A 41,892-nucleotide genomic window follows, 5' to 3' on the forward strand; every position below is an offset into this window, starting at 1 on the left:
GAGGTTGACTTCCTTCAAAGGTGAGCCACAGGGCAGTGGAATCTCCCTCCTCAGTGATCCCACCCGCCATAGCCAAGCCATCCAAGAGCCTAGCAGGACCTTGTAACGTATAAGTCCCTGGTCGGGCTACAGCGCCAAGGATGGTAATCTCCCTGCGGGCTTGAGGAACATACACCACACTGCCCGGTTCCACTGAGGGTTGACCCCAGGTCCCGCCAACCAATCGCTGCACATCAAAAACCTGTCTCGAACCATCAGATCCCAACAGGTAAACCTGTTGTCCATCTCCCAAGGCGGTCAATCCTCCCGCCATAGCCAAAGCATCTAGCAGACCGACCCCCTGACCAAGGTTAAAGACACCAGGCTGCCGTACTTCACCCAATACTGCGATCTGTCGCTGGGCCTTGGGTACATAGATGACATCCCTGGGCGCCACCTTGATATTGTCCTGGGATCGGTCATTGTTCAGGAAAGCTTCCAGATCCACCACGTGCAGTACCGGTCCGGAAAGGCCAGCTCTTGTCACCGTCACCTCAGCCAGGTTAGCCTCTTCCGTTGGTCCGCCCGCTAAAGCGATCATATCCAGCAAAGTGCCATCCGGCCGGAACTCGTAGGTGCCCGGCGACCGTACCTCACCGAGGACCACCACCTGACGGTCGGCCTTCGGCACAAGCAACACTTCACCACCAGACAACGGGTAATTCTCCGCTGAGAACGGCTGCTCCAGCACCCGATTCAAATCCACTGCCACCGTACTTACCGCATCACCGTCACGCAAACTCAAAGTAGCATTAGATAGATCCGCAGCAGTGGTAGGGCCACCGGCTAAAGCCAGGGCATCTAGCACCGTAAGAGTCTGGGTTAATCTATAGTAGCCGGGATTTCGCACCTCGCCGAGCACCAATATACCCCGCTGATCCGTGGGAACATACACCACATCCCCCGGCTTTACCATCATCGCGTCGGTGGTCTCTGCAAAGAGGGCATTAGCCAAATTGACCTCTTCCATGAATACCGACTGTTCTGTCTGTCGAGTAATGGCAATCCTGCGCTGATCCGCAGACATGGTCAAGCCCCCGGCCATGGCAAGCAACTCATAGAGGCTGATTCCTGCGTCGACTTTGTAGGTACCTGGATTGCGGACCTCACCGAGGATGATGGCGTGGCGCTTGGCCTCAGGAACAAAAATGATGTCCCCACCCGCTAGGTAAGGGTTGTCAGCATAGGGTTGGGCAGAAATGGCCCCGGTGGCATCCACCACTAGCGGCGTAGTGGTTTCCTTTGAACTGATACTAATCTTCGTTGGATCCGCTAGTTCCGTCAACCCTCCGGCCAGAGCAATTGCGTCCGTAAGCCGACTACCGGGTCTTAAGACATGGACGCCAGGCCGCTGAACTTGACCAAAAACGATAACCTCGCGCTCAGCCCGCGGCACATATACCACATCGCCGCCATATATATAACAGTCTGCCGTCTCTCCTTCCAAGGCTTTGTCCAGGCTCACCACGATTCGTTCCGGTTGGTCACCGGCGGTACGAGTAATCACGATCTCATCGGTAAGCGCATCGTCGGTAACATTCCCTGCCATCGCCAGCAATTCGAACAGACTGAGCTTATCGTGCACCGGGAAGGTCCCTGGACTTCTAACCTGGCCCAGGACCACGGCCTGCTCCACCTTGGGGACATAGATGATGTCTCCACCCTTAAACCGAATGCCTTCGGTACCTTTACCAGCCTGGTGCAAATCAAAATCAATGATCCGCTGTCCATCGGCCCCTTGCACAATAATCTGACGCAGATTTGCGTCTTTCGTATGACCACCGGCCAAAGCAAGAAGATCGATTAACCGCGTAGTCTCACCGATGCTGTAGGCACCTGGAGCGTTAACTTCACCTAAGATCAACACTTTCTCATCTTTGGGTACAAAAACTGTATCGCCCGATTCTAGGGTGATTTCGTCCCTTGTTCCCTGTTGAAGGATCTGGGCAAAGTCAATGAGCTGTACCTCACCGTCGCGAGTGAGCCGAACTTCTGTCAAAGAAGCCTCGGGGGTAAGCCCACCGGCTTGGGCCAACAGCTCCGAGATGGTGGCTCCGGGTTTAAGATGATACAGGCCGGGGTTACGCACTTCCCCAAATAGCCGTACCTGGATAGTACGAAACTCTTTGATCACTACTGTAACACGTGGGCTAACAATCAACTCTGACATCAGTTCTGCCAGTTCTGCCGCTAGCTGCGAGCTAGTCTTTCCTTCTGCCAGAATATCTTTAGTCAGGGGAGGTACATCGATGTACCCATCGGGCTTAATCTCAACCACCGTGAGTAAGTCGGCATGACCCCAAACAGAAATCTGCAACACGTCACCGGGCGCTAGCAAGTATTCATTTCCTGCACCGTTGACCGTTGCTGTACTCAGAAGAACGAGAAACACCAACATCAGAGTAAGCTTCGTTCGCATTTACCCACACCCCAGAACTTAAAGATATCCAGATCTATTGCACTATCATTCAAACTGATTGAAGGAGCAAGGTAAGGTTATGTAAGAAGTTCCAAAAATAGGGAGCCGCGCGAAGCGGCTCCGTCACGGTTAACGACAGTCAAACCATTCCTCACTTACTTAACAGGAATCCCGTGGATTGTTACTGTTTCAACTATCTCACTCACAATTACCGTCCCCACTGGCATCATGACCTCGTTGCCTTTCACAATGAACGCCAGGCCAGCACCAATGGGCGACCCCAATACTACCAAGCCTGCGGTACCAAGCAAGGCCGCGAGTCCCATGGACTCTTGATCCCCTTCTTTAAGTGATGGGATCAGCGCAATACTCGTCCGGTCAATACCCTTGATGGTACCCAGGTCCAGCACCACTTGGGCATCTCTGCCCAATTGCTTGGCTTGGGTTACCTGTTTAATCACTCCGGTACCCGTCGCACCCTTGGGAATTACCAAGACACCGTCTACGAACACGTTGTCGTAGACCCGGAAGTTGATGACGTCACCGTCCCGGTTCTTTGTGGAGTCAATCGGGCTCAACAGTTCTAGTTGCACCAAAGTACCTTGGGGCACCACCACGGTCTTAGTGTCAATATTGGGAAACAGCTCCAGCATCCCCCTGATTCTTCCGTCAAAGGGTCCCGTGAGAACCTTTCCATAGTATGCATTCTCCATGTACTCCAACTGTTTAATCAGGGAAGCATGCTCCCGCACCTGATTGAATGTCAGCCATTCTACAGCTGTAAGTGTCATTACCAGGTTACTGGCCAGTTCATCGCCGGGCGCCAGCATGTCCCAGATCAAATCAACCCGCGGTACCAAGCTGGACATCGAACTCCCGCTACTACCAAACAGATCTGTCTCCAACTTGGCCACCCGCTGAAATGGTGTCATGTCTTTGGGATCGTAGTCCTTACCATACACCATGGCCTCAATGATTGCAATCTTGTCCAAGACTCCTTGGGCCGAAACAGGAAAACTAGTGGATAGCAACATCAGACAAAGCAAAATAGCGGAGAATCTTTTCAACCTTCTGGCCATGCTTATCCCCCCATTTAGCGGAATATAGAAAATATGTTTAAATCAAGCTTAAAACCTAATCGTGAATTCTGCACTGGCTCGGTTTAACTTGCTCGCATCATTCTCTGAGAAATCAACCATCTCATATCCCAATTTGAACAACGCCTTCCCTCCCACTTCAAATCCTAACCCAAAGGAAGTGGTTAGGGAACTGACGTTACCTGACTGCAGGCTAATATCGGCCAACAGTTTCCGATCGTTGCCCAGCAAGTATTCCAGGCCAGCAGTCGTAGTCTGAGTAGTACTAACAATGTCCGATTCGGTATCTCTCTCCCCCTCCACCACTAGGCCGGCCTTCACCTTTCCCTGAGGGATTAGCACATCTAGCCCCACCGAGGCCTTAGAACGGGAAGGTCCCAGCTTCTTATTCAGCAGACTGTCCAAGTCCACGTACTCATATCCTGCGTGGAGAACACCTACATTATCCACTGTATAGTCCACACCGATGGATCTAGTCTTGCTAATCGCCGCCTCACCGTCAACAGAGGCATTGGCATTCTGGCCCAACTCTGTAACAAACCGCAGATCACCCATGCGCAATTCCATCTGATATGAGGCCGAATCGCCCTCATGAATACTATCACTGGTAAGATGGCTATATCCATCCAAGATTCGTCGATACCAGCCTGCCAATTCCAAAAGCTCATTGCTGTAATGGGCACCGATCCGGAAGGAACTTCCTGTATCATCCGACAGTGATGACTGAGAATACTCACCCATCAATTCCAATCCTTCGGCCACAGCCCAAGTTCCCCCAAGACTGGCCAGAAACTTAGCCTTTTCCTGGTCCCACACTCCCGAGGGAGCCCTTAGTGCGTAACTAGCATCGATCACCAACTGCTCGTTCAACCTAAAGTAGCCATCTACCGCGGCCAGATAGTCGTTCTCCTCCTTCGCACCAGGCTGACTAATCAACAATTGGGAATTCCAAAACCGAGAAGCTGCACTGGCAGGAAGCCAAACATAAGGACGCGCCCAGGGACCTTCACCCAAGGGTACCATACTAAGAACCAAGGGCGTGGCAGCTCCAGCCAACAGATCCTTCAGGGGAAATACAAGCCCCTGATATTCTTCGTCCTGACCAAGCAGCTTCGACAATCGCTCCACCACCTGGCCGTCTTGTCCATCCTTGCCAAAAATGTAGAATAGCTTGCTAGTATCTCCCGTTTCAACAGCATGCCAGTTCATCAGGGAGCTAACCTCGTAGGACATATCAATACCAAGGAGATCGAGTTCCGGTCGAAACTCCTTTTCCAACTTGAGCAGCAGCTCGGCACTAGCCGGGTTCAATACCTGAAACTTGACTCCTTCCTCTTCCCACGATCCCACGTTCAAACCATCTATGATCCGGGAAACCAACAGGGCCATTTCATAACGGCTTACCGTCTGTCCTTCCTTAAATCCCGCGGAATATACACTGTCAAGAAGACCGTAGCCGGCTAATTCTCGAAAGGCACTGTAGGACCAATGTTCTTTAGGTACATCGCTGAAGGAATCCAGGGCAGAGACAGTCCCGGTTAATGCCAAAACAAGGAGCATCACCAAACATGGAAATTTCCGCATCATCTGCCCTCCTTACACAAACCTGATAGGATATGATCTTCGCCGTGCTTATCCTTTTTTCCTTTTTGCTTTAGAACAGAAGAAGACTCTATTGTAGCAGGAAGAATCGCTCAGCTAGGATTTCTGCGACTATATCATCATAGGGTTCCGGAGGAACCTGCAGGGAGGTGGGCAACAACCGACGCCACCCGGTTCGTTTGTTATACTTCCAATATCTTTGCCGGGCTTCTTCGCTGGACCCATGCTCATCAACGAACACGACGGGCAACGTCTCTTCAAAGAGCTGAGCAATTCGTCGACCATAAGTCCGGTCTCCCACTACGATCAAGAGAGGACGATAGGTGGCGATAAGTCTCTTCACGGCTTTTTCCATCTCATCAGTGGCGACAACCTGACGAAATAGTGTTCCCTGCTGCTCAGCTATAGCAATACCACACTTGCGACTACCTGGGTCAATAGCTATGATCCGCAAATTCTTGTCTCCTTCATTGTCTTGACCCAACATGAGGGCGGCATAGGCAATAGCCAATTTATCCCTTGATACGAAGTATACTCTATCCGATCAGCCTCGTCAACCAGACAACACTGCTTCAAATCACCAAAAGAGGACAAGAGGAGAAAGCAAACCTTACAATACCCTACTTTACGCAAAATATGGGGAATAACAGCTTACCCCGATCCAAGGCAAGACTTCCAATGTCGCCGCCACGAAAAGAACAACAAAAGAAAGCCCCCGGGGCGCGCCCAGGGGCTTTACCTATATCCACCTTAGAAGGTAAAACCAACGGTAGCCAAGGCTTCCCAAACCTTGTAATCCTCATCCACGTTGGTTTCCCAGTTAAGGGACGCATACTCACTGCTCAAAGACAGGTTAAATCCGTTACCCAGCGGGTACACGTATTTCACGTCAGCCGTGCGAGCAGTATACCGATCGGACCTCTTCACGTCAAGACCGGTGCTTTGCTTTGCTTCCAGACGCAGACTACCACCGTAAACCTCGCGGTCTGCCGTCAAGGACAGCTTAGTCTCCGGAGCAAGGCTTACACTATTCAGCAGGTCATTGCTCTGGTCATAGGCTATCCCTACACCAATATTAGTGTCAAAGAGCCTGCCAACATAGTCCAAGCCAATACTGGCAGTCCCGATCTTCTCCGTTACCGCCGCGGTAACCAGATCCTCTGTGGTGGTCAATTGGTAACCGGCAGCAAAGCTAAGACCGTCACCAACATCCATCACAGACTTCAGACCACCAATAGTCTTGCGGTTGTCTTGCCACTTGTCTACCTCGGTCCACTTGTTATCCAAAATATCCCGAGTGATCCACTGGAAAGTAGCATCAAAGCTGATTCCAGGTCCAAGTGGCATATTATCAATATCCAGGGCCACTCTGTAGTGCTGACGATCGTCCGCACTGAGCATCCGCAAGTTGGCCGCGTCTACGGTCAACACCACCGGCAGATCGAAGGGGTTAATCTTCCTGCTCAGGGACATACGCCCAATGATGTGATCTACATCGGCAGTGGTATCGAGGTTTCTGGTAAAGTACGCACCTTGCAGGCTGAAGTCAAACACGTTGGCCTTCGCCTCCAGAAGGTTCTCCACCTGCCCGCTCTTACCACTTACGTCGTTCGTAGTTACATCCCTACGTTCGTAATCGAAGACAAAGCCCCTCAGGTCGACACCCTTCAGCGCAGTGATGTTACTAAGTTTGTAATGACCCTGTGTCACACTGGTGTCCAGCCGACCCACTTCTTGCTTGAAGGTTGCTCCAAGGACCGGAACCGAAGCAGACAGTACGTATTCCCTTTGGTCAGGCAACAGATCGCCGTCCTGTGTGCTTAGAGCCTTCGCAAACTTAGGACTGAAATTGTCATCTACATTGCCAAACCACACATCAAAGTCTACAGCACCGATCCGGGTCTTCAGTTTCAATTCAGTGGCGCTAGCCGGATCTTTACCCAACTTATCCAATGTGTACTTCAGATCGTAGTCGAAATTGGCAACGGTACCTACGGCACCAACTTGGGCAACACGGTCACGGGCGTAGGCCGGGGCACCAGCACCTACATAGGGATCGGTAAACCAGCTTACGAACCGACCGTATAGCTTGCCTCCGGAGATATCGTACTCCCCATAGACAGCGGCCAGGTACTCGCCAACATCGAGCCGACTGAAGTATGCATCTGCCCTCAAGTTATCGCTCAGCACCAAGTTGGCCTTAGCACCGAACATCTTCAGGCTCTCGATCTTCTTCTTGTCGATGGTGTACTTGTCAAAGGTACCAGCGATCTGGTTGTCATCCAAAGAGCCAAAATAGACCAGACGAAGCACGTTCGGTGTCTCAACCGTTACGTTCATGTCAGCAAGCCGCACCGCAAAGTCCGGTGTACCACCGAAGAAGTTGGTTAGAGTCGCCAAGTTCCCCTTAACCAGCACGTTATCACTGGGATACGCTTCAAAACCGATGGTCAGCTTGTGCGCAAACTGACTTGTGGGCAGATCATATACCGCCGGGAAAGAAGACTTGCTATCCCGCTCATGGGGATCCTTGTACAGCTTAGCGGCATCACCGGCAACAACCGCACGGTTGACCAGTTCTAGCTTGGTATCTCCATACAGCCAGAAATTGCCGAACTTCGCCACAAATTCATCAAAGGCACCAGCCAATGCATCGTGATCTTTGCGCAACTGCGTGGTAGCCTTGTCCAGATCATCCACTGCGGCAAACAACTCGCCCTGTCCCTTCTCGAGCTGAGCAACCCTCGCTTCAAGCTGCACCTGATTGGCCTTCAGCGCCTTGATTTCCCCATCTAAGGTAGCCACAAGACCCTGCAAGTTACTCAAGGCAGCTGCGTTAGCCTGTACCTTTTCTTCCAAGAGGTCAATGTTGGCCTCGAGGAGATCAGCACGCAGATTGGTGCGGTCGATCCTGAACATTAGGTCGTCGATCTTGGACTGTAGAACTGCATTCTTCGACTCAAAGAGCGACAACATTCCGTAAAGCGCATCAATTTCTTCAAGCAGTTCTGCTTCGGTTCCATCAAGCTTGGCCTCTAGCCGCTCCATAGCCAAGTTTGCTCTGCCAAGGCGGAACAATACGTCTTCAATCTTGGACTCCAGAATCTTATCCTTGGACTCGTACATGGACAACACCCCGTAGAGTCCTTCAATCTCGTCCCGAAGTTCCGCTGCGCTGCCATCCAACTTAGCCTCTAGCCGCTCCATAGCCAAGTTTGCTCTGCCAAGGCGGAACAATACATCTTCAATCTTGGACTCCAGAACCCTATCCTTGGACTCGAACAGCGACAAGAAACCGTAAAGCGCATCGATTTCCTCGCGCAATTCAGCCTCGCTTGCATCCAGTTCGGCCTCAACCCGCTCCAAAGCAAGATTTGTTCTGCCAATGCGGAAAACTACATCCTCAATCTTCGATTCGATAACGGCATTCCTCGCATTGACGAACGCATAGACCGCGTCAATCTCCTCAGCAAGATCAGCTTTAACGACTGTCAGCTGCTCAACAATGGAGGCAGTCTTAAGATCGATCAGAGCCTTCAATGCATCGGTGTCCTTGGACAACGCAGCCAACTGCAAATCAAAGGACTCCATCTGGCTATTGAGCACGTCGACCACTTGCTGAAGTTTGGTTGCCAGTTCAGATGCTTCGCGGGCAATCTGCTCAGCGGACTTGCTGACCTCGAATCCTTCTTTGGCCACAGTCAATGCCTCGGTCGCCGAAACCTGAGCACTCTGTCCCACTTTCAAAGCATCTTCGCTTAAGGTTTTTGCCTCTTGCCCATAGGCCAAAGCTTCAGTGGATCTAGTCAGAGCCAAATCACTGTTCTGGACGGCGTTCTTAGCCATCTCCTTAATCTCATTGTCCAGCACGTCTCCAAACTGCTGCACTAAAGCCTCAGCCCGGTTTGCCGTCGCAGCAGTGACGTCACTCAAGGTCTCAAGTTCAGCCACAACCTTCTGAATCTCAGCCACTTGCTGCTGAGCCTCTGCGGCTGTGGAATAGGCAACATTACCAATGCGCATAGCTTCAGTGGCTGCGTCCTTACTGGCCTCGGCAATCTCGCTGCTGACACGGGCAACCTCAAGAGCCCTTTCCACCGCCACTTGGGCCTCCGCCAGAGCCTTAGCGTAGTCAGCCAACTGATTATCCAGTCGTTCAGTGCTACTGGCTGCCAATTCGGCAATAAGCCTTACTTGGTCGAGATCGTTGTACAGTTCCGCAATCTCTTCACTGCTCACCAGCAACTCCAAAGCTTCTTCCTTGGAGAGCCCGGGAGTGAGCTCACTGAGTCTCTCCGCAACCAAGTCGGTTACGAGGGCTCTAACGTAGACCTCGATCTGCTGTTTAAAGGCATCTTGTTCAGCTGTCAACTGCTCAAGAAGCAATGCCTTTGCAGCGTCAAAGTCAGCCTGCAAACCAAGCTTCGCCTTTTCTAGACTAGCTTTAATCTCTTCCTTTTGCTCCATGGATGCTCTGTCTAGGACAGCCATGGCCTCGGCAAACTTGGCAGAAAGGGCATCAAGCTCTGCAGCGATTACATCCGCCAGCTCTCCAGATACATCCTCGCTGATGCGGGCCGCAAAGCTCTGCAACTTTTCATCCAGTTGCCAATCGATCTCAGAGGCCGCAAAGTCTTTGATATCCTCGATGAGCCGGGATACCACCATGGCCATTTCATACCTGGTAAATGCATTGCTACCCTTAAACTCTCCATCAGGATAACCAATGACGATTCCAGCCGCAGCCAGATCAACAATGGCATCATAGGCCCAATGATGATCGGGCACATCCGGAAACGGCATTTTTGATGCATGAGTAGTAAAAACTAATCCTACCACAAGTACAAGGATCGCAACAACTACAGGCGTTGTTCGTTTTAACATGTGATAGTACCCTCCCTCATAAGCATGTCAAACTCCTTCACACACATCCCCTATGTAAGTGGTGCCTCCATAGGGTACGACAGTTTCGATTTCAATCTCAATCTATGATATACTCAACTGCCCGGCTGGTATCTGCGCTACTACGAAAGAATAGCACCTCCCTTTCGGCAATGTACCTGCCGGACGCTAGATGGAGATCGCGTACAGACAACATCCGGCACTTCAATATCACATTCGCTAGTTGCCTGCAAAATCCTTCTTGAAATGCAAGATATCTTCAGCTGAAAGGGGCTGCAGTAAGTGGAAAGCAACAAATTCTGTCTTGAGTGATGTCTCAAATCGTAACGGGATCAATCCCGCTGAAAACGCTCAAGCTGCTTTCTAGATCCAATGACTACCAGAATATCGCCAGCAAACAACCGGTCCGTGCCACCGGGCGAAATGTTGACCTCATCACCTCTTTTCACTACCAGCACTGTAATACCGTACTTCTTGCGCAGATCTATCTCGCCCAAGGTCTTGTTGTCAAACCTCGGGGGAACAATGGTCTCAGCAATATGGTATTCGGGAGCGATTTCCATATAGTCTAACAAGTTCACAGAAACCAAAGCCTGAGCCACCCGGACACCCATATCCCGTTCCGGGAACACAACGCGATCTGCGCCCACCTTCTCCAATACCGTGCCATGGAGATGATTCTGGGCTTTGGCCCAAACCCTCTGCACACCTATGTTTTTTAGGAGCAAAGTAGTAAGGATGCTGGCCTGAATATCTTGGCCAATCGCTACGATGGCCACATCCACATTCCGTACACCGATCGCATCTAGGGCACGCTCGTCGGTAGTATCGGCCTCCACGGCCTTAACCACGCGATCGGCGATATTGGCCACCCTTTCGGGATCTTTGTCCACCGCAATAACCTCATAGCCTCTCTCGCTTAACTCCTGGGCCACACTGGTACCGAATCGGCCTAAGCCCAAAACAGCAAAGCTCATTGGTTGCATCTGTGAACACCTCGCGCTTCTAACCCACAATCACTGTTCCTTCGGGATACCTTACTCCAGAACCTGGAAAGCCATGAAACTTGCGACCCAAAGCCAACGCCAGGGTAACAGGTCCTATCCTTCCCACAAACATAAGGATAATCAAAAGAAGTTTGCTGGAAGAGGACAGTAAGGGAGTAATCCCCGTAGACAAACCTGTTGTACTAAAGGCGGAGACTACCTCAAAAATCACGTCCAGTACTGGCAAGTCCTCGATCACCAACATCACCAAGGTCACTGTTAACACCAAGACTAGGGCTAGTATCACGATACTCAACGCTTTACGAACGGTAGTCTCCGGAATGCGTCGACCAAAGACTACTGTGTCACTCTGACCTTTGATTGTACTAATCACAGTCATCACAAGACACGCGGCAGTCGTTGTCTTAATGCCCCCACCAGTAGAGCCAGGCGAAGCGCCGATAAACATCAAGAAGATGAAAAAGAAGAGGGTAGCCGCACGCATTCCATCTACAGGAATAGTGCTAAATCCGGCAGTGCGAGGCGAAACCGACTGAAACCACGTGGCAAGAAGCTTCGTTTCACCCTCTAATGGACCTAAGGTAAGTGGGTTGTTTCCTTCCACACAGAACACGAAGACAAAACTACTGGCCATCAGTAGCGAGGTAGTAACCAACACGAGCTTAGAATGCAAAGACAATCTCCGAAAGGACGACCTCAGCAAGAGAGACTTAAGTAACAACTCACCGATCACCAGAAAACCTAATCCACCGGCGATCACTAGCAGAGATAGCACTATGTTTACGAGCACGTCCCCCACATATGCCTCAAGGTTCGGACCAAGAATGACAAACCCTGCATTATTGAAAGCAGAGACTGAATGAAACACAGCAAAATACAGCGCTTGTCCGATGGGCATCTTGCCCATCCAACGGATAAAAAGAAAACCAGCACCAAGGATTTCTAACCCAAGACTTAACCCCAGAACTAATCGAATCAAACGCACCACACCGGATAGGGTAATGGTGTTTAGTTCTTCCTGAATAGCCAGCCGGTGACGCAGCCCGATACGCTTCCCCAACAACAGGGCAAACAAGGTTGAGATAGTCATGATCCCCAATCCGCCAATTTGAATGAGTAGCATGATGACCAGTTGACCAAATGTGGAAAAACTAGTAGCTACATCCAAGACGCTCAAACCAGTAACACAAGTGGCGGAAGTAGCCATGAAAACAGCATCAAGAAACGACAACTGCACACCGGGTTGACAGGAAGCGGGCATCTGAAGCAGTAGACCTCCACCCAGAATCACAATCAGATATCCTAAACCCAATACCTGGGCGGGTCTTAGTTTCCATCCCGATAACCCAGCAATTCTCCGTACCATTACTCCGTTCCCTCGGTTACAATTACCTCAAACCCGATTTGTAGTTTACCCGTATTCCACGTCTCATGACGTGCCACGGCATTGACGATGACTTCACCCTCCGCCTCCCGCACAGCGGCGATGGCTTCGAAAAATTCCTCTCCAGTTGTCTGCCCCACTCGCCCTTCGCTATCGGTAATCATCCCTTTCACGATGGCCAGTTCATTTACTTGACGCAAAAGTGCCAGTATTATATCTTCAATATTTTGGGCATCGGTTACCGTAACACTAGCAATTACCGCACCCTTATCGAAGACCTTTTGTCTAGGTTTCAGATCAAACCAGATCACCAGCGGCTCTCCCATTACAGTATTGCCATAGGACATAGCACGAACTACATAATGTCCACTTTCATTGCCGAGAATACGAACCACCTGGTCAAAGTGTTCCTCTGACAGAAGCACAAGGGCGTAATCATCCTTGCCCTCAATACGAGCACCTCGATTCAGAGCAATCTTATTGGCGTTCAACAAGAATTCAACGAGGTCCTGCTGGGCAGCATCATAGCCTTTGCCACCTTCAATAACTTGAGCATAAACGATCTCATTGGTAGTGAAGATAAAGTGACCATAACGCATCTGTTCGCTGAATCTCTGGTACGCATCATATAGTGCTTGATACTGCTCAAAGAGGTCAACGATCCTGGCCTCTAGCATGGCTTCCCGTTGCTGCAATTCCTGCAATGTTGCCTGGATCATCTCGCTAGCCGCCTTCAGAGTCTCTACTCGCTCCCTTTCGAACACCAGTCGCTCTTCGGTGTTAACCAGCGCTGTCTTGGCCTCCAGATAAGCGTTGTGCACCTCCTCGAGCTCTTCCATGGCTACCGTCCATTCATGTCGCACCGCTTCCAATTCAGTCATGGCGTCATTCCGTTGTTTTTCCACTAGGGATAGTTCCTCGGTTTTGGCCTCCACTTCCAACCGCAACAATTCTACCCTAACTTGCTGTTCGTTCAGGAGCGCCTCGGCCTCACTGAGCAATCTTTGACTTTCCAAGTAGCGGCTTTCGCTCGTAGCTAAAGCCTCTTTGATCTCTTCCATGTGAAAAAGAGCCATCCGCACATCTTCTGACACAATAGACAAAATTACCACACTGGCAGCGACAATTACTATGCCGGTGAAGATCGTGATGATCATCGAAGTGTATCTGGGTCGAATCCCGAAAAGGGTCAGCCGCTTTTTGCCAACTTTCATCCCAATGCGGTCGCCGATAAAGGCAATAATACCACCGATAACGAGGAGCACGAGTATTATTAGACCGCCCACGATCCGACCCTCCAATCCACTATTTTTTTACCTTAATGATAAGCACCACTGCAGCAACCATCAGAACCAAATTTGGCAACCAAGCCCCCAAAAAGGGATGCAATGCCCCACTTTCCCCTAGGGCAATACCAAAGGTCATGACGACGTAATAGACCAGGATTATCGCCATACTCATGCCAAACCCGACCGATGACGCGGAACGATGTGACTGAACACCCAAGGGAGCACCAACAAGGGAAAACATCAACGCAGCAGCCGGCATTGCATAGCGAGAGTGATATTCTGTGAGCAGTTTGCGATCTATATAACCCGCCTTACTTTTCAAAATATTAATATACTCTCTCAGCTCTCTGGTTGTCATTTCGTCGGGAGATTTCTGGCTTCTAGCAATATCTGTCGGTCGAAAGGCAATATCGGCGGGCTGTCGTCCCTGGCCAAACCTGATAGTGGATATTCCCTCTTCCGGATCATGGTAGTATACTTCGGCATCGTTCAAATACCATTGATCCTCATCCCAATATACAGACTTAGCATAGGTCGTGACCTGAGGCTTACCATCAGCTAGGTCCATGATGGTGACATCGTACATGACCTGGGCTTGTCCATCGAACTCCGCTGCATAGAGAAACCAAGTCATGCGCTGCCTCTCGTACCTTCTAAGGATAACATTTTGCTGAACCATTGACAAGCTGGTCCCCTTTACCTCCTCAGCGACGATCCGCGCACTGTGCAAGTTGGCTTTAGGCAAAACGTACGCGCTCACTACCAAGGCAAGGCACATCCCTATAAGCCCCACTATCACTGCGGGACGGCTCAGTTGGTAAAAACTCATTCCAGCTGCTCGCATCGCATTGATCTCACTGTTTGCCGATAGCTGACTCAAAGACATCAATACTCCCAGCAGAACCGCCATCGGCAGCACCCAGACCATAATTTGGGGCAAAGCTAAGCAAAGGAGTAACCCGGCGGTTTTCCAAGACGCACCGTATTCTGTAACGTAGCGGATAACCCTGAGGATCTCGCTACCTAGAAAAATGCTGCTAAATACACCTATTCCGAATATTGTGGGGGTCACCAATAGGCGAGCCAGATACCTATCCAACAACCTCATAGGCTAAACCGATCTCCCAAGTAGAATTTCCGGGCCATTGGATCCAAAGCAATCTCGCCGGACGGCCCCTCCACAAGCACACGGCCTTGATGCATGATATAGGCACGGTCGGTGATGCTCAGTGTTTCCCGCACGTTATGATCTGTAATAAGTAAACCGAGCCCCTTTTCCTTGAGCATGGCAATTATCCCTTGAATATCAGCAACGGCAATTGGGTCTACTCCAGAAAAGGGCTCATCTAACAAAATATAACGTGGTTCTGCGGCCAAAGCCCGGGCAATCTCCACCCGGCGCCGTTCTCCTCCAGAAAGAACTGCTCCAGGCTGCTTGCGGATTCCTGCGATATCGAACTCCTGTAACAACTCTTCGAGCCGCTCTCTGCGCTCCTTCGATGTGAATGGCATCAATTCCAATACCGCCATCACATTGTCCTCGACGCTGAGCTTTCGAAACACAGACGGTTCTTGGGCCAGATAACCGATCCCAAACCGTGCTCGCCTATACATGGGCCAGCGGGTCATGTCGGTTCCATCAATTATTATACGACCGGCGGAAGGCCTTTCTAGACCAACAATCATGTAAAAGGTCGTAGTCTTTCCCGCACCGTTAGGACCCAGCAATCCGACAATCTCCCCTGGTTCCACTTTTATACTAACCTCATTGACCACCTTACGTCTTCCATAGCACTTGACCACTTTCTCCACAACTATTGCCATTCTTACCATGCTCCCCATCCAGATACCCACGCCGATATGCCTTTATTATAACACCACTACCTATAACGGCAAAGGCCCTCCCAAATCTGGAAGGGCCTTGCGCATCAAGCGGAAAAGCTAGTCGTCTCTTAATCTTCAGCAATGGGCTCACCGGTCAACAGACTGAAAAAGGCAGCCCACAGAGCCTCGGTAGCCCGGTTCCAATCCTCAACCTCGTAATTCTCCACTACATCAACCGCTCCAGGGAGGATCTCCGTCCGGAGGCGATCCCAGAGCGCTCTAGCCTCAGCAGCGATCTGGTTTACATCCTCACGAGCCTCCAAAGCAGTCTGGATGGTAAGCATAGTTCCCAAGGGATCTTGCAACAGGGTCTTCAAGAACTCTTGCTCATCTTCTTCAAGCTCCTGCCAACCCCAATCCTGTCGATTCACATCGAGTCTCCAGCCGAAGCCGGCCAAGACCTCATCAAAGGCAATCGCCACGGCAGTCATATCTAGTTTCTCGGCTTCTTCCCGCAGTTGTGGAAGAGCTATGTCCAATACTTCAGGCATAGCCTTGAGCTCATCCTTAACCTTCACCAAATGTCGAACCGCACCGATGAGTAGAGCTGCCTGGTCAACATCCAACTCAGTGACCTTCACCGCTGCTTCCCGAACCATACTAGTGGCCACTGCAGCCCGGAGGTTCCACCCATCGTCACTAACCTGGTCGAATACCTCCTGGGTCGTATTCAGGATAGTCTGCAACCGAGCACCCAGAGAGTCTTCCCCTACCCAGAGTGTATTGAAGAGGAATTCGTTGATTTGCTCAGCGGTCTCATCGAAGTCTGCCCCGGGGGTAACAAGCTCTGCCAATCTGTCGTAGAGCATATACTGAGTCTCTCGCAGCAGAGGTATGATGTTGGCGGCACTTACCTGCTGATTGCGCAGGTACTCGAAACAATCGGTGAATACCGCCCTGACATCCTCTTCGACAATGCCCACTTCATCCAAACGAACAAAGAAGCTAGGCTCGATTGTCTCATAGTAGGTTTCCTGGATCGCATCGATTGCACTGTTCAACCCGCTGCTAAAGGCGGCATAAACAACATCGACTATCTCCAGGCTCAATTCGTAATCGGGATAGGCGATCATTCCTTCACTGATCGCTTCCAAGCTCTGGGCAATATAATCCTGGATTTCACTTTCAGCATAGTCCCCTGCGAAAGCGTAACTGAGGCTGTCTCCAAAGACGAAAACCGACTCTCTCATCTGCCCGACGCTCACATGCAATTGGGACAGATTCGCATAGCGAGTTAAGCTGGGGAAAAGCTCAGCCAAAAGGCTCGCATATTCCAGAGCCTCATCAAAAGCGTAGCTGTCCATCAGACAAAGCACCAGTAGTTCGAGATCCTCTTCCTTAGGCGTGGTACCAGGCCAGTTAACCGCCGTCTTTAGATGTTGAATGGCCTCTTCCCACTTGAACAGCTGGAACTTGATATTTGCCAGCAGAGAATACATCTCCGGCGTCTCGTTGTCCCCCGCCAGGCGCAGGCCTTCTTCCACATCCTCTTCGGCTGACGCATATTCGCCAGCAAGGTACCGATTCTCTCCCCGAGTTAAGTACGCTTGGCTGAGAGGCCAGGCATAGCTGTCATCTAGATCGTAAGCTTGCTCCAGGTAGTAAATCTTCTGATTGAGATCAGTGGTACCCTCGGCAAGCTCAAAGTAACATTCGGCTTGGGCCTTCGCATAAGTAGCCGCATTGCTCGGATCATCTTCCGCCGCAGCGGCATACTTCTCAATTGCAGCTTCATAGTCTCCAGACTCGAACAAGTCAGCAGCCCAAGCGGCATACACCTTTCCGCGCTCGACAATATAGTCATCTTTTCCGGAGAGGTCATATGCATCGGTATAAGCATCTACTGCCTTTTGGTACTCCTTCGCACTCAAATACAAGCCACCAAGGGCGATGTATACGTCAACCTTCTTATCGTTGTACCCAGCGGTCCCCGCCGGATTGGCCTCAATGGCCGCATCTAGCTTCGTAAGGGCTTCTTCCAGATCATCTATGGTGTCATTCGCAGCTAACGCCATCGCCCAGTCAGCGTAGGTGTCTCCATACGCCCCTTGGTACTCGTCAGCCAGTGGCTCCCACAGGGCAAAGGCTTCTTTAAAGTAGCCGATGGCTTCCTCAAAACGTCCTTCGCTTCTGGCCACGATGGCCTGCTGCACCAACATCCGAGCCTCGGTCTCATCATCAGGGATGATCTCTATCGATTGGCTTTCCGGTAATGAGACTCATGAAGGCTTCCAGCAAAGCGGTGGCCGCCTGGTTCCACTCTTCCACGGTGAAGTCCGGGATCTGCTTGATGGCATCAGGCAGAATCTCCGTACGCACACTGTTCCAGAGTGCCATGGCCTCAGCCGCCAACTGGTTCACATCATCCCGTTCCTCCATGGCCCGCTGCAGAATGAGCAGCGTACCCACCGGATCCTTCAGGAAGGTCTCCAGGAAGGCCTGCTCCTCTTCATCAAGGGCTTTCCAATCCCAATCACGACGGTTCACATCAAACTTCCAACCGAACTCCGCCAGAACCTCATCAAAGGCCGTGGCAACACCCACCAGCTCCAACTGCTCCGCACGGGCCCGGAACTCTTCAAGGGCAATCTCGACGGCTCCAGGCATCTTCTTTATCTGATCGCTCACCTTGATGATATGACGGGCCGCACCAATCAACAGCTGGGCCTGCTCCAGTTCAAGATCCATACGGATGTAGTCGGAAAGCTCAGCTACCAAGCTCACAGCCACAGCAGAATTCAAGACCTTAGTTTCCTCGGTGATATCCTTCAAAGCGGTCATCGTCCGATCCATTATCTTCTGCAGACGACCACCCATTGAATCTTCGCCCACCCACAGGGTCTTGAAGATCGCCTCATTCACCGCTTCAGCGGCGGCCTTGAAGTCTGCATCAGTGCTAGCAAGCTTCAATAGCTCATCATACATCTTAAACTGCATTTCCCTCAGCAGCGGGATGATGTTCGCCGCATTCAGATCCTGCTCCAAGAGCTCATCGATGCAAGCGTACACCACTTCTTTCGCAGCCGCAGAGGAAATGCCCACCTTCAACAGCTCATCATAGAACTCGGTTTCCGCCACTTCATAGGCCGCCAGCATCTCATCGATGCTCTCGGACAAAGCACCCATGAAGACTTCACCAATATCCCGCACCAGCTGCTCTTCCAGACCCAGATCCGGATAGGCCACCAAAACATCCGCCAAGGTCCGGAAGCATTCCGCAATGTAGGACTGAATCTCAGCATCGTCGTCACCATCGATGACCAGCTTCAAGCCATCCAAGTATGCGCTGATTCCCGCTTCAATGTCATCATTGAGCAGATACGCACCGGCCAGAAGCTGGTAGCTGCCCAAGGTATCCTTGAACAACTCAGCTGCCCACTGCGCCACTGTCAACGCTGACTGTAGATCCCCAGCGGTGGTCACACAATAGTAGTATGCTTCGGAGTAGTCTTCGAAGGTGGCGTCCGCATCAGCCTCAAGCCAGCGCAACAAGTACTCCACTGCCACCGCGGGCTTATCTACGCCCTTGGCCGCTTCCGCCACTAGACGCCACAGACCCGCATCCTGTTTATCCTCCGGAATCAGGGTCAAAGCTTCATTTAGATCCGCATAGGCGTCTTCATACCTGGCTGCAGCAAGCTCCACGGCTGCCCGCTCTACGTAGGCGAAACCAAGGGCCTCGCCATACTGCGCATCAAGCCCATAGGCCTTTGTCAAGTAACCGATCTTCTCATCAAGATCACTGGTACCCTTGGCAAGCTCGAAGTAACATTCGGCTTGGGCCTTCGCATAAGTAGCCGCATTGCTCGGATCATCTTCCGCCGCAGCTTTATACTTCTCAATTGCGGCTTCATAGTTTCCAGACTCGAACAGGTCAGCAGCCCAAGCGGCATACACCTTCCCGCGGGCTACCTTATACTCAGTATTATCCACCAGGTCAAGGGCCGCACTATAGGCATTCACGGCCTGCTCGTAGGCACCGTCAGCAAAATGCAGCACACCTAACTTGGCGTACACCCCGGCCTTCTGGGCGTTATATGCCCCAATTCCCGCAGGATGTATATCAATGGCCCCATCAAGTTTGGCCAAAGCTTCCTGTAAAGATGCCAGTGTATTCTCGTTCTCCAACTCAGCTGCCCAGTCGGCATAGAGGCTACCCACTTCTGACCTGTTTTCGTCCAACAGGCTAGGATCCAGATCAAAGGCCCGGAAGTACAGACTCAAAGCCTCGGCATAGTCACCTTGTTCCCTAGCCAATCTGGCAGCTTCAAGCAGCTCCTCGGCCTCATCTGGTTCTGTAGGCTCCTCTTCGTCCTCTTCATCTTCGTCGCTAGGAATCGGCGGTTGGGGCAATACCAGGTCGGCAATGGCATCCACAGAATCGCCCGCACCTAAAGCATCACCCAATTGATTGAGGGCTGTGCTGATTTGCTCTACAGATTCACCTTCCCGCAGGACTCCAGATACAATGGAAAGGGTCCTGTTGACCTCTGCTCCGGTCAATCCAAGTTCTGTCGCGTTCTGGAAAATCCGTTGTACGCCGGAAAGCAACTGCTCCAGCTCTGTTCCACCACTGGACTGGGCAATGGCACCCTGAAGAGCGGACATAAGATTCTCCAGGGCTGCGTCGGAAACACCCAAATCGGCACCACTAGACAACAGCCCAGCAATAGTGGCGCTATGACTCTGCAACTCATCGATGCTTCCAGATTTGAGAGCAGCCTGATACAAAGCCTGGGTGGTTGCGTTGAGCACTCGCTGGTCCACACCTAACGCTTCTACCTGGGTCAAAATCTCCTGAACTCCAGCGATGGACTGGACCAACTGATTACTGTCGCCCAAGGCGGCCGCTCTTTCCACCAATCCCAGGACATTCAGCATGTTTTCCTCTGAGTAGCCGCCTTCAGCCATATGGGCTACCATGGTACCCAAACTGCTGGCCACGGTTCCCATGTCCTGGGCAGACTGTGCGTTAACACCGGCCTGGCCAAGAACCGACGATACCTGCACTATAACATTCGCACTTAGATCCTGATCAATAAGCTCCTTAATCAGTATCTCGACATCTTGATTCCTACCGCGTTGACTGGCAGCGATCAAGTTTGCCGCGATCCGACCGGCAACTCCTGCAGAATAGCCGTTCTCCAGAGCCGCCGACACAATGTCCGTGATTACTCCTTGGGGTACATTGGGTTGCTCCACATCACCCAAGACTGCTTCAAGGGTGCTCACAACACTTTGCCATAGCCCCAATTCCCCGAAGTAGCCTAGTCCGAGCTGCTCCACCTCAGACTGCACCTGAGCCCACTGGGCACTGGAAAGTCCCTGAGCACTCAGGGTGGAGCAAGAAAGACTCAATAACACAACAATAACACCAACGATTAGTCCACTTCTCCTCAACTTTAGGTCCCCTCCTTAGAGTCACATCGTCAGAATCCGTTATATATGAAACCTAAACTGTAACAACCGTTAGAAACGATAGTTGATGCTTAAACCACCGCCCCACGAATTACGATAAAAGTCTGAACTTGATAAACTCAGGTCGAGCTCCATGGACCCAATTTTCTTGCCGACCCCTAAACCCAATACCATCCCTTCCAGATCAGAAATACCTATTTTAACTCTCCCCGTTGTCCCCGGCGAGAGAATTCGTTCCATTCCTAGTCTAATCTCCACCTTGGCATTCTTTTGCAGTTTCCGAACAAACTCTGTGTAAACCGCTCCACTTTGACCGGCCCGAGCCACATAGGAAATTCGGAGCGTCGGAACGAAGACCTCGACAAACTCACTATCCTGAACAGTCTCTCCTTCCCTTTGACGAATACCGGTCCACTCCATTCGAGTATACAAGTCATCAATGGCGAGGCCAACATCCGATTCCCCGGTCCCGTGATAGAAGAAGGCCACATCGAGACCGAGTCCTTGACCCGATATGTTCTCATGGACATAGTCCACCAAATCGTGCAGCCCCATGAAGTACCTACTACCTTTAAGTCCTTTCAGCCTGGCCCCTAAGGTTACCCGTTGGTCGGAAAACTCCACCGAACGGGCCACGGCAAAGGTATCTAGATCAATAAATCCAATACTGATGTCCAAGCCACGCATATTGATGACTGATTCTTGCTGTTTTACATACGACACATTCCACTGTTCTGCACCGGAGAAGGCAGTCACCCCATTCAAATAATAACGAAACGGCATGGAAATCAAGAGTTTCGCCAGGGTCAATTCATATTTATCCAAAAACGCGTCCAAGTCTATGGATTGGGTCGTCTGCAAATCGGAAAGCATGACCAACAATTCCGAAGCCACTTCAAAGTTGGTGACCCTGGCCGAAAGACCCGTGGTCAACACCGGCTGAATCGCTATGTTTTCCTGCCGCAGTCTCTGTCTGGGGGGTGGAGGGATGATATTTATCTCCCGGATTTCACCCGTCCGGGGATCCCGAATCTGTTGGGAAATGCGAATAATAGGTCGTGGGGTTTCGTTCAGAGTAAGGGAAGCCGCAGACCATAGGGCTCCACCGGCATTACCAGGGAAACCCCAGGAGTCCCCTTCAAGACTCCACCCTCCGGGTCCAAAACTGGCATATGAAGAATCCACAATAAGGGCCACAAACATGATGAAAGCTACCACAAAAGTCTTCCGCATACCTGCCACTCCGTCCATATCATTACGAACAGCAAAACGTGTTACAGGTATTGTTCGTCACCGGCCCTAATTTTACCTTCTTTACCAAGATTCTTTAGCCATTTTCAGTGCGAAAACGAGCACCCAGTCAGTTTAGTATCTTAATTTATGAAAAGCTCAGAATTTCCTTCTTTCCTTCATCTCGTTTCGATTACAATTATCCTAAAACCTTGTTTCTACTCCATACTGTTAGGTGAGAATCTCTCTTATGTATTGACCGATGACCGCAGCACCACCCGGGCTGCCCATCCGTTCTTTACCTACCGTAGCCATTCTGTTGTAAAGCACGGGGTCACTTAGGATTATCTGGACATGCTCGGCCACAATCCTAGGCGCGGGAGCCACCAAACAGACCGCTTCACCCAGAAGCTTCTTCTGTGCCTTGGCAAACCTCTCCGTAAACTGGACCCCGCGGCCGGGAAAAGTGATCACCGGTTTGCCTAAACCAGCAGCCTGTTCGTTTGCGGTACCAGCCAGACCGATAACCAAATCACAACTTTTTAGCAGCCCAGCAAAACATCCCTTTAACACGGGGATCTCCACTCGGTTTTTCACTATTATCTTGCCTTCGATTCCTTGGGACTTCTCTCGAGGACTGGGTTCCTCAAAAGCACAGGCAGGGCCATATCGTTGCAAATCTATTGTCCGTTTTATCTCACCGAAGGATAGTCCCGGTGCCAATGGTACAGCAAACTCACAGGTCCTCTCCTCAACGATTATACTCACGCAATCTAAAAGATCCCCAAGGTTCAAGTAGGCGTCATCACGGCTTCCGGGCAAAAGACAGATTAATGGATCGGAAGATTTCTTGGGATAAACCGAATGGTCCTGCATCAAGATATCCATCATCAAGTTCCCGGCGAAGTCCGCGGCAACCCCGTTATTCACCATCGCTTCGGCCGTTGCTTTGTCCCGGGCAAAAACCTTCTGGCAATACTTGCGCATCAACCAATATTCCACAGGAAAATGACCATTGATATATTCACTTTTTGCGGTAGCAAGAAAGATCATCGGTCGCTTTACAAACAAACCGGCAAGCAGCAGGGGATAGACATCTCCAACACATACCACCAAACTGATCGCCTTGTGCATTTCCCGCAAGGTTCGGATCTGACTTCGCAGCAGGGACAGTAGTCCCGCCCTAAGATCCTGCCAAAGCTGCCGGGGCCCCAGGCGGGTAAACCCCCCGGAGGGGAGAACCATCCTTGGTTCCAGTACCGGGATACCTTCCTTAATGTATTCCTCTCCTAGCCCCACCAAAGGAAGGGCGCAAATCTGATCTTTTAGATCGCCGAGTTCGCGAATCAAAGCTACAGCAATCCCGTCCTCACCATGACCGTTACTGAGAAACAGAATCTGCCTATGCTCCATCGACGATTTCTCCATGGCCTACCCCGCAAACTGCGTACTGTACAGCCGCTGATACAACCCCATCCTACGCATCAGCTCTGTATGGGAGCCCTGTTCCACAATCCTACCCGCATCCAGCACGAGGATCTTAGTGGCATTGATAATCGTAGACAGGCGATGGGCAATTACAAAGGTAGTACGCCCCTCCATCAAACGTCCCAGGGCCTCTTGTACCAGGTATTCCGATTCAGCGTCCAATGCCGAGGTAGCTTCATCAAGGATCAGGATATGGGGCTGTTTGAGTAAAGCCCGGGCGATGGCAATTCGCTGCCTTTGTCCCCCCGATAGGCAGACTCCCCGTTCGCCCACATAGGTGTCGTATCCATCGGGAAAACTAGTGATGAAGCTGTGGGCATTGGCGGCTTTGGCCGCCTCCTGGATCTCCCGCCAAGTGGCATCGGGTTTGCCGTAGGCAATGTTTTCCGCAATGGTTCCGGAAAAGAGGACCGTATCCTGGGGAACAATTCCCACTTGACACCGCAACCAGCGCAGACTCAAGGTGCGCAAATCATGGCCATCCAATCGAATGGCACCGCTGGTTGGATCATAAAACCGCGGAATCAGGTTCACTAAGGTGGTCTTTCCGGCCCCACTAGGACCGACCAGTGCGGTCACATCACCGGGAGACACCGACAGATTCACCTTTTTTAACACCGGTTCATCATCATGATAGCTAAAGCAAACCTGTTCGAATTCTACGTTCCCCTTCACCTTCGAAAGGATAACGGGATCCTTCGGCTCCATGATGGTGATTGGCGTATCCAAAACCTCAAAGATCCTGCTTGCAGCACCAAGACTCTGCTGAAACAGGTTGTTAGTTCGTAACAGTACGTTCACCGGCCCCGAAGCCATCGCGATATAACTCAGGAAGGCCACCAGTTCACCGGGTGAAAGCCGGCCTTGCAGCACCTCCCGGGCTCCGTACCAAATGAGGAGCAACAGGCCACTTACCATCATGAGTTCCACAATGGGAACCACGCTGGCCATCAACCGCACCGCTTTCATGGTGGCTTGAAAACTCTGCTCATTACCCCGCTGAAAGCGCTCCTTCTCTGCCTCTTCCATAGCAAAACCCTTGACCACTTTGATTCCACTCAAAGTCTCCTGGGCCAACCCACCGATATCTGCGACTCTGTCCTGAACCGCCCGGGAATACTGACGGATCCGCTTGCTGTATGCGCTAACCGCCACAGCAATCAAAGGAAGGATCGCTAAGGTCAACAGGAACAAGCGCCAATTGATATATATGGCCAGCACAAATACCCCTAGAACCATCGCGGCATTGTGCAGGAAATCCCCAATACCCACACTGAGCGCGTTCTGCACCATGGCGGTATCATTGATTACCCGACTAATCAGTTCACCGCTGCGATGCTTCTCGTGATAGGCCAAAGGTAAATCCTGCAGTTTATTGTACACTTGTTGTCGTAGATCCACCGTAGCCCGGTGACCACAATAGGAAAACATCCAGTATTGCAGGTAGAAAAACACGCCCATGATGAGGTAAATCCCCATTCCCACCAACATAACGCGACTCAATAGACCCAGATCCTGCTGTAGAATCAACACCTGGTCCACCAGCTGGGTACCGACAACCAAAGGAAGCAAAGACTTTGCTGCCACCGAGACCAGGCTGGTAATAGCCCCTAAAAGCAAACATGGCCAGTAAGGTCTTACATAGCTAAACAGTCGCCGGCCCATCGACTCATCCCCTTAGTCCAAATTGCTCGATCAACAACTCCACCATCACAGAAGCAGTATCCTGGGTGGGAGCAAGCTCCGCCAACTGCTTCCGTATACTCTCCAAGCGCTGAGGGGCCTCTAGGAGAGCCCGGAGACAACATACCACATCTGCAGCCTGAAAGCTACCTTTATACTCAGGCATGATCTCCCGTCCCACCCATTGGTTGGGTAAGGCCACATAGGGATGGGTTCTGAGGTAAGTCTCAACAGCCCGCCGCTTCAATACAGGTCCTAACCGCGGTATCCGGCCAACCCACTGAATCAAGCCGGGCAGGGGAATGATCTCCGGCCGATGCAACGGCACCAACACCACAGTAGGTACATGGAGATACCCCAACTCCGCCGTGTTGGTTCCCGGGATGGTTACCGCCAGTGTACTTCCCTTCATCAGCTCATACCGGGCACCCCAGACCGCGGTCACCCGGTGGCCTTGGACTGTCTTCAGGACTACCACCTTGTTTCCCGCTACACCTTCCCACCGCTCCACGCAGGTTGCAGTTATACCACCAAGGATGGAAGAAGGCTTTGACGCGGCGTTCACCAGTTGCTCTTCCTCCACAAAGGGGGACATAATCATTAGTTGGTGCTGCACCAGTGCTTGCCCCAAAAGCTGAGCCATTTCCAGAAAAAAGGGAACCAAATGACAAATCTGCCAGGGACGGCTGCCCGGAAAGAAGCTAAGCACCGTCTCACCAGGCTGCACACCTAGATCCACGGCCACCTCTTCCGCACGACCCTTCACCGCGGAGGCCATCAGGTTCCCCACGAAATGGACGTTACTTTTGCCCCGGGTCCGAAGCTCCTCTGCTACCGGCGGATAGGCCGCAAAGTACTGTTGAAAGTTTAAAGCCCCTGCCACCCGCTCCACGTAGGCCGCTGCAGGATAGCCCAAACGTCTGGCCAGACGTCCGGCAAAGGCCGGATCACCCCCAAGAAAGAGCACAAGTCCACGGTCGCCCCAGTCAGGCCGTCTCCTGCGAAACAAAAGCCCAAAGGCATCCTCCGGACCGATCACTTCGGTAACCTGCTCCATCTTGCGAATCACGTCAACTTCAGCCCCACTGGCAAAGGGGCAGGGGGGAACCACCACCACAATCCGGCTAGAAGGCAGCCGTTGTCCCAGCTGGACCACCACCGGTGCCAACCAGGCAGCCACCTCACCGGGACTATTGACGGTAATAACAACGGTAGGACGCTTAGCCACGGGGATCGACACCCCGTTCCGCCGCCAGTTTCAACACCAGGGCCGCACAACGCGCCACAGCCCCAGGAGGACCAAGGGTCACTTTAACCTGGGCAAGGGCCTTACGCTGCTCTTCCCGGGCTTCGCCCTGCAACAAGGGCATTGCGGCCCTGACCACGGTTTCGGGGGTGAATTCATCTTGGATCAATTCGGGGACAATCTCCCTACCGGCAATCACGTTAGGTAGGGCCACGTGGGGCACCTTTACCAACAACTTGGCGATCCGATAGGTGGTCTTGGAAAGTCGATACACGGTAACCATGGGAACCTCTAGCAAGGCCGCCTCCAAGGTGGCGGTACCACAGGCCACAATGACCAGATCCGCCACCGCCAACACATCATATTGGTAACCGTGGACCAGACGCAGATTGAGTCCTTCTCCCCGTTGGGCAATGACTTCCCTGATCAGCTCATCATCAATGCCGGCCGCCACCGGAACCAAGTACTGCACCGGTCGCTGTACCTGTTCCTGAATCAGCCGGCCCGCTTCTAACATAGTGGGAAGGTGGGCCTTAATCTCTTGCCGCCGGCTACCGGGCATCAAGGCAATTTTCATCGCCTCGGGAACAATATTCAAGAAACGATGGATCTCCACTTCGTCCATGGAAGGCTGCACCGTATCCAACAGGGGATGACCGAGGTAGATGACCTCGGCGCCGGCCCGGCGATAAATATCCGCTTCAAAGGGAAACACCGCGGCCACCATATCGACCAGCTTCCCTAGCTTCTTGGCCCGACCCCTGCGCCACGCCCAAACCGACGGGCTGAAGTAATACAAGCTGGGAACCCCCAGGCCCTTGGCCACTTTGGCCAACCGCATGTTGAACTCGGGAAAATCAATGAACACCACCGCATCGGGGCGCTGGAGCCTCAATATGTGGGCAGCCTGCTTTAACAGGCGAAGCAAATACCGGACATGCTGAAAGACCTCCACAAAACCGATCAGACTGACGGCAGTGGGATCTGCGATAAGTCTCACACCGGCCTCGGCCATTAGGGGACCACCGAGGCCGAAAAGCTCCACCGCGGGATTCTGCTCCAAAATGGCCTTGGCCAACCGGGCACCATGCAGATCACCCGACGGCTCGCCAGCCACTAACATGATCTTCATAGGTTCGCTACAGTGCCACCTTCCTCAGATATACAGATAATGGATATGTCCGCCTTGCGGGCAATGGCCAGGCTTTCCTCCTGGTCCAGCCACAGGATGCCGGAGGAAAAGGCCAACGCGGTAAGTCTGGCCGCAGACATCAAAGCAAAGGTCTCCGGACCAATGCAGGGGATGTCAAAGCGGGGATCCTGCTTTGGACGCTTCAATTTCACCATGATCCCGCCCCCACCGGTCAGTTCCGCCGCCCGGCGAATAGTGGCATCGGTGTGCTCCATGGCCTCCACCGCCACCACTGCGGTATCTTTTACAATAACCGTTTGCCCTACATCCAGTTCCGTCAGGGACCTGGCCACCCGCAGCCCAATCTGGATATCCTGTTCTTCCCGAACCGTGGGTCGACGGGCCCATTGACCTGGCCCACAGGCTAAAGTCCCCACCAGATCCGTCTGTGGGCCCACGATAAAACCTTCACGTTCCAAATCCCTGAGGAGACCACGGAAGATCTCCATATCACTATAGTTGGGCAGGGAAGCCAGTAGCCTAGCCAACCTTGCATCGGGACGCTGGCCGCCAGTAAACAGAAGTTCCTTTTTTACTTCACCTAGAAAATATATGTTCTGTACCGAGTGTTGGTGTAGGATTTCCACAATCCGGCCCCATTGGAAGGGACTTAACTCGTACAACTGGTCCGTAAAAGGGGCAAACCGATGTCCATTACCGGTAAGATCAATCACAGTCAACGGGTAACCGGACCGGGAAGCGAAAGACGCACCTATTTCCGGTAGTTTGCCGGTTCCGGCGATCAGGGCAAGGGAGCCCTGTAGGCCTGTAATCACCGCATATCCTCCCTCTTACCCGCAGATACCCCGCTGGCTGCTGCGGAGAAACCTCAGCAGATGATCAATCTCAGGAACGCCAGAAAGCTCCTGCTCCATCTGTTCAATGGCCTGGGAAACATTTAAGTTCGAGCGATAGAGGATCTTGAAGGCGTGTTTGATCTGGGCCCGCACTTCCGGGGCCACTCCATTCCGGCGCAATCCCACGATGTTAACTCCGTACACCTTGGCAGGGTTACCATCCACCATGAAGAAGGGAGGCACGTCCATATTCACCATACTATGGGCCCCCAACATGGCCATTTTGCCAATCTTGGTAAACTGGTGCACCCCGGATAACCCACCGATCACAGCATGGTCTTCAATGGTCACATGTCCCCCGATACCGGAGCCATGGGAGATCACAACATTGTTGCCAATCTGGCAATCGTGGGCTACGTGAACATAGGACATGATCAGGTTGTTGTTGCCAAGGCGCGTTTCACCGCCCCCATCCTTAGTCCCGATACTGATGGTGGCATACTCCCGAATGATATTCCCATCACCAATGAAAAGATAACACTTCTCACCCTTGTACTTCAGGTCCTGGGGTTCATTACCGATCACTGCGCCGGTGTAGATCCGATTGTTGGCCCCAATTCGTGTCCAACCTTCCACCACCGCATGGGGGCCAATGATGGTGTTGTCACCAATCTCCACATTATCACCAATGACAGCATAGGGACCAATTTGCACGTTCTTCCCTAAAACCGCCTTGGGAGAAACTATGGCTGTGGGATGAATCTTGCGGTGAATGTGTACTACATTACCACTCTTCGATTGTATAGCCTGTTCTTCCACGTTCTCGCCACCTTTATGCTTCAGACGCAATCATGAACAACAATTCCGCCTCCGCGGCCAACTGCTCGTCCACGAAGGCCTTGCCTTGAATTCTCGCCACCTGTCGACGGCGTTGGATCACTTCTACTTCTAAGATCACCTGATCTCCGGGCCTTACCACCCGACGGAACTTCGCCTTGTCCACTCCGGCAAAAAGCGGCACCACATTGGTATCGTCAGGCAACACCACAACCCCTGCGGCTTGGGCCATTGCCTCAAGGAGCAACACCCCCGGCATGATAGGATTATTGGGATAATGACCCTGGAAGAAGGCTTCGTTTATGGTCACATTCTTCAGGGCCTTAGCCCGTTGGCCCGGCTGGAGTTCCAAAATCCTGTCCACCAACAAAAAGGGATACCGATGGGGCAACTTTTCCATGATCTCCCGTATATCCATCAACAATATTCCTCCCGTCTACGGGTCTTGGCTAATCCTCTGCCAAACGCAGATACTTGCGCATCTTGCGGGCTAAGGCATTGTTCATCCTGTGCCCGGACTTGATGGCGATAATGTGGGCGGAGATCTGTCCCAAAAGACTCAGGTCGCCAATAATGTCCAACACCTTGTGGCGCACGATTTCATCCCGGAACCGCAGTTCATTCAAGTACCGGTCTTCGCCCACCACCACCGCTACGTCAAGGTTACCTCCCAGGGCAAGCTCCGCCTCGCGCATCCGGGAGATCTCCTGGATGAACCCCACGGTCCGCGCCGGGGCAATTTCCGAGGCAAAGGTATCCTTGTCCAAGGTGTACTCAATAAACTGATTACCCACCACGGGGTGATCGGATACAAAGGAATAGCTGATCTTCAGCTCCGGATGGGGCAAGGCCACCAGATGGGCGTCCCCCTGGGAAACCCAACAGGGTTGCTCCAACAGGTATCTCCGACCGGGTTCATTATAAACGATCGTGCCCGCCGATTCAATTAACTGGCAGAAGCAGGCTGCCGACCCGTCGGCGATGGGGATCTCCGGACCAATAACCTCCACTTGCGCATTATGGATGCCAGACCCGTGGAGGGCCGCCAAAATGTGCTCCACAGTCTTCACTTTGACCTCCCCGTTACCGATGGTGGTACAGCGATTGGTCTCCGTTACATTCTCCACGGTCATAGGGATGCAGGGTTTCCCGGGCAAATCCAGCCGACATAATATATATCCGGTATTTGGTTCTGCTGGTTTAATCTTCACCGTTGTGGATTGGCCAGTGTGAATCCCTATGCCCGTATAGGTAACTTCTCTGCCAATCGTCGTCTGTAGGGAGGACATCAATATTGTCGCCTTTCTATTCCAACTCTATCAGTTCAACAACACATTTGATCATAGTACCTGACCAACGATTTCATATAAGCAATTTCGCCACTACCCAACTAATTCCTGCTTATCATTTAGGAAACCAGCAAACCCTTGTATTTCCGGCCAATTTCCGACTGGGGGTTTTCAAAAATCTGTTCCGGAGTGCCGATTTCCACCACCCGTCCACGGTCCATCAGGACGATACGATCCGCCACCCGGCGGGCAAAGGATACCTCATGGGTCACGATGATCATGGTGGTCTTGCTGGTGGCAATCAGTTCTTCCATCACATCTAAGACTTCCCTTACCAAGATGGGATCCAATGAAGCGGTGGGTTCATCCCAGAGCATCAGCTCCGGCTCCAAAACCAAAGCCCGGGCGATCCCTACCCGCTGCTGTTGTCCACCACTGAGTTCCGCTGGCTTTTGCTGCCAATACTCGTCCATCCCCACCCTACTTAAGGCATGCATCGCCCGATCCCGGGCAACCTTGGGATCCACACCGTCCATGATTAACCCGAACATGACATTTTCCAACACATTAAGACGGCCAATCAGGTTGAAGCCTTGGAACACGTAGCCAATGCGTTTTCGTAGGGTCAAAAGCTCCCTACGGTTCATGTCCAGCACCGATTGATCCTGAAGCAGGATGCGACCGTGATCCGGCTCCACCAATCGGTTAATGCACCGCACCGAGGTGGACTTGCCGCAACCACTAGGGCCCATAATAACCACCGTCTCCCCTTCCTCCACATCCAGCATGAAACCATTAAGCGCGGTGACCTTCCCGTAACGCTTAATCAAGTCGATCATCCGTAAAAACATGACACCATCCCCCTCCCTTCAGCATTGCTGACGGCGTCTGTTCAGAGTTTGCACAATCCCCGGCCGACCCGCGGGAATAACCACTTCCCGCATAATCTGGGCATAGGTCAGACCCAGGGCCTCCGCCGCCAGGAGTTCTTCCTGGTTCACAGGACTGATCCGCTCCGCAAGCAGTGCAATGGTGGTACCGAGCAGGGCACCAATCCCCAGCACCCAATAGGCGTTGAGGTAAGGTACATTTCCACCGCTGAGCCAGTAGATGGCACTCAGTAGGCAAGCACCCAATAATGCCCCAAAAACCACCACGGGGAACATGGTCTTGATCCTGCGATGTTTCCCTTGACAAGTGTTAAGCAAAAGCCGCCGGCTGGCACTAAGCAAAGTGGCATGGTCCAAGAGAAAGACCAGAGCCACAAAGACGATACTGAGTAGCCCGGCAATGATCCCCCGCACTTCACTGAGCACATTGAAAAGCACCGAAAGGGCACTGGGCATGATGACCCCCACCGGTAAAGAATAAAGATCGATGTGCTCAAAGCCCTCAACTTCCGCCAAGGCTTGCTCCAACACAGACAGGGCAATGTCCCCATCTAGTAAGAACTCGATCTTACTACCGGGGATCACCTCGCCGCCCAGGTACTGATCGATTAACTCCACCGATTGCCCGATGTCTTCATCGGACAACTGGGGCAAGCTGTCCTTCACAAATTGGATCTGCTCCACAATCTGTTCCAGATCGATGGTAGAAATGGCATCGATCCGGGTGGAGATGCTCTCCAGAGTATCCTGCAGGGCTGCCACATCCAGGTCCTTGAAGGAGCCCACCGGGTCATCACCAGCCCCCAGGGCATCCTTAAAGAGGTTGTTTAACAGTAAAGTCAAAAGCAGTTCTGTACCCTGGGGTGCACCGCTAGGACTCTGGCTCAACTGGGCAAGCTGTTGCTGCAGCTGACCCAACTCCACCAAGGCCCGCTGGAAGGTCTCCAAGGTCTGCTCCGCGTTGGTCACCGCGGCATCCGCGTCCTTAGCCAAACCCTCCAGTTCCTGCAGCAGTTCCACACTGTTGTCTATGGTTTGGGCCAGACGGTACCTTTCGTTGCTGATGGTCACCGTCCCCACCTGTTCACCCACTTGGTCCTTGCCCGAAAGACGGTGGATCGGTCTGTTTTCTAAGGAAGTATCCAGGGTGGAAGCATCGCCAGACACGATAAGCCCGGTGGCGGTCCTTTCCCCCACTTGAAGGACCTCAATCACCAAATCCCCGGCCTTGGCGTCGGTGACGACAAGCCGCTCCCCTGGTCGCACTGCAACAGACTCCGACAGGCTAATATCCACCTTTGAAGCATAGGTCAACAGAAAGCCCTTCATCTCATGCAACACCTTACGAAAGGCCTGGACACTTTGTTCGTCTTCTCCGGAGGAAATATTCTTGAGGACCTCAGGCCGCAACTTGGTGGCAATCTGCCTTTCAAGCTCTGCGGACAAAGAAGCAATGTCCTGGGGATCCGTATCCAAGGGTAAGCGGAACTCCACCAATTGATAGGACTCTAGCATCTTGTTGATCTCCGCCCGCAGACGGCCACTGGTGTCGGCTGCCTCCAAAAGAACGTAGATATCGGAGCCTCTGTTGAAGACACAGCGTACATTGTCTAGGGAATTAATCCGGCCAATGAGTTCCTGCCGAACCCCCTGCTGCACCCCGCTGATTACGATGGAGGGCTCCGCGACAATGCTTACCCCGGAGAAACCAGAGACCCCGGAAAAATATGATGATAAATTCTGAAAACTCTCTGCGGTATAAAGGGCGTCGGGCAGACGGAGGAAGAGGTTCATCTTGCCCGCGATGGTGATCCCTTCCTTCCACTGGGCGCCGGGCAGACTATCCCGCAGAATCCGTTCAAATTCGGGAATTGCCGCCTCCTTGGCTTCCTGCCGGATATGTATCACGGCATCGTACTGTCCCATCTCACCCACCAAGTTGGCAGCGGTATCGCCAAAGTAGGTATCCACAGCCCATGCTCCCCCAAAAGCAAGCAAAGATCCCACGAGCACGGTAACAATGAAAATAGTGATTAGATCTTTGGCAAAACCATCAGAAAGTATGGTGAGCATATGGCTCCCTCCCCAGGGTGTGGCTAATACAGCTGCTAATACTTCTCATTTAGCATTTGCATTATACCATAGCCCGGGAGGGAGCAGGACATGTAAATAGGACTACATCTGCCTTAAAGTGTCAAATCCAAACGGCCGGGGCCAGTACCCACCACGGTCTCATTATCCAGATCGATGGTGAAACTGTTGCCCCACCAGGTACCCTGTTCGGTAATCAACCGCGCATTGCCGCTGAGGGTAACCACACCTTCTTCTTCCAAGTAGGTGACCCGGTCAGCCCGTCCTTCTTGATCTTGGTTGTAGAAGAACACATCATCCTGGGCCACGATCCTGTCCTCGGCCGCGAAGTACTCCAGGTAACCGGCCTTCAGCTCCACCCGGATCTCGCCACTGTCCGCCTTCCGTTGCACCAGGTGCACATTACCGGTGATTATGTACCGCTCCTCGTCAAAGAGGGCTTCCACTTGCTCCGCAGTAATGGTGTTTTCCCCTTGAATCACCTGCACGGCACCGGTAATGATAGCCCGCCGTTCCTTGCCATAGTATTCCACCCTGGTGGCGTTAATCTCTACATCATCCAGGGTAATGCGCACATAGCCCGCCGAAGGAGCAATGAACCAGATGTCTTCCTTAAGATCACCGGTTACCGAAGGATCATCCTCCGGTGCATCAATGACTTCAATGGTTACCCGCTTCCCCTCGTCGGCCTGGGCATAGCCAGCGCAGAACGCAATCAGCAACAATACCACTAGAATTCTACTTACAGTCCTCCCCATCATTACCCCCCCAAGTTCTAGGCGTCTAGTTGCTCCTTCCGATCTAGCTCCAGCTCCAGACGCACATTACCAAATAATTCTACTGCCTTCCCCTCGGAGTCATAGACCACGTGATCAGCTGTAATCCGCTGTTTCTCTCCTTGGGTGATTTCCACTTGTCCACTAATGGACATCTGTTTCTTGGCCAGATCCCCCTCCATCCTCTCTGCATGTAATTCCTTTTCCCCAATGTAGGCCACCACGGGCCCCGTGGAGACAAAGGTCTCCTGCCTGGAGTTATATCTGAGCCCCTCGATCAAGAAACGCTCCTCATCAGTGGTAATCTCCACCTCACCCAACAGGTGGAAATCGTCAGTATTGCGATTCCAGATCCCTTCCCGACCGGTGAAGTACAAATAGGGCTCTCCTTCACGAAAGATTATACCGGAACCAATTTCCTTGATCACCGCCTCGCTTTGCCCCTCGCCCACCTGAAGGAGGGAAGCGTCCATCTCCCATTGCTTGACACCACCCCGTCGGCCAATCAACAGCACGTCCTTGAAATACATGCCGGGATCCGCGGGAAATTCACGGGAGGGCGGCTCCGGCGAAGACGCATCCTGCTCCGCACCTCGCTGGAAGAAATACACCAAGCCCACCACCAAACAAAGCCCTAACAGAAGAAGCCCAATTCCCTTGCGCATCGGATCCCCCCCTTATGGAAACAGGTTTTGCCAGCCGGCGGCATCGAACATGAATTGCTCGCCGCTAGTTCCCAGCCGGAAGCGTCCATCGGGAAAAGCATAGATGCGATACTCGGCCCAAACCATATTGTCCACCTGGTTGTACCGGAAGACCACTTCCCGGCAGTGCAGGTCTTTGCTCAAAGCCAGATCCCCCCGCTCCCATTTCCCCTCAGACCCGCTGTAAATACCGGCATAGGCCAGAGTCCAGGTGTCGCTAAGCTTGAGGTTCAGTTGGGCATCGAAGCGCTCTAGCCTCTGTTTGAGAGGATCGTAACTGACGCCCAAGCGCACTGCATAATCCTCTCCAAAACTCTTTTCAAAAAGACCGGTAACGGAGACCAAAGTACTCAGGTAAGGATTGAAGACACCGGAAACGCCCAGTTTCCATCCACCTTCCCCTTGGGCACCTTCCATCTGGAAAGAAGCGGTGATATTCTGCAATAGCCCGGTACGGAAGTTGTACCCACCGGAAAGTGACCAGTCCATCCAGTCATTATTATACACCAACTTACCGGTCAACAGCCGAGAAGGAGTAACCCGTTCAGAAGCGAAGGGGGTCTCGCCGATCCCCTGTTGTATCTGGAAAGTGGTCTGCATCCGCAGCCCGCCGAAAAGCTGCCAATCCAAAGTGGCCTTGGGATGTAGCCGGAAGTAGTAGGTATCGGCGCCATAGATACTACCACTTTGGGTACTGCTCAGATCCAGTCTCATCCCTTCGGCTAGTTGGTAGGACTTGTTCTTCAGGTTAAACTCCACGGTGGAGCGAATGGCTTCGATGCCCTGGGGTTCCTCCCGATAGCGGCCCACCTTCAGAGCAAAATCGTAAGGCCAAGAGCCCAAATGGCGGGAGACGGTAGAAAGGCTCAATTCAGGCAATTTGCTAATCGAATGCCAGGTAACGTCCTGGCCGGTCTCCAGACCGGGGTTGAAGGTCTGGGCTAGAACCAGATCAAACCGGTAATCGGAGCGGTTCCGGGACAGCTGGGCCTGGTACTCCACCCGTTTCTGGAAGGCAGTTCCTTCCTGTTTGGTAGCATACTTCCCCTGGACATTGGTGCTCCAATCCTGGCCTAACTTAGTGGACAGCCGCAGCTCGCCACCCAACTGCTCCGTAGTCTTGCTGGGCGTTTCGGTGACGCTGTAGGACATCGCAGCGCTGGCGGTGGTGTTCCCCCACTGCCCCCACAACTGCAGCTGGCTCTGCAAAACGTCCCTACTTATCCCGCTAAAGGTATAATTGATCCTCCGATCCAAGATCCCGCTCAAGGTCAAGGGACCTAAGGAAAGCTGGTGAGACAAACTGCCCCGCCACTGTCCTCCGCCCACTGGTCGGTTCTGGCGGTATTCCGTGGAGAACCTCCCCGTCTGGTTATCTCCGAGGCGATAGTCGCCGGAAAAGCCAAGGACAAATCCCGTCCTTTGGTGATACTGACCATGCACTTTACCCCACAGATTCTCATGGAGACGTACATCCCATTTTGCGCCGATGAACCAGCCACCTGCGACGGTATACCCAATCTCGGGCAGGTTCAACCGCCCTTCTTCCCTAATGGGCAGACTAAGATAGGGCCAGTAAAAAAGCGGTATCTTCCCCTCCCGGTAAACCACGTTTCGAATGACGATGCGGTCATCGGGATAAATCTCCAGCCTTTCCGCCTGCAAATGATAATGGGGTTCCTGGAGGGAACAGGTGGTAGCAGTGCCATTGGTGATCACCAGCCGTTGGGGGGCACCTTCAAAAACCTCCCCTAAAAGGTAGACTGGGGAATTGAACTTGGGCACTTCGATGGTGGCCTGGGCCGCAAAGAAGGACCATTCACCGGTGGATAGATCATAATGCAGGGCCTCTCCCTTAATCTCTCCTTCCTCCAACAAGAGAGTGGCACCACCGGCCAGTTCCAGGTGGTTGTTGGCCAGGTCCACCACCAAGCTTTCGCCCTTTAAAGTCAGGCCTTGATGTCTAATCTCCACGCCCCCCTCGGCCAGGAGCATGTCATCGCGCAAAAGGTAGTTCACTTGTCCAAAGAAGTCCACTTCCACCCGTTCAGCGGCAGCAAGTACAGGCCAAGCCACCAGAAGGGAAGCCAGAAAAAGAAATATGATCGTACTTGCACGCCTTTTCAAGTCCAATTCACACCACCAAGTAGAGGTCATTGTGTTTTTCATTTCTACAGAAAAGCCTAGATCCCTCCTGGTAGATGCCAGTAACCTGCAAGACTTCCGACCCCTCGGTTCTAGTTAAGCCATACAATTTCTTGGGCCTTTTCCTCGAGCAGACCAAAGTCGCAACATTCTTCCCGGAGGAATGATATCCCTGGGAATGGCACAATATAGGAAGAGCATGGTTCTAAGAAAGTCCCGAGGGATGCTCTTGACAAACGGAAGCTGGTAAATTATACTTTGTATATACCATACGGGGTATGGTTATCTGGGCTGAGGGGGTGGTCACCTGGGTGCTGATGTAATGGAGCAAAGGCTCCGCCCGGAATTCAAGCAGCAGATTGTCGCACGTCTGAAACGCATTGAAGGCCAGGCACGGGGAATCTGCAAGATGATCGAGGAGGATCGCAGCTGTGAAGAAGTGGCAGTACAGCTGGCGGCCCTGAAGGCCGCGATCGCCCAAGTGGGCATCACCTTTGCCTGCGATCACCTTACCGAGTGCATGGCTGCCGAACTTGCCGCGGGCAAAGAGGTTGAAGAAGTAAAAAACCGCTTTGCCAAAATCTTTAGCCAACTCACCTAGGAGGGAGCTTATGGGAAACAAAGTTTTGGAGTTAACTGAAGACATCTTTCAAGAGGAAGTCCTCGATGCAGAAGTACCGGTATTAGTGGACTTTTGGGCGCCGTGGTGTGGACCTTGCCGCATGGTCGCACCGATCATTGAACAACTGGCAGCATCCTATCCACCGGACAAGCTGAAAGTGACCAAAGTCAACGTGGATGACAACCAAGAGCTGGCCATGAAGTATAATGTAATGTCAATTCCCACCCTGGCCCTGTTCAAGGACGGCCAAGTGGTCAAACGCATGGTGGGGTTCCAACCCTTCGAGAGATTACAAGAAGAGATTGAGGAAGTCCTGGTTGATGAGTAAAAAGGAGACGCGAAGCGTCTCCTTTTTACTAAGCTGTCTCAATGCAGGTTTCCTCTTGGAGATTTAGAAGCTTGATCCCCATTTCCCTCAACTTATATTTCTGCACCTTGCCACTGGCCGTGGTGGGATATTCGGTCACAAAATGGACGTACTTGGGCACCTTATGCCGGGCCATGTTCTCCCTCACGTATTCTTGAATCTCTTCCGCAGTACAGGTTACCACGTCCTTTAGGCAAATAAAGGCCATGATCTCTTCACCGTAGGTCTGATCGGGCACCCCCACCACCTGCACGTCGCTCACCGCTGGATGGGTGTACAAGAACTCCTCGATTTCCCTGGGATAGATGTTTTCCCCGCCCCGGATGATCATGTCCTTGGCCCGGCCGGTAATCTTGAAGTACCCCTCTTCCGTCTGGATCCCCAGATCACCGGTGTACAACCAACCATCTTCGTCAATAACCTGGGCCGTAGCCTCGGGCATATTGTAGTAACCCTTCATCACGTGATAACCCCGGGTGCAAATCTCCCCCTGCACTCCCCGGGGAACCTCCTGGCGGGTCACAGGATCCACCACTTTGGCTTCGATCCCGGGCAGAACCCGTCCCACCGTAGTCAACCGCATCTCCACCGGATCCGTCGTCCTGCTTTGGGTAATACCCGGGGATGACTCGGTCTGACCGTATACACTGGTAATCTCTCGCATGCCCATCCGGGTCATCGCGGCCCGCATCACCTCCGCAGGACAATTGGAACCAGCCATAATCCCGGTCCGCAAAGAGCTTAAGTCGTATTGGTCGAAATCCGGTTGGGAAAGAACCGCAATGAACATGGTGGGCACACCGTGCAGCGCAGTACACCGTTCCTGGGAAACCGCCTCCAAAACCCATTTCGGTCGGAAATACTCCAAGGGAACCATGGTGGTGCCATGGGTGATGGATGCCATGATGGCCAACACAATCCCGAAACAGTGGAAGAAGGGCACCGGGATACACAACCGATCTTCGTGGGTGAAGTCCATGCAATCCCCGATAGCCTTTCCGTTGTTCAAGATATTGTAATGGGTAAGCTGTACACCCTTGGGAAAGCCGGTGGTACCCGAGGTATACTGGATATTGACCACTTCATGGGGATCAGTGGAAGCCGCCCGGGCCCGGAACTCCTCCTCCGAAACCTGCGAAGCCCAATTCATAAGATCATTCCAGTGAAACATGCCCTTTGGCGCAGGCTCCGTCCCTATGTAGACGACCCGCTTCAGCCGCTTCAGCCGTTCCGATCTCAGCATCCCAGGCTCACTTTCCCGCAGCTCCGGCACCAACCGGTACAGGGTCTTGACATAATCCACGTCTTTGAAGCCATCCATGAGGAAAAAGGTCTCGGTATCGGACTGTTTTAGCAGATACTCCAGTTCAAAGCCCTTGTAATTGGTGTTGACGGTGACCAAAACGGCACCGATCTTGACGGTGGCAAAAAGCAGCAACAGCCACTCCAGCTTATTGGTGGCCCAGATGGCCACATGCTCCCCCTTGCGCACACCCAAGGCCATCAGGCCCCGCGCCGCTTGGTTACACATTTCATTAAACTCTTTATAAGTCAGACGAATTCCCTCGATGGGGTAGACCACCGCTTCGTTGTCAGGGTATTTTTGTGCAATCTCCTCCAAAAAGGCCCCAATGGTCTTGTTGATCATTTCCATGATATCACTCCGTTATCAGCGTCGTGTTCGTCGGCAACAAAAAAGCCTTTCATCTCCGACAAGAGACGAAAGGCATGCTTCCGCGGTACCACTCTTCTTAGCCAACCGGAGGTTGGCTCCCTTGATTCCATAACGGCGGACCCCGGCCACTGCTACGGCTACTGCTTTCACAGTGACGACTCCAGGACGAGTTCACTGCCGATTGGGCCATTTTCCACCAACCAATGGCTCTCTAGACCAACCCGGACAGCTAATACTTCCCTTCATTGTCTTTCGCGTAATCGCATTTAGTGTTAAGTGTACAAGAAGAACCGGCCGATGTCAAGGGTTCAAACCCCCTGATCAGTGTAAAAGAAGGGAAAGACCCCCACTGCCCGAGCAGTGAAGGTCTCCCGTATTCTTGCCGGAAACCTAGATTCAGGTTTACCGACCCCAAGGCTCCATCGAAACCGCCTAAAGAAAGGCCATCAGTCTTTCGGTGGCTGTTAAAGTGGACTCACCCAATCGGGTAAAAGACCATGGGGATCCCTGAGCTCTCCGTTTTCCACCATGGGACATATGCCCTTATCCCAGTCGGCATAAAGCAGCACGGGAACCTTGACCTTGGAGTGGAGGGGCTGCAGGCCCAGTCTTCTCCCCGGGACATCAATGAATAGGCCCGCCATGGCATCGTAATAGCCGAAAATGGCCACACCCCGGGGATAGGTCATCAAGTTGTTACCGTTGAAGCTTTCGAAGAATAGATGGGGCCCTTGGGTGTTAGTAACCACCTGGAACTCCCAATAACGCTCACACAGGTGGGAAAAGTCCAAGCCACGATAGAAGGCGGTGATGTCCCGGGCAACGTTCATAGAGATCCATCCCCGCTTATTCCCCATGATATTGCCACCTTCTCCCGCTGCATCCTCTTGCGCTGAAAAATAGTCACTGTGGCAGCAGCCGTATTTCACCAAGCAACGCTCCAAAGCCACCTGCAGATCCTGGCAAATCTTCCTGTGATCTAGACCAAGGGAAGCTCCCACCATATCCAACAGTACCAGCCCATTGGTAGTGTAGATGTGGGCAGCATCCCAGCCCGGCAAGGGCCCGGGAATAAACTCCTGGGACCAGGCGTCGTACACTCCTTCGTAGGCTGGATCCAACACAGTAACAAAGTGATCGTCTTTCCAGCCTTGTTCATGCAGCCGTTGTAAGATCTTTCGCGCCCGCAGGAAATACTTAGCCAGCTGGTCGGATTCCACTAGCCCCTCCAACATCTCGCAGCTGGCCCAAAAGGCGGCCAAAGTCTTTACCGCCAGATAAACCTGTTCCTTTCCAAACTGCAACGCCGGAGAAGCATCGTCGATGGTATTGGACATACCCTCATCGGGAACACCGTTGCCCGTGGTGTCGCTGAGCTCCAAGAATCTCAAGGCTTTTACGATGGTGTCCTTGTGCTTGACAATGAGGGACTTATCACCGGTCCGTTTCCAGTAGGCGTAGCTCATCAGGATGTAGTTGGTGTTCTCCTCCACGGGCATGTGATGATGGTACCGCATGGTATCGCAGTCGGTCACCCACCCGATGTCATGCATAAAAATGACACTGTCCTTGCCTCGTTCACCCAACACTTCTTCACCACTAACGGTGAAGTGAGGCCACATATCAAGCTCTAACCGGTATTTCGCACCCTTGCACGCAGAAGCCGTTGGATTTTTTTTGTTAGGTTCTTGCAAGGTATATCCTCTCATCATATCCTGCCAATCTGAGCAACTTCAAAATCTCAGGAGATGTATTCGTTGGCAAGTAGCGTTCCGTATGAGTCCCGTGGTGAAGGTAAACCACAGAGATATACTGGAGC

At 52.4% G+C, this 41,892-nt stretch carries 30 protein-coding genes and 1 other annotated feature; of the genes, 2 read left to right on the top strand and 28 right to left on the bottom strand.

Annotated features, from left to right (window positions below; translation table 11 throughout):
* The 26 genes from GXX57_01675 to GXX57_01800 form a co-directional block, all read right to left on the bottom strand.
* Positions 1–2,458: hypothetical protein (locus GXX57_01675; GenBank protein HHV43364.1), on the bottom strand; the 2,458-nt coding region annotated here is incomplete at its 3' end.
* Between the two features lie 155 nt (positions 2,459–2,613).
* Entirely contained in the window at positions 2,614–3,537 is a 924-nt protein-coding gene (locus GXX57_01680) for a hypothetical protein (protein ID HHV43365.1), read from the bottom strand.
* A gap of 48 nt (positions 3,538–3,585) precedes the next feature.
* Positions 3,586–5,139: a hypothetical protein gene (locus GXX57_01685; protein ID HHV43366.1), complete on the bottom strand. Its 1,554-nt coding sequence runs from the start codon at positions 5,137–5,139 to the stop codon at positions 3,586–3,588.
* A gap of 88 nt (positions 5,140–5,227) precedes the next feature.
* Entirely contained in the window at positions 5,228–5,668 is a 441-nt protein-coding gene (gene ruvX / locus GXX57_01690; protein HHV43367.1) for a Holliday junction resolvase RuvX, read from the bottom strand.
* Between the two features lie 239 nt (positions 5,669–5,907).
* Positions 5,908–9,960, bottom strand: coding sequence for a hypothetical protein (locus tag GXX57_01695; protein HHV43368.1), 4,053 nt, complete (start codon positions 9,958–9,960; stop codon positions 5,908–5,910).
* A 431-nt stretch (positions 9,961–10,391) separates the two neighbouring features.
* Positions 10,392–11,045, bottom strand: a complete 654-nt coding sequence (locus tag GXX57_01700) for a TrkA family potassium uptake protein (protein HHV43369.1) — start codon at positions 11,043–11,045, stop codon at positions 10,392–10,394.
* A gap of 19 nt (positions 11,046–11,064) precedes the next feature.
* On the bottom strand, positions 11,065–12,432 hold the full coding sequence (locus GXX57_01705; GenBank protein HHV43370.1) for a Trk family potassium uptake protein: 1,368 nt from the start codon (positions 12,430–12,432) through the stop codon (positions 11,065–11,067).
* Entirely contained in the window at positions 12,432–13,715 is a 1,284-nt protein-coding gene (locus GXX57_01710; GenBank protein HHV43371.1) for a DUF3084 domain-containing protein, read from the bottom strand. Before GXX57_01710 ends, GXX57_01705 begins: the two co-directional genes overlap by 1 nt.
* Positions 13,716–13,755: 40 nt before the next feature.
* Positions 13,756–14,838, bottom strand: a complete 1,083-nt coding sequence (locus GXX57_01715) for a YjgP/YjgQ family permease (GenBank protein ID HHV43372.1) — start codon at positions 14,836–14,838, stop codon at positions 13,756–13,758.
* A gap of 5 nt (positions 14,839–14,843) precedes the next feature.
* Positions 14,844–15,563, bottom strand: a complete 720-nt coding sequence (gene lptB, locus GXX57_01720; GenBank protein HHV43373.1) for an LPS export ABC transporter ATP-binding protein — start codon at positions 15,561–15,563, stop codon at positions 14,844–14,846.
* A gap of 128 nt (positions 15,564–15,691) precedes the next feature.
* Positions 15,692–17,782 carry a tetratricopeptide repeat protein gene (locus GXX57_01725; protein ID HHV43374.1) on the bottom strand — a complete coding sequence of 697 codons (2,091 nt, stop codon included), beginning with the start codon at positions 17,780–17,782 and terminating at the stop codon, positions 15,692–15,694.
* Positions 17,783–17,801: 19 nt separating this feature from the next.
* Complete coding sequence (locus tag GXX57_01730) at positions 17,802–21,023, bottom strand: tetratricopeptide repeat protein (GenBank protein HHV43375.1); 3,222 nt, start codon at positions 21,021–21,023, stop codon at positions 17,802–17,804.
* Positions 21,024–21,092: 69 nt separating this feature from the next.
* Positions 21,093–22,274 carry a hypothetical protein gene (locus GXX57_01735; GenBank protein HHV43376.1) on the bottom strand — a complete coding sequence of 394 codons (1,182 nt, stop codon included), beginning with the start codon at positions 22,272–22,274 and terminating at the stop codon, positions 21,093–21,095.
* 228 nt (positions 22,275–22,502) lie between these two features.
* A complete protein-coding gene (locus GXX57_01740) occupies positions 22,503–23,684 on the bottom strand; it encodes a hypothetical protein (GenBank protein ID HHV43377.1) in 1,182 nt (393 codons plus the stop codon).
* Between the two features lie 18 nt (positions 23,685–23,702).
* Complete coding sequence (locus GXX57_01745; GenBank protein ID HHV43378.1) at positions 23,703–25,424, bottom strand: ABC transporter ATP-binding protein; 1,722 nt, start codon at positions 25,422–25,424, stop codon at positions 23,703–23,705.
* 4 nt (positions 25,425–25,428) lie between these two features.
* Positions 25,429–26,670, bottom strand: a complete 1,242-nt coding sequence (locus GXX57_01750) for a hypothetical protein (GenBank protein HHV43379.1) — start codon at positions 26,668–26,670, stop codon at positions 25,429–25,431.
* Positions 26,663–27,820, bottom strand: a complete 1,158-nt coding sequence (gene lpxB / locus GXX57_01755; protein ID HHV43380.1) for a lipid-A-disaccharide synthase — start codon at positions 27,818–27,820, stop codon at positions 26,663–26,665. Before lpxB ends, GXX57_01750 begins: the two co-directional genes overlap by 8 nt.
* Positions 27,817–28,656, bottom strand: a complete 840-nt coding sequence (locus tag GXX57_01760; protein ID HHV43381.1) for an LpxI family protein — start codon at positions 28,654–28,656, stop codon at positions 27,817–27,819. Before GXX57_01760 ends, lpxB begins: the two co-directional genes overlap by 4 nt.
* A 15-nt stretch (positions 28,657–28,671) precedes the next feature.
* Positions 28,672–29,481 carry an acyl-ACP--UDP-N-acetylglucosamine O-acyltransferase gene (gene lpxA / locus GXX57_01765; protein HHV43382.1) on the bottom strand — a complete coding sequence of 270 codons (810 nt, stop codon included), beginning with the start codon at positions 29,479–29,481 and terminating at the stop codon, positions 28,672–28,674.
* A gap of 28 nt (positions 29,482–29,509) precedes the next feature.
* Positions 29,510–29,932: a 3-hydroxyacyl-ACP dehydratase FabZ gene (gene fabZ / locus GXX57_01770; GenBank protein ID HHV43383.1), complete on the bottom strand. Its 423-nt coding sequence runs from the start codon at positions 29,930–29,932 to the stop codon at positions 29,510–29,512.
* Positions 29,933–29,963: 31 nt separating this feature from the next.
* A complete protein-coding gene (gene lpxC, locus GXX57_01775; GenBank protein ID HHV43384.1) occupies positions 29,964–30,803 on the bottom strand; it encodes a UDP-3-O-[3-hydroxymyristoyl] N-acetylglucosamine deacetylase in 840 nt (279 codons plus the stop codon).
* A 119-nt stretch (positions 30,804–30,922) separates the two neighbouring features.
* A complete protein-coding gene (locus GXX57_01780; protein HHV43385.1) occupies positions 30,923–31,654 on the bottom strand; it encodes an amino acid ABC transporter ATP-binding protein in 732 nt (243 codons plus the stop codon).
* Between the two features lie 18 nt (positions 31,655–31,672).
* A complete protein-coding gene (locus GXX57_01785; GenBank protein HHV43386.1) occupies positions 31,673–33,766 on the bottom strand; it encodes a hypothetical protein in 2,094 nt (697 codons plus the stop codon).
* A gap of 113 nt (positions 33,767–33,879) precedes the next feature.
* Positions 33,880–34,509 (bottom strand): LPS export ABC transporter periplasmic protein LptC, encoded by a 630-nt coding sequence (locus GXX57_01790; protein ID HHV43387.1) that lies wholly within the window; start codon positions 34,507–34,509, stop codon positions 33,880–33,882.
* 50 nt (positions 34,510–34,559) lie between these two features.
* Positions 34,560–35,225, bottom strand: a complete 666-nt coding sequence (gene lptC, locus GXX57_01795; GenBank protein ID HHV43388.1) for an LPS export ABC transporter periplasmic protein LptC — start codon at positions 35,223–35,225, stop codon at positions 34,560–34,562.
* A gap of 12 nt (positions 35,226–35,237) precedes the next feature.
* Positions 35,238–37,391 carry an LPS-assembly protein LptD gene (locus tag GXX57_01800; GenBank protein ID HHV43389.1) on the bottom strand — a complete coding sequence of 718 codons (2,154 nt, stop codon included), beginning with the start codon at positions 37,389–37,391 and terminating at the stop codon, positions 35,238–35,240.
* Positions 37,392–37,731: 340 nt separating this feature from the next.
* On the opposite strand from GXX57_01800, the gene GXX57_01805 reads away from it, so the two are divergent.
* Positions 37,732–38,010 carry a metal-sensitive transcriptional regulator gene (locus GXX57_01805; GenBank protein ID HHV43390.1) on the top strand — a complete coding sequence of 93 codons (279 nt, stop codon included), beginning with the start codon at positions 37,732–37,734 and terminating at the stop codon, positions 38,008–38,010.
* A gap of 10 nt (positions 38,011–38,020) precedes the next feature.
* Entirely contained in the window at positions 38,021–38,359 is a 339-nt protein-coding gene (gene trxA / locus GXX57_01810) for a thioredoxin (GenBank protein ID HHV43391.1), read from the top strand.
* Positions 38,360–38,387: 28 nt separating this feature from the next.
* Here trxA and GXX57_01815 read toward each other — a convergent pair whose 3' ends face one another.
* Both GXX57_01815 and GXX57_01820 read right to left on the bottom strand, forming a co-directional pair.
* The gene (locus GXX57_01815) at positions 38,388–40,046 is read right to left on the bottom strand and encodes an AMP-binding protein (GenBank protein ID HHV43392.1); all 1,659 of its coding nucleotides are present in this window, start codon (positions 40,044–40,046) and stop codon (positions 38,388–38,390) included.
* 64 nt (positions 40,047–40,110) lie between these two features.
* Positions 40,111–40,328 (bottom strand) — a binding site (T-box leader).
* Between the two features lie 209 nt (positions 40,329–40,537).
* Entirely contained in the window at positions 40,538–41,626 is a 1,089-nt protein-coding gene (locus GXX57_01820) for a DUF4965 domain-containing protein (GenBank protein HHV43393.1), read from the bottom strand.
* Between the last annotated feature and the right edge of the window lie 266 nt (positions 41,627–41,892).

Source organism: Bacillota bacterium, from assembly GCA_012839765.1.
Classification (GTDB): domain Bacteria; phylum Bacillota; class Limnochordia; order DUMW01; family DUMW01; genus DUMW01.

Coding starts and splice junctions, on each gene's coding strand:
- GXX57_01805 (HHV43390.1), top strand. CDS start 37,732: ATGGAGCAAAGGCTCCGCCCGGAATTCAAGCAGCAGATTGTCGCACGT.
- GXX57_01695 (HHV43368.1), bottom strand. CDS start 9,960: ATGCCGTTTCCGGATGTGCCCGATCATCATTGGGCCTATGATGCCATT.
- trxA (HHV43391.1), top strand. CDS start 38,021: ATGGGAAACAAAGTTTTGGAGTTAACTGAAGACATCTTTCAAGAGGAA.
- GXX57_01815 (HHV43392.1), bottom strand. CDS start 40,046: ATGATCAACAAGACCATTGGGGCCTTTTTGGAGGAGATTGCACAAAAA.
- GXX57_01685 (HHV43366.1), bottom strand. CDS start 5,139: ATGCGGAAATTTCCATGTTTGGTGATGCTCCTTGTTTTGGCATTAACC.
- lptB (HHV43373.1), bottom strand. CDS start 15,563: ATGGCAATAGTTGTGGAGAAAGTGGTCAAGTGCTATGGAAGACGTAAG.
- GXX57_01785 (HHV43386.1), bottom strand. CDS start 33,766: ATGCTCACCATACTTTCTGATGGTTTTGCCAAAGATCTAATCACTATT.
- lpxB (HHV43380.1), bottom strand. CDS start 27,820: ATGAAGATCATGTTAGTGGCTGGCGAGCCGTCGGGTGATCTGCATGGT.
- GXX57_01700 (HHV43369.1), bottom strand. CDS start 11,045: ATGCAACCAATGAGCTTTGCTGTTTTGGGCTTAGGCCGATTCGGTACC.
- GXX57_01740 (HHV43377.1), bottom strand. CDS start 23,684: ATGGAGCATAGGCAGATTCTGTTTCTCAGTAACGGTCATGGTGAGGAC.
- lptC (HHV43388.1), bottom strand. CDS start 35,225: ATGCGCAAGGGAATTGGGCTTCTTCTGTTAGGGCTTTGTTTGGTGGTG.
- GXX57_01820 (HHV43393.1), bottom strand. CDS start 41,626: ATGCATGACATCGGGTGGGTGACCGACTGCGATACCATGCGGTACCAT.
- GXX57_01705 (HHV43370.1), bottom strand. CDS start 12,432: ATGGTACGGAGAATTGCTGGGTTATCGGGATGGAAACTAAGACCCGCC.
- GXX57_01745 (HHV43378.1), bottom strand. CDS start 25,424: ATGGGCCGGCGACTGTTTAGCTATGTAAGACCTTACTGGCCATGTTTG.
- fabZ (HHV43383.1), bottom strand. CDS start 29,932: ATGGATATACGGGAGATCATGGAAAAGTTGCCCCATCGGTATCCCTTT.
- GXX57_01725 (HHV43374.1), bottom strand. CDS start 17,782: ATGTTGGTGCAGCAGGCCATCGTGGCCAGAAGCGAAGGACGTTTTGAG.
- GXX57_01735 (HHV43376.1), bottom strand. CDS start 22,274: ATGCGGAAGACTTTTGTGGTAGCTTTCATCATGTTTGTGGCCCTTATT.
- GXX57_01780 (HHV43385.1), bottom strand. CDS start 31,654: ATGTTTTTACGGATGATCGACTTGATTAAGCGTTACGGGAAGGTCACC.
- GXX57_01680 (HHV43365.1), bottom strand. CDS start 3,537: ATGGCCAGAAGGTTGAAAAGATTCTCCGCTATTTTGCTTTGTCTGATG.
- lpxC (HHV43384.1), bottom strand. CDS start 30,803: ATGTCCTCCCTACAGACGACGATTGGCAGAGAAGTTACCTATACGGGC.